This is a genomic window from Streptomyces sp. NPDC048370 (genome assembly GCF_043200825.1).
Taxonomy (GTDB): Bacteria; Actinomycetota; Actinomycetes; order Streptomycetales; family Streptomycetaceae; genus Streptomyces.
In genome coordinates this window covers 1-56,042 of sequence record NZ_JBICYI010000015.1, presented here as the reverse complement: position 1 = coordinate 56,042, position 56,042 = coordinate 1, and the positions used below count along the sequence as shown (strand labels likewise).

At 71.6% G+C, this 56,042-nt stretch carries 48 protein-coding genes and 3 pseudogenes (1 of these 51 running past the window's edge); 20 read left to right on the top strand and 31 right to left on the bottom strand.

Annotated features, from left to right (window positions below; genetic code table 11):
* Positions 1-329, bottom strand: partial view of a lysophospholipid acyltransferase family protein gene (locus ACGFYP_RS27885; RefSeq protein ID WP_393499009.1) — the 5' portion only. It extends 403 nt beyond the left edge of the window; the window shows 329 of its 732 coding nt (coding positions 1-329); it begins with the start codon at positions 327-329; its stop codon lies off the left edge, out of view.
* An 86-nt stretch (positions 330-415) separates the two neighbouring features.
* Between ACGFYP_RS27885 and ACGFYP_RS27880 the strand changes: the two genes are divergently transcribed.
* Entirely contained in the window at positions 416-1,432 is a 1,017-nt protein-coding gene (locus ACGFYP_RS27880) for a DUF3048 domain-containing protein (RefSeq protein WP_393499006.1), read from the top strand.
* Positions 1,433-1,448: 16 nt separating this feature from the next.
* Here the strand turns inward: ACGFYP_RS27880 and ACGFYP_RS27875 are convergent, their stop codons facing one another.
* The 5 genes from ACGFYP_RS27875 to ACGFYP_RS27855 all read right to left on the bottom strand — a co-directional run bounded on the left by ACGFYP_RS27875 (position 1,449) and on the right by ACGFYP_RS27855 (position 5,993).
* Positions 1,449-1,658 (bottom strand): hypothetical protein, encoded by a 210-nt coding sequence (locus ACGFYP_RS27875; protein WP_393499363.1) that lies wholly within the window; start codon positions 1,656-1,658, stop codon positions 1,449-1,451.
* A gap of 81 nt (positions 1,659-1,739) precedes the next feature.
* A complete protein-coding gene (locus ACGFYP_RS27870; protein ID WP_393499003.1) occupies positions 1,740-2,690 on the bottom strand; it encodes a cytochrome c oxidase assembly protein in 951 nt (316 codons plus the stop codon).
* A 105-nt stretch (positions 2,691-2,795) separates the two neighbouring features.
* The gene (locus tag ACGFYP_RS27865; RefSeq protein WP_393499000.1) at positions 2,796-3,821 is read right to left on the bottom strand and encodes a 6-phosphofructokinase; all 1,026 of its coding nucleotides are present in this window, start codon (positions 3,819-3,821) and stop codon (positions 2,796-2,798) included.
* A 176-nt stretch (positions 3,822-3,997) separates the two neighbouring features.
* The gene (locus ACGFYP_RS27860) at positions 3,998-4,726 is read right to left on the bottom strand and encodes a type 1 glutamine amidotransferase (protein ID WP_393498997.1); all 729 of its coding nucleotides are present in this window, start codon (positions 4,724-4,726) and stop codon (positions 3,998-4,000) included.
* Positions 4,727-4,745: 19 nt separating this feature from the next.
* Entirely contained in the window at positions 4,746-5,993 is a 1,248-nt protein-coding gene (locus ACGFYP_RS27855) for a MurT ligase domain-containing protein (RefSeq protein WP_361957461.1), read from the bottom strand.
* Positions 5,994-6,119: 126 nt separating this feature from the next.
* Here ACGFYP_RS27855 and def point away from each other — a divergent pair, with 126 nt between their 5' ends.
* Positions 6,120-6,665: a peptide deformylase gene (def, locus tag ACGFYP_RS27850; RefSeq protein WP_393498993.1), complete on the top strand. Its 546-nt coding sequence runs from the start codon at positions 6,120-6,122 to the stop codon at positions 6,663-6,665.
* A 121-nt stretch (positions 6,666-6,786) separates the two neighbouring features.
* Here the strand turns inward: def and ACGFYP_RS27845 are convergent, their stop codons facing one another.
* Entirely contained in the window at positions 6,787-7,434 is a 648-nt protein-coding gene (locus ACGFYP_RS27845) for a TetR family transcriptional regulator (RefSeq protein ID WP_393498990.1), read from the bottom strand.
* A 163-nt stretch (positions 7,435-7,597) separates the two neighbouring features.
* Between ACGFYP_RS27845 and ACGFYP_RS27840 the strand changes: the two genes are divergently transcribed.
* Entirely contained in the window at positions 7,598-8,827 is a 1,230-nt protein-coding gene (locus ACGFYP_RS27840; protein ID WP_361957470.1) for an acyl-CoA dehydrogenase family protein, read from the top strand.
* 120 nt (positions 8,828-8,947) lie between these two features.
* Here the strand turns inward: ACGFYP_RS27840 and ACGFYP_RS27835 are convergent, their stop codons facing one another.
* The 3 genes from ACGFYP_RS27835 to ACGFYP_RS27825 form a co-directional block, all read right to left on the bottom strand.
* On the bottom strand, positions 8,948-9,241 hold the full coding sequence (locus ACGFYP_RS27835) for an SHOCT domain-containing protein (RefSeq protein ID WP_393498986.1): 294 nt from the start codon (positions 9,239-9,241) through the stop codon (positions 8,948-8,950).
* 53 nt (positions 9,242-9,294) lie between these two features.
* Positions 9,295-9,747, bottom strand: coding sequence for a DUF6325 family protein (locus tag ACGFYP_RS27830; RefSeq protein WP_393498983.1), 453 nt, complete (start codon positions 9,745-9,747; stop codon positions 9,295-9,297).
* A 151-nt stretch (positions 9,748-9,898) separates the two neighbouring features.
* Entirely contained in the window at positions 9,899-10,366 is a 468-nt protein-coding gene (locus ACGFYP_RS27825) for a VOC family protein (RefSeq protein ID WP_393498980.1), read from the bottom strand.
* A gap of 135 nt (positions 10,367-10,501) precedes the next feature.
* On the opposite strand from ACGFYP_RS27825, the gene ACGFYP_RS27820 reads away from it, so the two are divergent.
* On the top strand, positions 10,502-11,878 hold the full coding sequence (locus ACGFYP_RS27820) for a cytochrome P450 (protein WP_393498977.1): 1,377 nt from the start codon (positions 10,502-10,504) through the stop codon (positions 11,876-11,878).
* Positions 11,879-11,896: 18 nt separating this feature from the next.
* On the opposite strand, the gene ACGFYP_RS27815 is transcribed toward ACGFYP_RS27820, so the two are convergent.
* The 4 genes from ACGFYP_RS27815 to ACGFYP_RS27800 form a co-directional block, all read right to left on the bottom strand.
* Positions 11,897-12,685 (bottom strand): putative protein N(5)-glutamine methyltransferase, encoded by a 789-nt coding sequence (locus tag ACGFYP_RS27815; protein WP_393498974.1) that lies wholly within the window; start codon positions 12,683-12,685, stop codon positions 11,897-11,899.
* 183 nt (positions 12,686-12,868) lie between these two features.
* Positions 12,869-13,354 (bottom strand): glutathione peroxidase, encoded by a 486-nt coding sequence (locus ACGFYP_RS27810; protein WP_361957488.1) that lies wholly within the window; start codon positions 13,352-13,354, stop codon positions 12,869-12,871.
* Between the two features lie 49 nt (positions 13,355-13,403).
* Positions 13,404-14,267 (bottom strand): acyl-CoA thioesterase II, encoded by an 864-nt coding sequence (locus tag ACGFYP_RS27805; RefSeq protein WP_361957491.1) that lies wholly within the window; start codon positions 14,265-14,267, stop codon positions 13,404-13,406.
* A gap of 13 nt (positions 14,268-14,280) precedes the next feature.
* On the bottom strand, positions 14,281-16,854 hold the full coding sequence (locus ACGFYP_RS27800; RefSeq protein ID WP_361957494.1) for a DUF3516 domain-containing protein: 2,574 nt from the start codon (positions 16,852-16,854) through the stop codon (positions 14,281-14,283).
* Positions 16,855-16,925: 71 nt separating this feature from the next.
* Between ACGFYP_RS27800 and ACGFYP_RS27795 the strand changes: the two genes are divergently transcribed.
* Complete coding sequence (locus tag ACGFYP_RS27795; protein WP_361957497.1) at positions 16,926-17,717, top strand: metal-dependent hydrolase; 792 nt, start codon at positions 16,926-16,928, stop codon at positions 17,715-17,717.
* Between the two features lie 82 nt (positions 17,718-17,799).
* Here ACGFYP_RS27795 and ACGFYP_RS27790 read toward each other — a convergent pair whose 3' ends face one another.
* Both ACGFYP_RS27790 and ACGFYP_RS27785 read right to left on the bottom strand, forming a co-directional pair.
* Positions 17,800-19,581 (bottom strand): ABC transporter ATP-binding protein, encoded by a 1,782-nt coding sequence (locus tag ACGFYP_RS27790; protein ID WP_393498967.1) that lies wholly within the window; start codon positions 19,579-19,581, stop codon positions 17,800-17,802.
* Entirely contained in the window at positions 19,578-21,416 is a 1,839-nt protein-coding gene (locus ACGFYP_RS27785) for an ABC transporter transmembrane domain-containing protein (RefSeq protein WP_393498964.1), read from the bottom strand. The genes ACGFYP_RS27790 and ACGFYP_RS27785 overlap by 4 nt, the downstream gene beginning before the upstream one ends.
* Before the next feature lie 339 nt (positions 21,417-21,755).
* Here ACGFYP_RS27785 and ACGFYP_RS27780 point away from each other — a divergent pair, with 339 nt between their 5' ends.
* Positions 21,756-22,913, top strand: coding sequence for a S1 family peptidase (locus ACGFYP_RS27780; protein ID WP_393499334.1), 1,158 nt, complete (start codon positions 21,756-21,758; stop codon positions 22,911-22,913).
* A 153-nt stretch (positions 22,914-23,066) separates the two neighbouring features.
* Here ACGFYP_RS27780 and ACGFYP_RS27775 read toward each other — a convergent pair whose 3' ends face one another.
* The 3 genes from ACGFYP_RS27775 to ACGFYP_RS27765 all read right to left on the bottom strand — a co-directional run bounded on the left by ACGFYP_RS27775 (position 23,067) and on the right by ACGFYP_RS27765 (position 28,143).
* On the bottom strand, positions 23,067-24,509 hold the full coding sequence (locus tag ACGFYP_RS27775; protein ID WP_393498961.1) for a Gfo/Idh/MocA family protein: 1,443 nt from the start codon (positions 24,507-24,509) through the stop codon (positions 23,067-23,069).
* A gap of 228 nt (positions 24,510-24,737) precedes the next feature.
* The gene (locus ACGFYP_RS27770; protein WP_393498958.1) at positions 24,738-27,662 is read right to left on the bottom strand and encodes an FAD-binding and (Fe-S)-binding domain-containing protein; all 2,925 of its coding nucleotides are present in this window, start codon (positions 27,660-27,662) and stop codon (positions 24,738-24,740) included.
* 37 nt (positions 27,663-27,699) lie between these two features.
* Positions 27,700-28,143, bottom strand: a complete 444-nt coding sequence (locus ACGFYP_RS27765) for a MarR family winged helix-turn-helix transcriptional regulator (protein ID WP_393498955.1) — start codon at positions 28,141-28,143, stop codon at positions 27,700-27,702.
* Positions 28,144-28,238: 95 nt separating this feature from the next.
* Between ACGFYP_RS27765 and ACGFYP_RS27760 the strand changes: the two genes are divergently transcribed.
* On the top strand, positions 28,239-30,074 hold the full coding sequence (locus tag ACGFYP_RS27760) for an ABC transporter ATP-binding protein (protein WP_361957518.1): 1,836 nt from the start codon (positions 28,239-28,241) through the stop codon (positions 30,072-30,074).
* Between the two features lie 300 nt (positions 30,075-30,374).
* Positions 30,375-31,241 (top strand): endolytic transglycosylase MltG, encoded by an 867-nt coding sequence (gene mltG, locus ACGFYP_RS27755; protein WP_393498951.1) that lies wholly within the window; start codon positions 30,375-30,377, stop codon positions 31,239-31,241.
* A 54-nt stretch (positions 31,242-31,295) separates the two neighbouring features.
* On the opposite strand, the gene ACGFYP_RS27750 is transcribed toward mltG, so the two are convergent.
* The 6 genes from ACGFYP_RS27750 to ACGFYP_RS27725 all read right to left on the bottom strand — a co-directional run bounded on the left by ACGFYP_RS27750 (position 31,296) and on the right by ACGFYP_RS27725 (position 36,639).
* The gene (locus ACGFYP_RS27750; protein WP_393499331.1) at positions 31,296-32,411 is read right to left on the bottom strand and encodes an NAD(P)-binding domain-containing protein; all 1,116 of its coding nucleotides are present in this window, start codon (positions 32,409-32,411) and stop codon (positions 31,296-31,298) included.
* Between the two features lie 134 nt (positions 32,412-32,545).
* Entirely contained in the window at positions 32,546-33,760 is a 1,215-nt protein-coding gene (locus tag ACGFYP_RS27745; RefSeq protein ID WP_393498949.1) for an LLM class flavin-dependent oxidoreductase, read from the bottom strand.
* Entirely contained in the window at positions 33,757-34,791 is a 1,035-nt protein-coding gene (locus ACGFYP_RS27740) for an ABC transporter substrate-binding protein (protein ID WP_393498946.1), read from the bottom strand. Before ACGFYP_RS27740 ends, ACGFYP_RS27745 begins: the two co-directional genes overlap by 4 nt.
* Before the next feature lie 66 nt (positions 34,792-34,857).
* A complete protein-coding gene (locus ACGFYP_RS27735) occupies positions 34,858-35,592 on the bottom strand; it encodes an ABC transporter ATP-binding protein (RefSeq protein ID WP_393498943.1) in 735 nt (244 codons plus the stop codon).
* Positions 35,565-36,431 (bottom strand): ABC transporter permease, encoded by an 867-nt coding sequence (locus ACGFYP_RS27730; protein ID WP_393498940.1) that lies wholly within the window; start codon positions 36,429-36,431, stop codon positions 35,565-35,567. The genes ACGFYP_RS27735 and ACGFYP_RS27730 overlap by 28 nt, the downstream gene beginning before the upstream one ends.
* Positions 36,432-36,555: 124 nt before the next feature.
* Positions 36,556-36,639 (bottom strand): putative leader peptide, encoded by an 84-nt coding sequence (locus ACGFYP_RS27725; RefSeq protein WP_351816447.1) that lies wholly within the window; start codon positions 36,637-36,639, stop codon positions 36,556-36,558.
* A 91-nt stretch (positions 36,640-36,730) separates the two neighbouring features.
* Between ACGFYP_RS27725 and ACGFYP_RS27720 the strand changes: the two genes are divergently transcribed.
* Positions 36,731-37,150, top strand: coding sequence for a secondary thiamine-phosphate synthase enzyme YjbQ (locus ACGFYP_RS27720; protein WP_361957536.1), 420 nt, complete (start codon positions 36,731-36,733; stop codon positions 37,148-37,150).
* A 43-nt stretch (positions 37,151-37,193) separates the two neighbouring features.
* A pseudogene (locus tag ACGFYP_RS27715) lies at positions 37,194-37,376 on the top strand (histidine phosphatase family protein); the annotation flags it as partial.
* Positions 37,377-37,417: 41 nt separating this feature from the next.
* Here ACGFYP_RS27715 and ACGFYP_RS27710 read toward each other — a convergent pair.
* A complete protein-coding gene (locus ACGFYP_RS27710; RefSeq protein ID WP_393498936.1) occupies positions 37,418-38,707 on the bottom strand; it encodes a PucR family transcriptional regulator in 1,290 nt (429 codons plus the stop codon).
* Positions 38,708-38,937: 230 nt separating this feature from the next.
* On the opposite strand from ACGFYP_RS27710, the gene ACGFYP_RS27705 reads away from it, so the two are divergent.
* Entirely contained in the window at positions 38,938-40,239 is a 1,302-nt protein-coding gene (locus tag ACGFYP_RS27705) for a lipase family protein (RefSeq protein WP_393498933.1), read from the top strand.
* Between the two features lie 200 nt (positions 40,240-40,439).
* Here ACGFYP_RS27705 and ACGFYP_RS27700 read toward each other — a convergent pair whose 3' ends face one another.
* Together ACGFYP_RS27700 and ACGFYP_RS27695 are read right to left on the bottom strand one after the other, a co-directional pair.
* Positions 40,440-41,627 (bottom strand): PucR family transcriptional regulator, encoded by a 1,188-nt coding sequence (locus ACGFYP_RS27700; RefSeq protein WP_393498930.1) that lies wholly within the window; start codon positions 41,625-41,627, stop codon positions 40,440-40,442.
* Positions 41,628-41,716: 89 nt separating this feature from the next.
* A complete protein-coding gene (locus ACGFYP_RS27695; protein ID WP_393498927.1) occupies positions 41,717-41,899 on the bottom strand; it encodes a hypothetical protein in 183 nt (60 codons plus the stop codon).
* A 237-nt stretch (positions 41,900-42,136) separates the two neighbouring features.
* Here ACGFYP_RS27695 and ACGFYP_RS27690 point away from each other — a divergent pair, with 237 nt between their 5' ends.
* From ACGFYP_RS27690 to ACGFYP_RS27650, 9 genes and pseudogenes are all read left to right on the top strand, one after another.
* Entirely contained in the window at positions 42,137-43,093 is a 957-nt protein-coding gene (locus tag ACGFYP_RS27690; protein WP_393498925.1) for a DUF3068 domain-containing protein, read from the top strand.
* A 333-nt stretch (positions 43,094-43,426) separates the two neighbouring features.
* Positions 43,427-44,653 carry a glycosyltransferase family 4 protein gene (locus ACGFYP_RS27685; RefSeq protein WP_393498922.1) on the top strand — a complete coding sequence of 409 codons (1,227 nt, stop codon included), beginning with the start codon at positions 43,427-43,429 and terminating at the stop codon, positions 44,651-44,653.
* Complete coding sequence (locus tag ACGFYP_RS27680; protein WP_393498919.1) at positions 44,646-45,395, top strand: class I SAM-dependent methyltransferase; 750 nt, start codon at positions 44,646-44,648, stop codon at positions 45,393-45,395. The genes ACGFYP_RS27685 and ACGFYP_RS27680 overlap by 8 nt, the downstream gene beginning before the upstream one ends.
* A 22-nt stretch (positions 45,396-45,417) precedes the next feature.
* Positions 45,418-49,704, top strand: a complete 4,287-nt coding sequence (locus ACGFYP_RS27675; protein WP_393498916.1) for an alpha-(1->3)-arabinofuranosyltransferase family protein — start codon at positions 45,418-45,420, stop codon at positions 49,702-49,704.
* Positions 49,701-51,293 (top strand): condensation protein, encoded by a 1,593-nt coding sequence (locus ACGFYP_RS27670; RefSeq protein ID WP_393498913.1) that lies wholly within the window; start codon positions 49,701-49,703, stop codon positions 51,291-51,293. The genes ACGFYP_RS27675 and ACGFYP_RS27670 overlap by 4 nt, the downstream gene beginning before the upstream one ends.
* Positions 51,290-52,084, top strand: coding sequence for a class I SAM-dependent methyltransferase (locus ACGFYP_RS27665; protein WP_393498910.1), 795 nt, complete (start codon positions 51,290-51,292; stop codon positions 52,082-52,084). Before ACGFYP_RS27670 ends, ACGFYP_RS27665 begins: the two co-directional genes overlap by 4 nt.
* A 15-nt stretch (positions 52,085-52,099) precedes the next feature.
* Positions 52,100-52,993 (top strand): DMT family transporter, encoded by an 894-nt coding sequence (locus ACGFYP_RS27660; protein ID WP_393499327.1) that lies wholly within the window; start codon positions 52,100-52,102, stop codon positions 52,991-52,993.
* Complete coding sequence (locus ACGFYP_RS27655) at positions 52,990-53,199, top strand: Trm112 family protein (RefSeq protein WP_393498907.1); 210 nt, start codon at positions 52,990-52,992, stop codon at positions 53,197-53,199. Before ACGFYP_RS27660 ends, ACGFYP_RS27655 begins: the two co-directional genes overlap by 4 nt.
* A 91-nt stretch (positions 53,200-53,290) precedes the next feature.
* Positions 53,291-53,560, top strand: a pseudogene (locus tag ACGFYP_RS27650) (SAM-dependent methyltransferase); the annotation flags it as partial.
* A 488-nt stretch (positions 53,561-54,048) separates the two neighbouring features.
* Here ACGFYP_RS27650 and ACGFYP_RS27645 read toward each other — a convergent pair.
* From ACGFYP_RS27645 to ACGFYP_RS27635, 3 genes and pseudogenes are all read right to left on the bottom strand, one after another.
* Positions 54,049-54,441: a hypothetical protein gene (locus tag ACGFYP_RS27645; protein WP_361957563.1), complete on the bottom strand. Its 393-nt coding sequence runs from the start codon at positions 54,439-54,441 to the stop codon at positions 54,049-54,051.
* A 291-nt stretch (positions 54,442-54,732) separates the two neighbouring features.
* Positions 54,733-55,659: a MurR/RpiR family transcriptional regulator gene (locus ACGFYP_RS27640; protein WP_393498903.1), complete on the bottom strand. Its 927-nt coding sequence runs from the start codon at positions 55,657-55,659 to the stop codon at positions 54,733-54,735.
* Between the two features lie 167 nt (positions 55,660-55,826).
* Positions 55,827-56,042, bottom strand: a pseudogene (locus tag ACGFYP_RS27635) (ectoine/hydroxyectoine ABC transporter ATP-binding protein EhuA); the annotation flags it as partial.

Sequence of the window (56,042 nt, the reverse complement as noted above, 5' to 3'; positions counted from 1 at the left end):
TTGGCCAGCACCCCGAGCCCCTCGCGGATCGCCGCCCGCCCGGCCTCCTTGCCGGAGCGGTCGACCGGGATCTGCCCGGCGCTGCGGAAGAACGCGGCGGTCAGCCGGCCCTTGACGCCCGGCCCGGTGAAGTACTCCTGCTTGGCGAGGAACGTGATCCGGCGCTTGAGGACGACCGGCATCAGAAAGTGGTCGGAGAACGACAGGTGGTTACCGGCGACGATCGCCGCGCCGTCCGCCGGAATGTGCTCCAGGCCCTCGATGCGCGGCCGGAACACCAGCCTCAGCCACGGTCCCAGCAGGACGTACTTCAGGACGTGATAGAACACCGACGGCCCCCGTCTCGGTAGTGCGATGGTTATTTGTAACCACTCACGCGACCCTGGTCCACACTGGATACGGAGAGTGGGTCCTGATGGCCGCCGAACGCCGACGTACACCGCGACACATACGGCCCGGCGCAGCCGTCACCGTGCTGCTGTGCGCGGTGATGACCGCCGGGTTGTACGGTTGCGCCGACTCCGGCACCCCGGAACCCACACCTACCCCGACTCCGACGGCGCCCACCCCCGTTCCCGAAGGCCGCTCGCCCTTCACGGGACTGCCGGCCCGGCCCGCCCCGGTCCTCGCCGTCAAGATCGACAACGTGCCGCCCGCCCGCCCGCACACCGGCCTCGGCGCGGCCGACCTCGTCTACGTCGAGCAGGTCGAGGGCGGCCAGACCCGGCTGCTCGCCGTGTACTCCGCCGAGCTACCGGAACGGATCGGACCGGTCAGGAGCGCCCGCGAGTCCGACATCGAGCTGCTCCGCCAGTTCGGCCGTCCCGCGCTCGCCTACTCCGGCTCCCAGACCGCCCTGAAACCGCTCCTCCAGGCCGCCCCGCTGGACGTCCTGCCGCCCGAGGACGCCCCTGGCGCCTACGTCCGCGACCGGGGCAGGGCCGCTCCCCACAACCTGTACGTCCTGCCCGCGCGCGTCCTGGCCGCGGCCCCGGACGCGGAGAACGCCAAGGACATCGGCTTCCGCTTCGGCCCGGCCCCCACGGGCGGCGAGCCGGTCAACGAACGGACCGTGCGCTTCCCGGCCTCCCGCTACGCCTTCACCTGGTCACCCGCGGAGAAGAACTGGCGGGTCGCGATGGACGGCCGGCCCGCCCGGACCACGGACGAGGGCCAGGTCACCGCGGCGACGGTCGTGGTGCAGTACGTGACCATACGGTCCTCGCGCTTCCACGACGTGCTCGGCAGCGTCTCCCCGTACACCGAGACGGTCGGCAGCGGCAGCGCCCTCGTCCTGCGCGACGGCCGCGCCCACGAGGCCCGCTGGAACCGCCCCTCCGCAACGAACGGCACGGCCTTCACCACCCCGGCGGGCGAGCCCCTGAACTTCGCCCCCGGCCCCGTCTGGGTCGTCCTCGCCCCGCGCGGATAGCGGCCGGGGCGACCGCTCAGGGCTGCGGGCCCGGCCTGCTCGGTCCCCGGCGGCGCGGACCCGCCGGTACGGAGCTGTCGGCGGCGGCCATACCGATGGTGACCACACCGAGCACGATCCAGCCGAACCAGAGCCAGCCGCTGCTGCCGAGTGCCACCGTGTACGCCGTCGTCAGCACCAGGGCCGCGACGGTGATCACGCTCATCGCCTTCGTGGGACCGGACATCTGTCCGCCCTCCTCCTGACGGGGCCGTCACGCTCATCGTGACCCCTGGGGCGGGCGAATGCTACTCCCGTGCGAGATCCGCTAGCGCCCGCGCGTCTGGAGGGAGGCCAGGTAGGCGTTGTACGCCTCCAGCTCCTTGTCCCCGTCCCGGTCGGCGGCCCGGTCCTTGCGGACGGCCTGCCGCTGCTCGGAGTGGTACCACTGGTAGACCAGCGCGATCAGCACGAGCACCGACGGGATCTCGCTGAACGCCCAGGCGATGCCGCCCGCCGCGTTCTGGTCGGCGAGCGCGTCGATCCCGAGCGAGGCCGGCGGGTTCTCGTACGCCTTGATCATCGGCTCGCTCGCCATCATCAGGGCGATGCCGAAGAAGGCGTGGAACGGCATGCCCGCGAAGAGCTCCAGCATCCGCATCACATAGCCCGGGCGGTGCGGACCCGGGTCGACACCCATGATCGGCCAGAAGAAGACCAGACCGACGGCGAGGAAGTGCACCATCATCGCGATGTGGCCGATCTTCGACCCCATCAGCGTGTCGAAGATCGGCGTGAAGTAGAAGCCGTACAGGCTCGCGATGAAGAGCGGGATCGTGAACGCGGGGTGCGTGACGATCTTCATGTAGCGGCTGTGCAGCAGCATCAGCAGGATCTCGCGCGGACCCTTGTCGCCCCGGGGCGCGACCGGCAGCGCCCGCAGCGCCAGCGTCACCGGAGCGCCGAGCAGGAGCAGGATCGGCGAGAGCATCGAGATGACCATGTGCTGCACCATGTGCACGCTGAACATGACCATGCCGTAGTCGTTCAGCTTGGTGCACATCATCAGCGCGATGCTCAGCACGCCCAGGGTGAAGAAGGTCGTCCGGCTCAGCGGCCAGGCGTCCCCGCGCCGGCGCAGCCGCGCCACGCCCCAGCCGTACACCGCGAGGCCCACCAGGCAGCCGACGAGGAAGAACGGGTCCGGCGAGAACTCGAGGCCGCGCCCCAGCGTGAACGGCGGCAGATCCATCGTCATGCCGTGCCCGCTGTGATCCATCTGTGTACTCCTGGAGCCCGATTCGCGCTTGTTGTCCGCACCAGACTAGAACCGCCCCCGTTCGCGGATGCGACCGGGGGCGGTTCGTGGTGTCGGTACGGGGTGTCAGAGCACCGTCTCGGCCTCGGCGTAGCGCTCGGCCGGGACCGTCTTCAGGGTCTCCACGGCCTGCGCCAGCGGGACCATCTCGATCTCCGTGCCGCGCAGCGCGGTCAGCATCCCGAACTCGCCCCGGTGCGCCGCCTCCACCGCGTGCCAGCCGAAGCGGGTGGCGAGGACCCGGTCGTACGCGGTCGGCGTGCCGCCGCGCTGGACGTGACCGAGTATCACCGGCCGGGCTTCCTTGCCGAGCCGCCGCTCCAGCTCGGCCGACAGCTGGTTGGCGATGCCGGTGAAACGCTCGTGGCCGTACTGGTCCTTGGCGCCGACCTCGAAGTTCATCGAGCCCTCGCGCGGCTTCGCGCCCTCGGCGACCACCACGATCGCGAAGCGCTTGCCGGCCTCGAAGCGCGCGCCGACCCGGGCGGTCAGCTCGTCGATGTCGAAGGGGCGCTCGGGCACGACGATCGCGTGCGCGCCGGCGGCCATGCCGGAGTGCAGGGCGATCCAGCCCGTGTGGCGGCCCATGACCTCGACGATCAGGACGCGCTGGTGGGACTCGGCGGTGGTCTTCAGCCGGTCGAGGGCCTCGGTCGCCACACCGACGGCGGTGTCGAAGCCGAAGGTGACATCGGTCGAGGCGATGTCGTTGTCGATGGTCTTCGGTACGCCGACGATCGGAAGGCCGGCCTGGGAGAGCAGGTTCGCGGCCTTCAGCGTCCCCTCGCCGCCGATCGGGATGATCGCGTCGAGACCCAGGTCGGCGACGTGGCCGCGGGCGCGCTCGACGCCGTCCACCAGGTGCGCGGGCTGGACCCGGGAGGAGCCGAGGATCGTGCCGCCGCGGGCGAGGATGCCGGCGACCGCGTCAAGGTCGAGCTTGCGGTAGTCGCATTCCAGGAGGCCCTTCCAGCCGTCGTGGAATCCGATGACCTCGTCCCCGTGGTCGACGACGGCGCGGTGCACGACGGAACGGATGACGGCGTTCAGACCGGGGCAGTCGCCCCCGGAGGTGAGCACACCAATGCGCATAGCCCAAATACCTTTGCAACGTGGGCCGACTCCCGGACCACGTCGTCCGGTTGGATCCCCGCCACCCTATCGGTGCCGGATGGCGGGGCCGAACCCGATGTCCGCAGATTGGACACCGTATTTACTTACGAATCCAATGGGCGTAAGCGCGCTCAGACGTGCAGTCCGCCGGACGGTCAGGCGGGCTGCGTCGCGGCCGCGATCCGCTCGGCGCGCAGCGCCTCGTACCACCGGTCGTCGGTCGGCGGCAGCGCGTTCACGTCCAGCGCCAGCTTCAGGAGCAGGTCCGCGATCTGCGGGTTGCGGGCCATGACCGGGCCGTGCATGTACGTACCGAAGACGGTGTCGTTGTACGCGCCCTCGGTGCCGTCGCCGGTGCCGTTGCCCCGGCCCAGGACCGTGCGGGCGAACGGGCGGGCCGTCGGGCCGAGATGGGTGATGCCCTGGTGGTTCTCGAACCCGGTGAGCTGGGGGAGGTTGAGGCGCGGGTCGATGTCCGCGAGGACGTCGCCGACGCACCGCTCGCCCTCGCCACGGGTGGAGATGACGTCGATCAGTCCGAGGCCGGGCTCGCGCTCGCCGAGGTCGTTGATGAACTCGTGGCCGAGGATCTGGTAGCCGGCGCAGACCGAGAAGATGATCGCGCCGTTGGACGCGGCACGCTCCAGGCCGCCGTCGCGGCGCAGCCGCTCGGCCGCGAGCCGCTGCGGCCGGTCCTCGCCGCCGCCGATCAGGTAGATGTCGCCGGAGGTCGGCACCGGCTGGTCGCTGCGGACGTCGACGCGCTGGACGTCCAGACCGCGCTGGCGGGCGCGGCGCTCGACGACGAGGGCGTTGCCCTGGTCGCCGTACGTGCTGAGCAGGTCCGGGTAGACCCAGACCAGGCGCAGGCTGCTGTCACTCATGCTGCAAGTCCTCTACGGGTCAGTTGCCGACGCGGCGGCGGACGTCCTGGAAGGCGGTGTAGTTGGCGATCAGCTCGATCTGTCCCGGCGGGGCGAGCCGGACCGCCTCGTCGAGCGTCTCGCAGACGCGGAAGTCCACGCCCGCGACCTCCAGGCGGACCGCCAGGTCCAGCTTGCGGTCGCCGAGGACCATGATCGGGTGGCCGGCCAGCCGCCCGTAGTCCACGTCCCACAGCCAGGAGGTGTCCGTGCCGTCGGCGCCGCGCGCGTTGACGGAGAGGATCACCGGGGTCGGGGGCTGGTCGATGAGGGAAAACGTTTCGAGCCAGCCGGCCGGGTTCTTCGCGAGCAGCAGCCGCAGCTCACGGCCCTGGAAGGAGACCACGTCGTAGCGGCCGGCCACGGCCTGCACCTGGTACATGCGCTCCAGGGCGACCTGCGGCGGGACGCCGAAGACGGCGGCGACGGCGGCCGAGGTCGCGGCGTTGGCCTTGTTCGCGCGGCCGGGCAGCTGGAGGTGGATCGGCCAGGCCGAACCGTGCGGGTCGAGGACGTGGTCGCCGTTGAGCGCCCAACTCGGCGCCGGGCGGCGGAATCCGCACTCGCCGCAGAACCAGTCGTCGCCCGGGCGCTGCATCACACCGCCGCAGGAGGGGCACGACCAGGCGTCGTCCTTCCATTCCTGGCCGGCGGCGACCCAGACCACGTTGGGGGAGGAGGAGGCGGCCCAGACGATCAGCGGGTCGTCGGCGTTGGCGATGACGACCGCCTTCGTGCCGCTCAGGCCCTCGCGCCACTTCTCGGCGAGCATCCGGGTCTCGGCGGCGCGGTCCAGCTGGTCGCGGGAGAGGTTGAGCAGCGCGATCGCCTTGGGCGTGGTGTCCCGGGCGACTCCGGCGAGGTACTTCTCGTCGACCTCGATGACGCCGTACTTGGCGTCCGAGCCGCCGGCCAGGGCGGAGGTGATGCCTGCGGGCATGTTGGCGCCCAGGGCGTTGGAGACGACGGGGCCGCTGGCCCGCAGCGCCTCGGCGATCAGCCGGGTCGTGGTCGTCTTGCCGTTGGTCGCGGACACGAGGACGACGTCCAGATGCTGCGCGAGCCGCCCCAGCAGGTCGGGGTCGAGCTTGAGCGCCACCCGGCCGCCGATCACCGATCCGCTGCCGCGTCCGGCTGCCCGCGACACCGCGGCGGCGGCCTTGCCCGCCGTCACGGCCAGCTTGGCGCGTGGCGACAGCGGCTCGTTGTTACCGGGGTGTCCTGACATCTTCCTTGTTCCTCCTTGCGTCGGTCCGGGCTCAGCCTATCGAGATCCGGCCAGCGACCCGAATTGCGGCACCCCCAGGACCTGTGCCGAAACGACGAGGTCACAGCGGACCGTACCCTTACGCCCATGCGAAACCGGCCGATCCCCGGCAGTTCCGGCCACGTCCGAGCGATGACCCTGCTCGGCGAACCGGTGCTGCACACCCCCTGTGAACCCGTCGTCGACTTCGGTCCGGAGCTCGCCCGGCTGATCGAGGACATGTTCGCGACGATGTACGCCGCGAACGGCGTCGGCCTCGCGGCCAACCAGGTGGGCGTGGGCCTGCGGGTCTTCGTGTACGACTGCCCGGACGACGAGGACGTGCGCCACCTGGGGCACCTGGTCAACCCGCGCCTGGTGGAGGCGGACGGGGACGTGATCCTCGGGCCCGAGGGCTGCCTGTCCCTGCCGGGGCTCGAAGCGCGGACGCCCCGCTTCGACCGCACGGTCGTCGAGGGCGTGCTCCTGGACGGCACCCCGGCCCGCGTCGAGGGCACGGGCTTCTTCGCCCGCTGCCTCCAGCACGAGACCGACCACCTGGAGGGCGGGGTGTACGCGGACCGCGTGACGGGGTGGCGCAGGTCACGCCTGAAGCGGGCGATCAGGAAGGAGCCCTGGGGACGGGAGCGCTGACCCGTCCTCCGTCCGCCGGGGTTCAGAACCCCGGGTTGCAGCACCCCGACCCCGGGGTTCAGAACCCCGGCCCCGGGTTTCAGAACCCCCGCTCCGGGTTTCAGAACCCCCGCTCCGGGGCTCAGAACCCCGGAGCCCCGTCCCGGTCGCCCGCCTGGGCCAGGCGGCCCCACAGCAGGTCGGCCAGAGCGGTCACCAACTCCTGGCGCGAGCACGGCCGTTCGCCGAGCCACCAGTCGCCCGCCGCGTGCATCATGCCGACGATGCCGTGGCCCCAGATCCGGGCCTGCGCCTCGCCGACCGGGCCGAGCTCGATGCGCTCCGCGATGACCTGGCCGAGCTCCTCGCCCATCCTCCGCAGCACCGGCGCCGAGTGGCGGCCCACGTCGAAGCCCTGCTCGGCCTGGTGCGTCTCCTCGGCCGGGTGCATCAGAAATCGGTAGACCTGCGGCAGCGCCTCGATCGAGGCGAGGTAGGTGTCGAGCGTGGACTCGACCCGGCGGCGCCGGTCGGCAGGCGCGTCGAGCGCCGCCCGCAGCGCGGCGAGCAGCGCGTCGGTGTGCCGGGTCGCGAGCGCCCGGTAGAGGCCGCCCTTGTCGCCGAAGTGCCGGTAGAGGATCGGCTTGGTGATGCCCGCCTCCGCCGCGATCGCGTTCATCGAGGCCTTGGGGCCGTCCCGGAGCACCACCCGGTCCGCCGCCTCCAGCAGTTCACGGCGCCGCTGATCGGCCGGCTTCTGCTGTTCGGTGGTCCGGTGTGTGGTCTCCATAGCGTGTCTCCCCGCCCGTGCGAATTCCCTGAGGCTGTCGCAACGTAACACCCGAGCGGCACCCGGTGCCGCGCCGCCCGGAGTGCTCCGTCGCAGGTTGACAGCGCCTACCCGCGAGTAACAGACTGCTGTTACCGCAAGTAACGCACTGCTGGGAGGGAATATGGCCGAGTTCACGCTCGAACTCAACGACGACCAGAAGCAGGTCCGTGACTGGCTGCACGGATTCGCCGAGGACGTGATGCGCCCCGCCGCCGCCGAGTGGGACGAGCGTGAGGAGACTCCCTGGCCGATCATCCAGGAAGCCGCCAAGATCGGCATCTACTCTCTCGATTTCTATGCCCAGCAGTTCTTCGACCCGACCGGCCTCGGCATCCCGATGGCGATGGAGGAGCTCTTCTGGGGCGACGCGGGCATCGCCCTCTCCATCGTCGGCACGGGACTCGCCGCCGTCGGCGTCCTCGCCAACGGCACCGAGGAGCAGATCGGCACCTGGATCCCGCAGATGTACGGCGACGTCGACGACGTCAAGGTCGCCGCCTTCTGCTCCTCCGAGCCCGACGCCGGCTCCGACGTCGCCGCCATGCGCACCCGGGCCGTCTACGACGAGGCCAAGGACGAGTGGGTCCTCAACGGCACCAAGACCTGGGCGACCAACGGCGGCATCGCCAACGTCCACGTCGTCGTCGCGGCCGTGGACCCCGAGCTCGGCTCCAAGGGGCACGCCTCGTTCATCGTGCCGCCGAACACCCCCGGCCTCTCCCAGGGCCAGAAGTTCCAGAAGCACGGCATCCGCGCCTCGCACACCGCCGAGGTCGTCCTCGAAGACGTCCGTGTCCCCGGGCACTGCCTCCTCGGCGGCAAGGAGAAGCTGGACGAGCGCCTCGCCCGGGCCCGTGAGAAGGCGAAGGCGGGCGGGGGCGAGCGCGTGAAGAACGCGGCCATGGCCACCTTCGAGGCCTCCCGCCCCGCCGTCGGCGCCATGGCCGTCGGCACCGCCCGCGCCGCGTACGAGGTCGCCCTCGACTACGCCAAGACCCGCGAGCAGTTCGGCCGCCCGATCATCGACAACCAGGGCGTCGCCTTCCAGCTCGCCGACATGCGCACCCAGATCGACGCCGCCCGGCTCCTGGTCTGGCGCGCCTCCTGGATGGCGACCACCGGCAAGCCGTTCACCTCCGCCGAGGGCTCGATGTCCAAGCTGTACGCGAGCGAGGTCGCCAAGAAGGTCACCGGACAGGCCATCCAGATCCTCGGGGGCAACGGCTACACCCGCGAGTACCCCGTGGAGCGGATGCACCGCGACGCGGCGATCTACACCATCTTCGAGGGCACGAGCGAGATCCAGCGCCTGGTGATCGCCCGCACCCTCTCCGGGATGCCGATCCGCTAGGCACCGGCCCGGACCGACCGGCCCGGACCGACCGGCCCGGACCGCACGCACACGGCCCGCACGCACCGGCCCGCGCCCCCTGGTGGGGGCGCGGGCCGTCGTGCACGGGGCAGGTGGGGGTCACGTTCCGAGGAGGGCGCGCTTCTGGGCCTCGAACTCCGACTCGGTCAGCACACCCTGTGCCTTCAGCTCCCCCAGCTGCTTGAGCTGCTCGATCTTGGTACCCATGTCGTCGCCGGAGGGTGCCGGAGCCGGCGCCGGTGGCTGCTGCTGGTAGGACTGCTGGTACTGCTGCGGTCCGTCGTCCTGCTGGGCCCATCGGCCCGCCTGCCGCCGTGACACTCGGTTGGACACCGCGGTGGCGGTGCCGGCGACGACGGCGGTGCGGGCGACGCCGCGGAGAAGTCCGGGCATGGTCAGTCATCTCCCAGGGGTGCTCGGGTGCCGGATGCGGTCAGGCCGTCCCCTCAGCCGGAGCCCGCCGCATCGGCGGCGTCCAGAGAGGCCAGCAGCGCCTGGACGGGAATCCGTCCGTTCGCCACGATCTGAGCGCCGCTGCGTCGCAGGGCTCGTGCGAGGGGGGCGGCCCACAGGTTCTCGTACACGATGACCCCGGCGGAGTTGCCCGGTTCCAGCGCGGAACCGGCATCGTCGACATCGCTCTGGTCCAAGAGTCCGGAGGACGCGCCCTCGAACACGGTGACGTCGACCTCGTCCCCGAGATCCGTCAGCTCCAAGGCGGTGACCGAACCGTCCTTGTCCTTGCGGATGAACTGCAGATCGAGGATGCGGATGATGCGCCGCTCCACCAGATCGAGGAGGAGGGGGAAGCCCTCACCCGTCATCCGGTTGCCGGGAAACTCCAGGATCAGGTAGTCGACGGGGCCCATGTCCTCGACTTCCGACAGGCCGTCGCTCATGGCCACTCCTCCAAGCGCTCGGGGTTCCCGCCTCGACCGGACCGGCTGCGGGCGGCCCCCGCCTCGGCGACAGGTGGCCGCTCAGCCATTCCAGCACCGCCCGGGGGCGTCCGCACGTCGTGAAGCGCCTCGCCCCGGCGCGCCGGGAGCGTCACACCACGCAGAACTCGTTGCCCTCCGGGTCCTGCAGCACCACCGCGTAGTAGTCCATGCCGTGCGGCTCGTCCATCGTGTTCAGGATCGTCGCGCCCAGGGCCGTGAGGCGGGCGACCTCCCCGTCCACGCGCTCGCGCCGCGCCGGGAGCGGTACGTCGCGGCCGCCGCCGACCTTCAGGTCCAGGTGGACCCGGTTCTTGACCGTCTTCGCCTCCGGGACCTGTTGGAACCAGACCCTCGGCCCGAGCCCCTTCGGGTCCACGATCGACTCGGGCTGGTCGCCTGCGCCCTCGGTCAGCTCCTCCTCGGGCACCCCGAGCGCCGCCCAGTACGCCCGCCAGCTCGCGTACCCCTCGGGCGGCGGCTGCGGGACGTAGCGCAGGGCCTCCGCCCAGAAGCGGACGAGCCGCTGGGGCTCCGCGCAGTCGATGGTGATCTGCAGGGACATCTCGATCGGTTCCATGGGGCGAGTCTCCCGGACACCACTGACAGTCGCCCCGACTGGCCGGATCCGGCCTGTGGTTCGGGCATGGCTTTCGGTGTGCGGCACCGGCTGCGGGACAATCGCCGCCGGTGACGATCAAGGGGGAACGTACCTATGGCTACGACCAGCACCGCCATCCCGGGACCGGCGGGGCTTCCGCTGCTCGGCTCGATGCTCGACCTCAAGAACGACTCGCTCGGCACCTTCCTGGACGCCCAGCGCGCCCACGGAGACGTCGTCCGGATCACCGCGGGACCGCCGGGAGTGCGTGCGGTCGTCTACGGAATCTTCTCCGCGGAGGGCGCCCAGCAGGTCCTCGCCACCCAGGCCGCCAACTTCCGCAAGGACAACGCCTTCTACCAGGAGCTCCGCGAGTCCTTCGGCAACGGCCTGCTGACCAGCCAGGACGAGGACTACCTGCGCCAGCGCCGGCTCGTCCAGCCGCTCTTCACCCGCCGCCGCGTCGACAGCTACGCCGAGGCGATCGCCACCGAGGCCGCGACCGTCACCGAGGAGTGGCGCACCGCGCCGGACTCCACCGTCGACGTCCTCGACGAGATGGCCCGGCTCGCGCTCCGCGCCGTCGCCCGCATCCTCTTCGGCACGGACGTCGAGGCCGCCGTCGAGATCGTCGAGCGCGCCTTCCCCGTCATGGGGGAGTACGTCCTGCGCCGCGGCTTCTCACCCCTCAACATCCCCCGCGACTGGCCCACCCCCGGCAACCGCCGCGCCGCCGCCGCGCACGAGGAGCTGTACGCCGTCTGCGACCGGATCGTCGCCGAGCGGCGCGAGGCCACCAAGTCGGGCGCCGGGGACGACGAGGCGCAGGACCTGCTGACCCTCCTCGCCGAGGCGGAGAGCGCCGAGGACGGCAGCTTCGACGCCGACGAACTGCGCGAGCAGGTCCTCGTGTTCCTGCTCGCGGGACACGAGACGACCGCCACCTCCCTCGGCTTCGCCCTCCACCTCCTGGCCGGCCACCCCGACCAGCGCAAGCGGGCCCACGAGGAGGTCGACCGGGTCCTGGCCGGCCGTACCCCCGGCGCCGCCGACCTCGACGCCCTGCCCTTCCTCACCCAGGTCCTCAAGGAGGCCATGCGGCTCTTCCCCGCCGGACCGGTCATCGGCCGGCGCGCGGTGGCCGCCACCGAGATCGACGGGCACACCATCCCGGCAGGCGCCGATGTGATCGTCGCCCCGTGGGTCACCCACCGGCACCCCGCGTACTGGGAGGACCCGGAGCGCTTCGACCCCGACCGCTTCACGCCCGAGGCCGAGGCGGCCCGCCCCCGCTACGCCTGGTTCCCGTTCGGAGGCGGCCCGCGCGCCTGCATCGGCCAGCACTTCTCGATGCTGGAGTCCGTCGTCGCGCTGGCGATGATCCTCCAGGCCTACGACCTGGAGGCGGTCGACACCGAGGTACCGGTCGTCTCTGCGGTCACGCTCCGCGCGGCGGGCCCGGCACGCTGCCGACTCCGCCCCCGTACGTAGACCACGGCAACGGGCACGTCATCGCCTGGTCGCGACGACCACCGTCGCGTACAGCTCCTCCGAGGTGATCACCCGGGGCGCCAGGCCGTGCCCGGCGACCGTCCCGACGGCGCGGGCGGCCTGCTGCTCGGACGTCTCGACCAGCAGGTGCCCGCCCGGCGCCAGCCAGTCGGCGGCCTCGGCCGCCACCCTGCGCAGGACGTCGAGCCCGTCCGAGCCGCCGTCGAGCGCGACCAGCGGCTCGTGTTCACGTGCCTCGGGCGGCAGCAGCCCGATGTCCTCGGTCGGTACGTACGGCACATTGGCGACAAGCACCCGCACCCGGCCGCGCAGCCCGTCCGGGAGCGGGGCGAAGAGGTCGCCCTCGAAGACCCGGCCGCCGCGCGGCTCGATGTTGCGCCGCGCGCAGCGCACGGCGGCGGGCTCGATGTCCGAGGCGTACACCTCGGCGCCCGCCACGGCCGAGAGCAGCACCGCCCCCGCCGCACCGGAGCCGCAGCACAGGTCGACGCAGAGCGCCCCGGGCCCGGCCAGGCCCACGGCCTGCTCGACGAGGAACTCCGTACGCCGCCGGGGCACGAAGACCCCCGCGTCGACGGCGACCCGCAGCCCGGCGAAGGCGGCCCAGCCCACGACGTGCTCTATGGGCAGGCCGACGGCCCGGCGCTCGATCATCGCGTCGAGCTCGTCGACGTCGTCGGCGGTGGAGAAGAGAAGCTCCGCCTCGTCCTCGGCGAACACGCAGCCCGCGGCGCGCAGTCGGGAGACGGTGGTGGAACGAAGGGAGAAAGAGGGGTCGATCGACATGGAACCTTCCGGGAAGCCGAGGGGCACTCCCGTGGTCACCTCTGTCGGGCGGACCACACGATCGTCGAGGGGGAGCACCCTGCCTGCGTGGCGTTGATGGGTCCCACCTCCTCGGTCGTCCTTGCTGGAGCCGCACACATTACATGATCGACACCGTGTGGACCGCCCGGCCGAAGCGCCTGCTCAGGCGGACAGCAGCGCCTCGATGGCCGCCACGACCTCCGGCGCCTCCGGCTCGGTGCGCGGACGGAAACGGGTGACCTGCCCGTCGCGGCCGATCAGGAACTTCTCGAAGTTCCACTGCACGTCACCGGACTCGCCCTCCGCGTCCGCGACCCGGGTCAGCTCCGCGTAGAGCGGGTGCCGGGCATCGCCGTTCACATCCGTCTTCTCGAGCAGGGGGAACGTCACGCCGTACGACGTGGAGCAGAAGGTCTGGATCTCCTCCGCGCTGCCCGGCTCCTGGCCCAGGAACTGGTTGCACGGCACTCCGAGGACCGTGAAGCCGCGGTCCCCGAACTGCTTCTGCAGCCGCTCGAGGCCCGCGTACTGCGGCGTCAGACCGCACTTGGAGGCCACGTTGACGACCAGGACGGCCTGGTCGCGGTAGTCGGCGAGCGAGGTCGGGTCACCGGACAGGGTGCGCAGCGGAATGTCGTACAGGCTCATGGTCGGCTCCTCTTCGAGACGGGGATGCCCTTCACCCTACGACCCCTGGTCAGAGCTTCCGGAACAGTCCCTCCTGGACCACCGAGACGAGCAGCCGGCCCTCGCGGTCGTAGATGCGGCCGCGGGCCAGGCCACGGCCGCCCGTCGCGATCGGGGACTCCTGGTCGTAGAGGAACCACTCGTCCGCGCGGAACGGGCGATGGAACCACATCGCGTGGTCCAGGGACGCCATGTCGAAGCCGCGCGGGCCCCACAGCGGCTCGACCGGGATGCGGACCGCGTCCAGGAGCGTCATGTCGGAGGCGTACGTCAGCGCGCAGGTGTGGACCAGCGGGTCGTCGCCGAGCGGTCCCACCGCCCGCATCCACACCGCGCTGCGCGGGTCCGCGCCCGTGACCTCGTCCTTCGTCCAGCGCAGCCGGTCCACGTAGCGGATGTCGAACGGCTGGCGCCTGGCCATCCGCTCCAGCGCCTCCGGCAGCGCGCCCAGGTGGTCGCGGATCTCGTCGGCGAGCTTCGGCAGGGTCTCCGGGTCCGTCATGTGCCGGGGCGGCAGCTGGTGCTCGAACCCGGCCTCCTCCGGCAGGTGGAAGGAGGCCGTCAGATTGAAGATCGTCCGGCCCTGCTGGATCGCCGTGACCCGGCGGGTGGTGAAGGAACGCCCGTCCCGCACCCGCTCCACCTGGTAAACGATCGGCACGCCCGGACGGCCAGGCCGCAGGAAGTACGAGTGCAGCGAGTGCACCGGCCGGTCGCCCTCGGTGGTGCGCCCGGCAGCCACCAGGGCCTGGCCGGCGACCTGGCCGCCGAAGACCCGCTGCAGCGACTCCTGCGGGCTCTGGCCGCGGAAGATGTTGTCCTCGATCCGCTCCAGATCGAGCAGGTCGACGAGTCTCTCGGCGGGATTGGTCACCTCGGTGCTCCTTCTACAGCTGGCCGACGGACGTCACGCGGACGACCGCCCGGCCCTCCTCGTCGGAGGCCGCGAGATCCACCTCCGCGCTGATGCCCCAGTCATGGTCGCCGTTCGGGTCGGCGAAGGTCTGCCGGACGCGCCACAGCCCGTGGGCCGCGTCCTCCTCGATGTTCAGCAGCTTCGGACCGCGCGCGTCCGGGCCCGTCCCCAGGTCCTCGTACTCGTCCCAGTACGCGTCCATCGCCTCGCCCCACGCGTCGGCGTCCCAGCCCGACTCGGCGTCGAGCTCGCCCAGCGCGTCCACGTTGTCCAGGGCCGCCAGCTCCACCCGGCGGAACATCGCGTTGCGCACCAGGACCCGGAAGGCGCGCGCGTTCGCGGTGACCGGCTTGACCTGGTCGGCCTTCTCCTGCGCCTCCTCGGCCGTCTGGATCTCCGGGTTCGCCAACTGCTCCCACTCGTCGAGCAGCGAGGAGTCCACCTGGCGCACCATCTCGCCCAGCCACTCGATCAGGTCCTGGAGGTCATCGGTCTTCAGGTCGTCCGGGATCGTGTGGTCCAGCGCCTTGTACGCGCTCGCCAGATAGCGCAGCACGATGCCCTCGGTCCGCGCCAGCTCGTACCAGGACGTGAACTCCGTGAAGGTCAGGGCCCGTTCGTACATGTCACGGATGACGGACTTCGGCGAGACCGGGTGGTCGCCCACCCACGGGTGGGACTTCCGGTACACGTTGTACGCGTGCCAGAGCAGCTCCTCCAGCGGCTTCGGGTACGAGATCTCCTGGAGCCGCTCCATCCGCTCCTCGTACTCGACGCCGTCCGCCTTCATCCGGCCGACGGCCTCACCGCGCGCCTTGTTCTGCATCGCGGCCAGGATCTGGCGCGGATCGTCCAGCGTCGACTCGACGACGGAGACCATGTCCAGGGCGTACGAGGGGGATTCGGGGTCGAGCAGGTCGAACGCGGCGAGCGCGAACGTCGACAGCGGCTGGTTCAGAGCGAAGTCCTGCTGGAGGTCGACCGTCAGGCGGATCGTGCGGCCCTCGGCGTCCGGGGTGTCCAGCTGCTCCACCACACCGCCGTCGAGCAGCGAGCGGTAGATCGCGATGGCCCGGCGGATGTGCCGCAGCTGCGCCTTGCGCGGCTCGTGGTTGTCCTCCAGGAGCTTGCGCATCGCCTCGAAGGCGTTGCCGGGCCGGGCGATCACCGAGAGCAGCATGATGTTGGTGACCTTGAAACGCGAGGTCAGCGGCTCCGGGTCGGCGGCGATCAGCTTCTCGAAGGTGGTGTCGCTCCATGCGACGAAGCCCTCCGGAGCCTTCTTGCGCACCACCTTGCGGCGCTTCTTCGGGTCGTCGCCCGCCTTGGCGAGCGCCTTCTCGTTCTCGATGACGTGCTCGGGCGCCTGCGCGACCACGAAACCGGCCGTGTCGAAGCCCGCCCGGCCGGCCCGGCCCGCGATCTGGTGGAACTCCCGCGCGCGCAGCGTCCGCACCCGGTTGCCGTCGTACTTCGTCAGCGCGGTGAACAGCACCGTACGGATGGGCACGTTGACGCCGACGCCGAGCGTGTCCGTCCCGCAGATCACCTTCAACAGGCCCGCCTGCGCCAGCTTCTCCACCAGACGCCGGTACTTCGGCAGCATGCCCGCGTGGTGGACCCCGATACCGTGGCGGACGTAACGCGAGAGGTTCTGGCCGAACTTGGTGGTGAAGCGGAAGTTGCCGATCAGCTCGGCGATCTGGTCCTTCTCCTCCCGCGTGCACATGTTGATGCTCATCAGCGACTGCGCCCGCTCGACGGCCTGCGCCTGCGTGAAGTGCACGATGTAGACCGGAGCCTGCTTGGTCTCCAGGAGCTCGGTCAGCGTGTCCGTGATGGGCGTGAGCCGGTACTCGTACGAGAGCGGCACCGGCCGCGTCGCGGAGCGGACCACCGAGGTCGGCTTGCCCGTGCGCCGGGTCAGGTCCTTCTCGAACATCGACACATCGCCGAGCGTCGCCGACATCAGCACGAACTGTGCCTGCGGGAGTTCCAGGATCGGGATCTGCCACGCCCAGCCGCGGTCCTGCTCCGCGTAGAAGTGGAACTCGTCCATCACGACCTGGCCGACGTCGGCGTACTTGCCGTCGCGCAGCGCGATCGAGGCCAGCACCTCCGCCGTGCAGCAGATGATCGGCGCGTCGGCGTTCACGGACGCGTCGCCGGTCAGCATGCCCACGTTCTCGGTGCCGAAGAGCTTGCAGAGGTCGAAGAACTTCTCCGACACCAGCGCCTTGATCGGCGCGGTGTAGAAGGTCACCTGGTCATTGGCGAGGGCCGTGAAGTGCGCACCCGCCGCGACCAGCGACTTTCCCGAGCCGGTGGGGGTCGACAAGATCACGTTCGCCCCGGAGACCACCTCGATCAGCGCCTCCTCCTGGGCCGGGTAGAGCGTGATGCCCCGGCCCTCCGCCCATGAGGAGAAAGCCTCGAAGAGGGCGTCGGGGTCGGCGTTCGGCGGCAGCTGATCGATAAGGGTCACGCCCCCATCTTGCCTGGATTCCGCCCGGATGAGGGAACCGGCCACCGGCGCGAAGATCACGGACGATACGCTGGCGCGTCGACCGGTCGTCAACTGAGCGCCGGCACCGGAGGAATGGGGCGGGGACAAGCATGATGGGACCGGCGCACTCGCTGTCCGGAGCGGCGGCCTGGCTCGGCGTCGGAGCGGCGGCTGCCGCCGCCGGCCACCCGATGCCGTGGCCGGTTGTCGTCGTCGGAGCGCTCATCTGCGCGGGCGCGGCGCTCGCCCCCGACCTCGACCACAAGTCCGCGACCATCTCGCGCGCCTTCGGACCGGTGTCCAAGGGGCTGTGCGAGATCGTCGACAAGCTCTCGTACGCCGTCTACAAGGCGACCCGCTCCACCGCCGACCCACGCCGCTCGGGCGGGCACAGGACCCTCACCCACACCTGGCTCTGGGCGGTCCTCATCGGCGCCGGAGCCTCCGTCCTCGCCATCACCGGCGGCCGCTGGGCGGTCCTCGGGATCCTCTTCGTCCACCTCGTCCTCGCCGTGGAAGGCCTGCTGTGGCGGGCCGCCCGGATGTCGAGCGACGTCCTCGTCTGGCTGCTCGGCGCCACCAGCGCCTGGATCCTCGCGGGCGTCCTGGACCAGCCGGGCAACGGCGCGGACTGGCTCTTCACCGCCCCCGGGCAGGAGTACCTCTGGCTGGGGCTTCCGATCGTCCTCGGCGCCCTCGTGCACGACATCGGCGACGCCCTGACCGTCTCCGGCTGCCCGATCCTGTGGCCGATCCCCGTGGGGCGGAAGCGCTGGTACCCGGTCGGCCCGCCGAAGGGGATGCGGTTCCGCGCGGGCAGCTGGGTCGAGCTGAAGGTCCTGATGCCGGCGTTCATGCTGCTCGGCGGCGTGGGCGGCGCTTCGGCGCTGGGGTACCTGTAGAGCCTCTCGCACTGGTGACACGAGGGCCCGCCCCTTCCCGGGGCGGGCCCACGTGCGTGTCAGGGACGGGCCCACGTGCGGGTCACCCGTGCCACGACCTCCACAGCGCCGCGTACGCGCCGTCCGCCGCCACCAGCTCGTCGTGGCTGCCCAGCTCGCTGATCCGGCCCTCCTCGACCACCGCGATCACGTCCGCGTCGTGCGCGGTGTGCAGCCGGTGGGCGATCGCGACGACCGTACGGCCGTCCAGGACCCGGGCCAGCGAGCGCTCCAGATGGCGGGCCGCCCGCGGGTCGAGGAGCGAGGTCGCCTCGTCCAGGACCAGCGTGTGCGGGTCGGCGAGGACCAGCCGCGCGAGGGCGATCTGCTGGGCCTGCGCCGGGGTGAGCGCGAGCCCGCCCGAGCCGACCTCGGTGCCCAGGCCCTCGTCGAGGGCGCGCGCCCAGCCGTCCGCGTCGACCGCGCCGAGCGCCGCCCACAGCTCGGCGTCCGCCGCGCCCGTCCGCGCGAGCAGCAGGTTGTCGCGGAGCGAACCGACGAAGACGTGGTGCTCCTGGTTGACCAGGGCCACGTGCTCGCGGATCCGCTCGGCCGGCATCCGCGCCAGCTCGGCCGACCCGAGCGTCACCGAGCCGGTGCGTGGGGCGTAGATGCCCGCGAGCAGCCGGCCGAGCGTCGACTTGCCCGCGCCGGACGGGCCGACCAGCGCGAGCCGGGTCCCCGGGGCGACGTCCATCGACACCTGGTGCAGCACGTCGACGCCCTCGCGGTAGCCGAAACGCACCTCGTCGGCCCGGACGTCCCGGCCCTCGGGGCGTACCGCCCCGTCGCCCGCGTCCGGCTCGATGTCGCGCACGCCCACGAGCCGCGCCAGCGACACCTGGGCCACCTGCAGCTCGTCGTACCAGCGCAGGATGATCCCGACCGGGTCGACCAGCATCTGGGCGAGCAGCGCGCCCGTGGTCAGCTGCCCGACGTCGATCCACCCCTGGAGCACGAACACCCCGCCGAGCAGCAGGACGCCCGACAGGACGAGGGTGTGGGTGAGGTTGACGACCGGGAAGAGCACCGCACGCAGGAAGAGGGTGTACCGCTCCCATGCCGTCCACTCCCGGATCCGCCGGTTCGACAGGTCGACGCGCCGTGCGCCCAGGCGGTGCGCCTCGACCGTGCGGCCCGCGTCGACCGTCTCGGCGAGCACCGAGGCGACCGCCGCGTATCCGGCGGCCTCCGAGCGGTACGCCGCCGGCGCCCGCCTGAAGTACCAGCGGCAGCCGACGACGAGCAGCGGGGCCGCGATCACGATCGCGAGGGCGAGCGGGGGCGCGGTGACCAGGAGACCGCCGATCAGCAGACCGACCCAGACCACCCCGATCGCCAGCTGCGGGACGGCCTCCCGCATGGCGTTGGCGAGACGGTCGATGTCCGTGGTGATCCGGGACAGCAGGTCGCCCGTCCCGGCCCGCTCCAGGACGCCGGGCGGCAGCCCGACCGACCGGACGAGGAAGTCCTCGCGCAGGTCGGCGAGCATCTCCTCGCCCAGCATCGCGCCGCGCAGCCGCACGAGCCGCACGAAGAAGGTCTGGACGAGGAGGGGGGCCACGAACAGGGCGACCGTGCGCGTCAGATGCAGCTCGCGGGCGCCCGCGGAGAGCCGCTCGACGAGCGTGCCCAGGAGGTACGGACCCACCATCGAGGCGATCACGGCGACCATGTTGACGCCGACGAGCAGGACGAACGCCGTGCGGTGGCGGCGCAGCAGCTCGCGCACGTAGCCGCGCACGGTCGCCGTCGTGCCCACGGGCAGCGTCGTCGCCGACGTGGGGGCCGCCGGGTCGTACTCCGGTGGCGCAAGGCCGATCATGCCGACTCTCCTTCCAGCTCGGCTTCGAGCTTCGCGGTTTCGAGCTTCTCGGCTTCGAGCTTCTCGTCCAACACCGGTTTCTCCAGGGCCTGTTCGTCCTCGGTCTCGCGGGTGACGACGGCCCGGTAGCGCGGTTCGGTACGCAGCAGGTCGCGGTGCGTGCCGACGGCGACCACCTCGTCGCCGTGGACCAGGGCCACCCGGTCCGCCCGGTCGAGCAGCAGCGGCGAGGAGGCCAGGACCACCGTCGTACGGCCCTCGCGCAGCTCCCGCACCCCGGCGGCGACACGCGCCTCGGTGTGCGAGTCGACCGCAGAGGTCGGCTCGTCGAGCACCAGCACCTCCGGGTCCGTCACCAGGGAGCGGGCGAGCGCGAGGCGCTGGCGCTGGCCGCCGGAGAGGGACCGGCCGCGCTCGGTGATCCGCGTCCTCATCGGGTCGCCGTCGGTGTCCACCGACGCCTGCGCCAGCGCGTCGAGCACGTCCCCGCACTGCGCCGCCGTCAGTGCCTCCTCGGCGCTGACCGCGCCCGAGGAGGGCACGTCGAGCAGCTCGTGGAGCGTGCCCGAGAGCAGGACCGGGTCCTTGTCCTGGACCAGTACGGCGGTACGGGCGGTGTCCAGGTCCAGTTCGTCCAGCGGCACCCCGCCGAGCAGGACCGAGGTGTGTCCCTCGCCCGGTTCCGTGGGGTGGCCGCCGAGTCGGTCGGCGAGCCGGCCCGCCGTGTCCGGGTCGCCGCAGACGACGGCCGTGAAGAGGCCGGCGGGCGCGAGCAGTCCGGTGACCGGGTCGTACAGGTCGCCGGTCGCCTTGCCGTGCCCGTCCGTCGTGGTCGTGGTCGTCCGCGCGAGCGCGAGCACCCGGGCCGCGCGCTTGGCGGAGGGCCGGGAGAAGGAGTACGCCATGGCGATCTCCTCGAAGTGGCGCAGCGGATGGAGCATCAGCGCCACCGCGCCGTAGACGGTGACCAGTTCGCCGACCGCGATCCGCCCGTCGAGCGCGAGCCGCGCCCCGTAGGCGAGCACGCCCACCAGGAGCAGACCCGGGAGCAGGACCTGCACGGCCGCGATGAGGGCCCACATCCTGGCGCTGCGGACGGCCGCGCGCCGGACCTCCTGGGAGGCGGCGCGGTAGCGGCCGAGGAACAGCTCCTCGCCGCCGATGCCCCGCAGTACCCGCAGTCCTGCCACGGTGTCCGAGGCCAGTTCGGTGGCCCGGCCCGCCTTCTCGCGCTGGATGTCGGCCCGGCGCGTGGCGCGGGGGAGGAGCGGCAGGACGGCCAGCATGAGCACCGGCACGCCCACCGCGACCACCACCCCGAGGGCGGGCTGGTAGACGACGAGGCCCACGCAGACCAGGACCACGGTCAGCGCGGCGGCGGCGAACCGGGACAGTGCCTCGACGAACCAGCCGATCTTCTCGACGTCGCCCGTGGAGACGGCGACGACCTCACCGGCGGCGACCCGACGGGTGAGGACCGAGCCGAGTTCGGCGGTCTTGCGCGAGAGGAGCTGCTGGACGCGTGCGGCGGCGGTGATCCAGTTCGTGACGGCGGTGCGGTGCAGCATCATGTCGCCGACCGCGATGCCCGCGCCGAGCAGGGCGAGCAGCCCGCCCACGAGCGCGAGCCGTCCGCCGTCGCGGTCCACGACGGCCTGCACGGCCAGGCCGACAGCGAGGGAGAGCCCGACGATGGAGAGCTGCAGGAGCAGACCCCACAGAAGTGCCTTCACCTGGCCGCCCAGTTGATTGCGGCCGAGCCAGAGGAGGAACCGGGGGCCCGAGCGGACATCGGGGACCCCTGGGTCGGCGTACGGTAGTTCGCGAATCTGCATGGCGTCCCGGGGTCTTCCGCTGGTGGGGGGATGGCTGAAACCGTGCAAGGTTCGCGCCGGAGGACCACCCACGGCAATCGATTTTCCGCATCGGGGCACAGAACAGGCCAAGGTCCACCAGACCTCCACCCGCCGCCCGACGCCCGCGCCGTCATTTCGCACGCACCCCTGTGCAGCAGTCGACCGAGCCCCTACCCTCCCTTCCTGAGAGCGCTCTCATCGCGCGCTCGGAGCGTTCTCGGCACCACACGCACCCCCGATGTTCCCTCCCCACACACAGGAACAGCAGAAGGGTTCACGACCGTGAGACGCACCAGTGGAACCAGACGCACCAGCGGAATCAGCCGCACCAGCCGTACCGGAGGAACCGGTGTACGCACCGTCCTCTCCGCCCTCCTCCTCGTCGCCACCTGGGGCGGCGCCGCGCTCGCCCCCTCGACCGCCGCCGCCGCGACCCCCGACCCCGAGGCGTCACCCGGCCTCGTCGCCGCCATGCAGCGTGACCTGGGTCTGACGGAGCAGCAGGCCCGCACGCGCCTCGCCCAGGAGAAGGCGGCCTTCGCCCTCCAGCCCTCGGCCGAACGGGTGGCGGGAGCCGACTTCGCCGGAACCTGGTTCGACGCGGACACCGGCAGGCTCACCGTCGCCGTGACGAGCCGCCAGAAGGCCGAGAGCGTACGGAAGACCGGGGCCGACGCCCGGGTCGTCCGCCACTCCGCCGCCCGGCTCGACGCGGTCAAGCAGCGCATCGACCGCCTCAAGGCCCCCGCTGCCGTAGGTAGTTGGCACGTCGACGTGCGGGCCAACGAGGTCGTCGTCCAGGTCGCCGCCGACCGGATCGGCGGCGCCGACGTCAGGGCCTTCCTCGACCGCGCCCGCGCCGCAGGACCCGTACGGGTCGAGACCGTGGACGCGACGCCGACCACCTTCGCCGCGGGGACCGTCGGCGGAGACCCGTACTACACCCACCAGTACCGCTGCTCCATCGGCTTCTCGGTGCACGGCGGCTTCGTCACGGCCGGGCACTGCGGCACGCCCGGCACCTTCGTGCGCGGCTGGGACGGCTCCGACATGGGCTGGTTCCAGGGCTCCTCGTTCCCCGGGGACGACATGGCGTGGGTGAGCACCGGCTACGGCTGGTGGACCGTGCCCGTGGTGATCGGCTGGGGACAGACCTCCGACCGGCTGGTGCGCGGCTCGTGGGAGGCCCCGGTCGGTTCGTCCGTCTGCCGCTCCGGGTCCACGACCAAATGGCACTGCGGAACGGTGCTCGGCAGGAACGAGACCATCAACTACAGCCAGGGCGCGGTGCACCAGATGACCCGCACGAACGTCTGCGCCGAGGGCGGTGACTCGGGCGGCTCCTTCATCACCGGCGACCAGGCCCAGGGCGTGACCTCCGGCGGCTGGGGCGACTGCTCCACCGGTGGCAACACCTGGTTCCAGCCGGTCAACGAGATCCTCGGCCGCTACGGGCTGACCCTGCACACGGCTTGACCCCGCACACGGCTGATCACGGCGCGTCCTGACAACCGCGCCTCCTGACCTGTCGCCTCCCCGCGGCAGAGGCCGCACCCGCGCTCGTCGCGGGTGCGGCCTGACCGACGCGCGGGGCCCGGCCGGTGCGAGCCGGGCCCCGTGCGCCGCGCCCTACGCGGGCTTGACCGAGTCCACCCCCGACCGGGCCTTCTTCCACTCGCCGCGCGTGAAGTCCGGGATCGCCTGCGGCGCGCCCTTGGCCTTGATCGAGTCGTTGCTGAGGGGGACAGGGGCCGTCCAGGTCGCCGCGTCGTAGACGTCGAAGTCGGGGACCAGACCGAGCTGCATGCACTGCATCAGCCGGTAGATCATGATGTAGTCCATCCCGCCGTGCCCGCCCGGCGGATTGGCGTGTTCCTTCCAGAGCCAGTGGTCGAACTCCGTGGCGTACGCCCCGAAGTCGCCCCACTGGTGTCCCTTGTGGTCCGGCTCCAGATAGATCCGGGCCGGGAAGTCCTCGAACACGCCCCGTGTGCCGCCCAGGCTGTTGATCCGGCTGTACGGGTGCGGCGTCGAGACGTCGTGCTCCAGGCGGATCACCCGGCCCTTCGCCGTCTGGACCAGACTGATCGCGCGGTCGCTCCCGATGTACGACTCCTTCCAGCTCGGGTCGCCCGGCGGCATGTGCTCCGCGCGGTACTCGGCGAGCCCGAGAGCCGGAGTGCCGAAGCTGCTGATGCTGACCACCCGGTCGCCCCGGTTGACATCCATGTAGTTCGCGACCGGGCCGAAGCCGTGGTTCGGGTAGAGGTCTCCTCGGAGCTTGGTGTGCCAGATCCGGCGCCACGGGCCCTCGTAGTACGTGGGCGAGAACATCAGGTCGCGCAGGTCGTGGTTGTACGCCCCCGCGCCGTGCAGCAGATCGCCGAACCTGCCCGCGTGCGCCATCCGCAGGACGCGCATCTCGTTGCGGCCGTAGCAGCAGTTCTCCAGCTGCATGCAGTGGCGACGGGTCTGCTCGGAGAGGTCGACCAGCTCCCACAGGTCCGCGAGCGTCATCGCGACCGGACACTCCACGCCGACGTGCTTGCCGTTCAGCATGGCCGTCTTCGCCATCTCGAAGTGGAGCTCCCAGGGCGTCACCACGTAGACGAAGTCCAGGTCGGTGCGCTTGCAGAGGTTCTCGTAGTCGTCCTCGCCGTTGGTGTACACGGCGGGCGCGGGCTGTCCCGCGGCGACGACCTTGGCGGCGGCGCGCTCCGTCTTGTCGCGGACCGGGTCGCAGACGGCGACCACCCGCACCCAGGGCAGGGCGAGGAAGAGGTCGAGCATGCTGCCGCCCCGGTTGCCGAGGCCGATGATCCCGACCCGGACCGTGGAGCGCTTCGTGAAGGGGACGTTCGCCATGGTCGCGCCTCTGCGCCGGGGCGTCCCCGAGGCCTCCCCGGTGGTCTGCGCGGCGACCTGCTCGGCGGCGGCCGCGGCGGCCCCGGGCGAGGCGGCCTCGGCGCTTCCGGTGCCCAGGGCACCGAGGCCGATGCCCGCTCCCGCGACCCCGGCCGTGGTCCGCAGAACGGAGCGACGGCTCGGCGGCTGCGGTGCGTTGTCGTTCATGGAACCTCCAGTAGCTGTGTGCACGGCTGGCTCATGAATCCCGCTCAGGACCCTGGCCGTCGAGACTGGTGGTGCGCAAGGGCGCGGATTGGACTCTTGCGACGGGTGGTTGGACTCTTTCATTCCGCATCGCCGGACCAGGCGGACGACAAGGGTCCCTCACCCACATGGGGCAAGGGACCCTTGTCGTGTTCCGCCAGGCGGGAGGGTGAGCCACCCCTTCGCCCGTCAAGGACGCGTCGCGCGCTCCAGCGCCAGGAGGGCGGACCGATAGCTCCGGCCCGTCGCGCGGTCCATGCCGATCTCGCACATCCGGTTCGCCGAGAGGTGGACGTCGAACTGACGTGATGTCACCTCGGCGGCCTCGCGCGCGGTGGCCGAGGCCGTCAGCTCCGGATGCAGCATGCCCCGGTCGCCCGCGAAGGCGCAGCAGCCCGCGTCGGCCGGTACGACGACCTCGTCGGCGCACGCCCGGGCCAGCGCCGTCAGCTGCTCCTCGTCCCCCAGATGCCGCATCGAGCACGTCGGATGCACCACCGCCGAGCCCACCGTACGGCGCACCTCGAGGCGGGGCAGCAGCTCCTCGGCCGCCCACACCACCGAGTCCACGACCGTCAGCTCCGCGTGCAACTCCCGGTTGTCGTCACTGAGATACGGCACCACCTCGTGCGCGATCCCGAGCGTGCAGGACGAGGCGTCCACCACCAGCGGCAGCTTCCCGCCTGCCGTCCACCCCCAGGCGGCCTCCACGATCCGGTTGGCCATCACCTCGTTGCCCCGCTCGTACCCCTTGGAGTGCCAGATCGTCGCGCAGCACGTACCGGCCACGTCGTCCGGGATCCACACCGGCCGGCCCGCCCTGCCGGAGAGCGCCACCACCGCCTCCGGCAGCGAAGGACCCCGCAGCCCTTCGGGGCCGCCGAAGATCCGGTTCACGCAGGCCGGGTAGTACACGGCGACCGCCGCCGGGCGGTGCGTGCGGGGCAGCCGGCGGGCGGCCGCGCCCGGGATCTCCGGCAACCACTCCGGTACGAGATCGGGCCGCACCGCCTTGCGCGCGAGGCCCGTCACCGTCCCCAGGAACCGGTCGCCCATCCGGTCGGCCGCCGCGACCGCGAGCCGGGCCGAGGCCTCCACGGCCCGGAAGTTCCTGGCCGCGAGCGCCGCGATCCGCTCCTCGCGCGCCGTGTGCCGCTGGTGACGGAACTCCTTCATCAGTGCCCCGGTGTCGATCCCCACCGGACAGGCAAGCTTGCAGGTGGAGTCGCCCGCGCAGGTGTCCACGGCGTCGTAGCCGTACGCCTCCAGCAGGTTCGCCTCCACCGCCGAACCGTCGGCCTGGCGCATCACCTCGCGGCGCAGCACGATGCGCTGGCGCGGAGTGGTCGTCAGATCGTGGCTGGGACACGTCGGTTCGCAGAAGCCGCACTCGATGCACGGATCGGCGATCGCCTCGACCTTCGGGATCGTCTTCAGACCCCGGAGATGGGCCTGCGGATCGCGGTCCAGGACGATCCGCGGAGCGAGCACCCCGCCGGGGTCGATGACCTCCTTGGTCCGCCACATCAGCTCCGTCGCCTTCGGCCCCCACTCCAGCTCCAGGAACGGGGCGATGTTGCGGCCCGTGGCGTGCTCCGCCTTGAGCGAGCCGTCGAACCGCTCCACCGTCAGCTTGCAGAACTCGTCCATGAACGCGGCGTACCGCTCCACGTCCCCCGGGTCGCCGGCGTCGAAGGCCAGCAGGAAGTGCAGGTTGCCGTGGGCCGCGTGACCGGCCACGGCCGCGTCGAAGCCGTGCCGGGACTGCAGGTCCAGGAGGTCCCCGCAGGCCTCGGCGAGCCGGGCGGGCGGCACGGCGAAGTCCTCGGTGATCAGCGTCGTACCCGAGGGGCGCGAGCCGCCGACCGCCGTCACGAACGCCTTGCGGGCCTTCCAGTACCCCGCGATCCTCCCGCGGTCACGGGTGAACGCGTTCTCCACCGAGGCCACCGGCGCGACGAGCTCGAGCTCCGCCAGGACCTCGGCCGCCGCCCGTTCGTACGCCTCCTGCGCGGCGGTGTCCGGGGCGCGGAACTCCACCAGCAGCGCCGCCGTCTCCTTCGGCAGCTCCGCCCAGTCGGCGGGGACCCCGGCGACGCTGACCGAGGCGCGCAGCGTGTTGCCGTCCATCAGCTCGACCGCGATCGCCCCGGCGTCGTTGAAGCGCGGCACGGCGGCGGCCGCGGCGGTCAGCGAGGGGAAGAACAGCAGCGCGGTGGAGACCTCGCGGTCCAGGGGGAGCGTGTCGAAGACGACCTCGGAGATGAAGCCGAACGTGCCCTCCGAGCCGACCATGAGCCCGCGCAGGATCTCCACGGGCGTCGCGCCGTCCAGGAAGGCGTCCAGGCGGTAGCCGTTGGTGTTCTTGATGGCGTACTTGGCGCGGATGCGGGCCACCAGCTCCGCGTCCGCCTCGATCTCGGCCTTGAGCTCCCTCAGCCCCGCGCAGAGGCGGGGCTCGGCGCGGGCGAGCTCCTCGTCGGCGGCCGGATCGCCCGTGTCGACGACGGTGCCGCTCGGCAGCACGACGGTGAGGGAGGAGACCGTGCGGTACGAGTTCCTCGTCGTCCCCGCGGTCATGCCCGAGGCGTTGTTGGCGACGACCCCGCCGATCGTGCAGGCGATGGCGCTCGCGGGATCGGGGCCGAGGATCCGGCCGTGGCGGGTGAGGGCCGCGTTGGCCCGGACGACGGTGGTGCCGGGGCGGATCCGGGCGCGGGCGCCGTCGTCGAGGACCTCGACCCCCACCCAGTGCCTGCGCACGTCGACGAGGATGTCCTCCCCCTGCGCCTGCCCGTTCAGACTGGTCCCGGCCGCCCGGAAGACCACCTCGCGGCCCTTGCCGTGGGCGTAGGAGAGGATGGCGGAGATGTCGTCGACGTCCTCCGCGACCACCACGACCTGCGGCACGAAGCGGTAGGGGCTGGCGTCCGAGGCATAGCGCACGAGGTCGGAGATCTTCGAGAGGACCTTCTCGGGGCCGAGGAGCGCCTCCAGCTCCTCCCGCATACGGCGCGGGGTGCCCCGGGACTGGAGGTCGGGGACCCGGTCGGGGGCGGGCCGACGATCCGTGCCGGGGCGCAGGGACTGCGGGTTCGGCTCCAGCAGTGGCATGGCACGGCTCCCCTCGGCGCTCCCGGTGCCCGCGCGGTCAGCAGCGGCGCTCCGGCACGTGGTCGACCAGAGCGGACAGCAGACCTCCGAGCACCTCGCGCTGATCGACGGTCAATGGAGCAAGGATGTCCTCTGCGGCCGCCCGCCGCGCGCTGCGCAACGCGCGCAGCGTCTCCCGTCCGGTGTCCGTCAGCTCGATCCTGATCACCCGTCGGTTCGTCGGATCGGCGACGCGGCGCACCCGCCCGGCCGCTTCCAGGCCGTCCACGAGGGTGGTGACGGCCCGGGGGACGACCTCGAGGCGCTCGGCGAGATCGGCCATCCGGGGCGGCCGGTCGTAGTGCGCGACCGTGCGCAGCAGCCGGGACTGGGCGGGCGTGATGCCGACCGGCTCGAGGAGACGCTTCTGGCTGCGCTGCAGTCGGCGGGTGAGGCGGAGGAGCTGCTCGGCGAGAAGTCCGTCGGCGTCGGGGCTGTTCATGGGAGGAACAATATCAGGACCTTGTTCATTGTGAGTATAGGTAACAATGAGCTATGCTCTGATCGTCTTGACCTCTCACACCCTCGTAGGAGCCCATGCGTCACCACGAAGAGTCCGAATGGACACCTCCACCACGCGATCCCGCGCAGCCGAAGGAGCCCGCCCAGACGCGGCGCATCCTGCGGCTCTTCCGTCCCTACCGAGGCAGGCTCGCGCTCGTCGGCCTGCTCGTCGGCGCCTCGTCCCTGGTGTCGGTGGCCTCGCCGTTCCTCCTCAAGGAGATCCTCGACACCGCGATCCCGCAGGGCAGGACAGGGCTGCTCAGCCTGCTCGCCCTCGGCATGATCGCCACGGCCGTGATCACCAGCGTCTTCGGCGTGCTCCAGACCCTGATCTCCACCACCGTCGGCCAGCGCGTCATGCACGACCTGCGCACGGCGGTCTACGGCCGGCTGCAGCGGATGCCGCTCGCCTTCTTCACGCGCACGCGCACCGGCGAGGTCCAGTCCCGGATCGCCAACGACATCGGCGGCATGCAGGCGACGGTCACCTCGACCGCCACCTCCCTCGTCTCGAACCTCACCGCCGTCGTCGCCACCGTCGTCGCGATGCTCGCGCTCGACTGGCGGCTCACGGTCGTCTCGCTGCTCCTGCTGCCGCTCTTCGTCTGGATCAGCCGCCGCGTCGGCCGCGAGCGGAAGCGCATCACCACCCACCGGCAGAAGCAGATGGCCGTCATGGCCGCGACCGTCACCGAGTCGCTCTCCGTCAGCGGCATCCTGCTCGGCCGCACCATGGGCCGCTCCGACTCGCTGACCAGGTCCTTCGCCGAGGAGTCCGAGCGCCTCGTCGACCTCGAAGTGCGCTCCTCCATGGCCGGCCGGTGGCGGATGTCCACCATCGGCATCGTCATGGCCGCCATGCCCGCGCTGATCTACTGGGCCGCGGGCCTCGCCCTCCAGAGCGGCGGCCCGGCCATCTCGCTGGGCACCCTGGTCGCCTTCGTCTCGCTCCAGCAGGGCCTCTTCCGTCCGACGGTGAGCCTGCTCTCCACCGGCGTCCAGATGCAGACCTCCCTCGCCCTCTTCCAGCGGATCTTCGAGTACCTCGACCTGCCCGTCGACATCACCGAGCCCGCCGAGCCGGTCAGGCTCCGGAAGATCAGCGGCGAGGTGACGTTCGAGAACGTGGACTTCCGCTACGACCCCGAGGCCCCCGGCCGGCCCACGCTCGACACCATCGACCTGACCGTCCCGGCAGGTGGCAGCCTCGCCGTGGTCGGACCCACCGGATCCGGCAAGTCCACCCTCAGCTACCTCGTGCCCCGGCTGTACGACGTCACCGGCGGCCGGGTCCTCCTCGACGGCGTCGACGTCCGCGAGCTCGACTTCGACACCCTCGCCCGAGCGGTCGGCGTGGTCTCCCAGGAGACGTACCTCTTCCACGCCTCCGTGGCGGACAATCTGCGCTTCGCCAAGCCCGACGCCACCGACGAGGAGATCCGTGCCGCCGCCGGCGCCGCGCAGATCCACGACCACATCGCCGCCCTGCCCGACGGCTACGACACCCTCGTCGGCGAGCGCGGCTACCGCTTCTCGGGCGGCGAGAAGCAGCGCCTCGCGATAGCCCGCACCATCCTGCGCGACCCGCCCGTCCTCATCCTCGACGAGGCGACCAGCGCGCTGGACACCCGTACCGAACACGCCGTCCAGCAGGCCATCGACGCCCTCTCCGCCGGACGCACCACGATCACCATCGCCCACCGGCTCTCCACCGTCCGGGACGCCGACCAGATCGTGGTCCTCGACGCGGGCCGGATCGCCGAGCGCGGCAGCCACGAGGAGCTCCTCGCCCGGGACGGCAGGTACGCAGCCCTGGTGCGCCGCGACGAACACACGAACGCGGGAGCGGTTGTTCCCCAGAACGTGTGATCGTCACCGGATTCGTTGCTCAACTCCCTTGTGACAGCTGATGATTACGGTGCGCAAGCGACGGGCTGCAGACCGCGACCGCGCACCGTCCCACAGATGCACTTTGCACAAGGAGAAGCACCACCATGAACGTCATCACCAACCTGCTCGCCGGCGTCTTCCACTTCCTGGGCTGGCTCGTCTGACCCACTCGCCCGGCAGGAAAGCGGCGCCGTCGGTCCCCCGTCCCAGGGGGTCGGCGGCGCCGCCGCGTCTGCGGGGATCCGCGGTTTCGCGGGCGGGCCGGGTTAGCGTGCGCCCATGACGTACCGGTCCTGGCAGCCCGAACACCGTCGCCGCCGATCCCGGCTCACCCGGCGCGGTCGGATCGCCCTGCTCATCGGCGCCGCCCTCGCCGTGGCCGCGGCGATCACCGTCCCCCTGCTGCTTCTCGGGGGCGAGGACAAGCCCGCCCCCGAGAAGCCGCGGACCCTGCTCATCCCCGAGGGCTGGCGGGCCGGACAGGTCTACGCGGCCGTCGACCGCTCCCTCGGCCTCGCCGAGGGCACCACCCGCAAGGCCGCGGACGCCCCGGTCGCCGCCCTCGGTCTGCCGACCGCCGCCCAGGGAAACCCCGAGGGGTACCTCTTCCCGGCGACCTACCCGGTCGTGTCGGCGACGACCCCCGAGGGGCTGCTCCGCTACATGGTCCAGACGGCCGGCAAGCGCTTCGGCGCCGACCACATCACCGCGGGCGCCCAGCGCAACGGGGTGAGCGTGCACCAGACGGTGATCATCGCGAGCATCGTCCAGGCGGAGGCCGACACCACCGAGGACATGGGCAAGGTCGCCCGCGTCGTCTACAACCGCCTCGCCCGGGGCATGGCGCTCCAGATGGACTCGACCCTGAACTACGCGCTGGGGCGTTCCACCGTGGACACCACCCACGCGGACACCAAGATCGACAACCCCTTCAACACCTACGAGCGCAACGGGCTGCCTCCCACCCCGATCGGGAACCCGGGGGAGCAGGCGATGACGGCCTCGATCGAACCGGCCGAGGGCGACTGGCTGTACTTCGTGACCGTGAAGCCGGGGGACACACGGTTCACCGCCGACTACGCCGAACACCAGGCGAACGTCCAGGAGTTCAACGCGAACCGCCGCGCGGCCCGCGGAGAAGGCTGACCCAGGGGAGGGGCCTTGCGAGAGGCCTCTACGGGAGGCCCCTACGGGAAGCCCTTACGCGGGGCCCGACGGGACGGCCACCGGCTCCCGCTCCTGGTGCCGATCCTGCTGCCGCTCCGGCTCCGGCTCCGGCTCCCGCTCCAGGAGGCGGCGGATCTCGGAGACGGCCGCCCGCCCGGCCCGATTGGCGCCGATCGTCGAGGCCGAAGGCCCGTACCCGACGAGATGGACGCGCTCGTCCCGTACCGCCCGCGTCCCCTCCACCCGGATGCCGCCGCCCGGCTCGCGCAGCCGGAGCGGGGCCAGGTGGTCGATCGCGGCGCGGAAGCCGGTCGCCCAGAGGATCACGTCGGCGTCGACGGTCCGGCCGTCGGCCCAGGCCACGCCGGTCGGCGTGATGTGGTCGAACATGGGGTTCCGGTCCAGGACGCCGCTCTCGCGGGCGTCACGGATCGCGTCGGTGAGCGGAAGGCCGGTGACGGAGACGACGCTCTGCGGCGGCAGCCCCTTCCGTACCCGCTCCTCGACCAGTGCGACCGCCGCCCGGCCCACCGTCTCGTCGAACGGGCCCTCGCGGTAGACGGGCTCGCGCCGCGTCACCCAGGTCGTCTCCGCCGCGACCTCGGCGATCTCCATCAGATGCTGGGTCCCGGAGGCGCCACCGCCCACCACGACCACCCGCAGACCGGCGAACTCCTCGGGGCCGGGATAGTTCGCGGTGTGCAGCTGACGGCCCCGGAAGGTCTCCTGGCCGGGGTAGCGGGGCCAGAAGGGGCGGTCCCAGGTGCCGGTCGCGTTGATCAGGGCACGGGCGGCGTACGTCCCCTCCGAGGTCTCCACGAGCAGCCGGCCGTCCTCCCCCTCGCGGACGGCGCGCACCTCTACGGGACGGTGGACGCGCAGGTCGAAGCGGTCCTCGTACGTCGTGAAGTACGCACCGATCACCTCCGACGAGGGCCGGCTGCCGTCGGCCCCGGTCAGCTCCATGCCGGGCAGCGCATGCATCCCGTGGACCTTGCCGTACGTGAGCGAGGGCCAGCGGAACTGCCAGGCGCCACCGGGGCGCGGGGCGTGGTCGAGGACGACGAAGTCACGGTCCGGAGTCAGACCGGTGCGGCGCAGGTGGTAGGCGGCCGAGAGTCCGGCCTGGCCCGCGCCGATGACGACCACGTCGACGTTCCGTACGCCCTGCCGCGGGCCCCGCTGTACGCCCTGTCCGTTTTCGACCGCGAAATCGTTCACGATTCCACCAACCGTGGCGGGCGCGCGGATCTTCCCACCGCGCCCGCCACGGTCTCCCTCCGCTACCGTCCGCCGCCCGCCAGGAGCAGCGGGGCGCCGCCGGGCGCCGACGCCGGGCGCCCGTTCGCGGCGGGCACGCCGAGCAGCGGCGAGGCGGGGATCCTCGACAGCAGACCGCGCGCCGCCAGCTCGGGCGTCACGCCCTCCCCGAACCAGTACGCCTCCTCCAGATGCGGGTAGCCGGAGAGCACGAAGTGCTCCACCCCGAGGGCGTGGTACTCCTCGATCCGGTCGGCGACATCGGCGTGGCTGCCCACAAGGGCGGTGCCGGCCCCACCTCGTACGAGACCGACGCCCGCCCACAGGTTCGGCGCGATCTCCAGCTTGTCCCGGTCGAGCGAGCCGCCGCCGTGCAGCGCCAGCATCCGCTGCTGACCGACCGACTCGCTGCGGCCCAGCGCCTGCTGCGCCGCCGCGATCGTCTCCGCGTCGAGGTCGGACAGCAGCCGGTCCGCCACCGTCCACGCCTCGCGCGCCGAGTCCCGCGAGATGGTGTGCAGCCGGACGCCGAACCGCACCTCGCGCCCACGCTCCTCGGCGAGCCGACGGATCCAGTCGATCTTCTCCTTGACCTGCCACGGCGGCTCACCCCAGGTCAGATACACATCCGCGTGCTCCGCCGCGACCGGCCCGGCCGCCGCCGACGAACCGCCGAAGAAGATCTCCGGCAGCGGGTCGGGCGGCAGGGCGGTCAGCGCACCCTCCACCTGGTAGTGCTCGCCCTGGAAGTCGTACGGCTGCCCGGTCCACGCCCCGCGTACGACCTTCAGGAACTCGGCCGTGCGGGCATAGCGCCGGTCGTGGTCCAGATGGTCGCCGAAGCGGCGCTGCTCCACCGAGTCCCCGCCCGTGACGACGTTGAGGAGCAGCCGGCCCCGGGTGATCCGCTGGTACGTGGCGGCCATCTGCGCCGCGAGCACCGGCGAGATCACGCCCGGCCGGAACGCCACGAGGAACTTGAGCCGCTCGGTGTGCTGGGAGAGCGCCGCCGTCGTCAGCCAGGCGTCCTCGCACCACGTGCCGGTCGGCGTCAGCACGGCCTCGAAGCCCAACTGCTCGGCCGCTTTGGCGATCTGCGCCAGATACTCGATGTCGGGTGCGCGTACGCCGGTCACCGTCCCCGACCGGGTGATGCCGCCGTCGGTGTAGGCGTGCCGGTCGACGAGCGTACGGCCGTCGCCGCCGGTCGGCAGGAACCAGTGCAGATGGACGGTCATGAGGTGGAGCCCTTTCCGTAGCTGCGCGCCGGGGTGGTGGACGGCGGCAGGTTCTTGTTGAAGCGGGTGTCGACGTAGTCGGCGAAGCGGAACGTCCGTGGGATCAGCTTCAGTTCGGCGAAGGTGTCGGCGATCTGCTGCTCGGAGGCGATGGCCTCCTTGTCGAGGGCGACCGCGATCCGGGTACCGCTGCTGCGCTTCACGGCGGCGAGCGCGACCTCGTAGGGCAGCCCGGTCTCCTTCGCCCAGACCTTCGCCCAGACGTCCGGGTGGTCGTGGACCCAGTCCTGGGCGCGGCGCAGCCGCTCGATGAAGTCGCCGATCGCCGCGGCCTTCTCCTTGTCGGCGAGCGCCGCGGGCGCGGCGACCTGGAAGCCGAGACCGTTGACCACGCCCCGGCCGTCGGCCAGCACCCGCGCCTTGCCGTTGGCGAGGACCTGCGAGGTGTACGGGTCCCAGACGGCCCAGGCGTCGACCTTGCCGCTGGTGAACGCGGCGAGCGCGTCGGCGGGCTGGAGCAGGCTCACCTTGATGTCGTCGAGCGAGAGCCCCGCCTGCTTGAGCGAGGCGATCAACTGGAAGTGGGCGGAACTGCCTTGGGCGACGGCGACCGTACGGCCCTTCAGATCCTGGGGCGTGCGGAGCGGCGAGTCCGCGGGTACGAGGATCGCCTCACCGGCCGAGTCGCCGTGGGTGGCGGCGACCACGGTGATCTTCGAGTCGGCGCCGGCGGCGAAGACGGGCGGGGTGTTGCCGACGGAACCGATGTCGACGGCCTTGGCGTTGACCGCTTCCAGGAGCGGCGGTCCCGAGGTGAAGGTCGACCACTGGATCCGGTAGGGCAGATCGTCGAGTTCTCCGGCAGCGCGCAGGACGGCTTCCGAACCACCCTTCTGGTCACCGACGTTGAGGACGACGGAACCCTTGCCGTCGGAGCTGGAGCCGGAGTCGGCGGACGAGGGGGAGGAGCAGGCGGAGGCGAGCAACGCGAGGGGAAGGAGGAGGACGGCGGGCAGGAGCGAACGCTTCATGGCGGGGTCTTTCGGGTCGCGGGACGCGGGTCGCGGGTTGCGGGGCCGCAGAGGTCGGCGGAGGGGTCAGGCGGCCTGGTGGACGGCGGGGAGCTGCTCCTCGACGCCGAGTTCGGCGAGGAGGCGGGAGCGCAGGTCGGCGAAGGCCGGGTCACCGGCGGAGCGGGGACGGTCGAGGGCGACGGGGGTGTCGTACGCGATGACGCCGTCGCGCATCACAAGGGCCCGGTCGGCGAGCAGCAGCGCCTCGTCAACGTCGTGTGTCACCAGGAGCACCGCGCACCCGCGCCGCTGCCACAACTCGGCCACAAGGCGCTGGGCCTTGATGCGGGTGAGCGCGTCGAGCGCCCCGAACGGCTCGTCGAGCAGCAGGAGATCGGGCTCCCGTACGAGAGCGCGGGCGAGCGAGGCACGCTGGGCCTCGCCTCCGGACAGCGTCTTGGGCCAGGCGCCCGAGCGATGGCTGAGCCCGACCTCCTCCAACGCCCGTTCGGCGACGGCCCGTTCGGGCCTCCCGGGCAGACCCAGCAGGACGTTGCGCCACACCCGCTTCCACGGCATCAGACGGGGAGCCTGGAAGGCGACGGCCCGGCGGCGGGGGACGAGGACGGTGCCGGAGATGTCCCGGTCGAGCCCCGCGAGGACCCGAAGCAGCGTGGACTTGCCGCAGCCGCTGTGCCCGAGAAGCACGGTGAACTCGCCTGCCCGCAGGGTCAGATCGAGATTGTCGATGACGGGACGGCCGTCGAAGGAGCGGGTCAGCCCCTCGATGGTCACTGCCCGGTGAAGGTCGGTCGCCATTGCAGCAGCAGCCTTTCGAGAGTACGGACGACGGCGTCGGCCAGCAGGCCGAGGAAGGCGTAGACGACGAGGCAGACGACGATGACGTCGGTGCGGAAGAACTCGCGCGCCTGGTTCATCAGGAAGCCGATGCCGGCGTCGGCGTTGATCGACTCCCCGAAGACGAGCGCGAGCCACGCGGTCGCGAGGGAGTACCGCAGCCCGGTCATGGCGCCCGGCAGCGCCCCGGGCAGTACCACGTGCCGGATCAGTCCCCACCGCTTGAGCCCCAACGACTCCCCCGCCTCTACCAGTTGGGCGTCGACCCCGCGGATCCCCGCGTACACGTTGAGGTAGAGATGGAAGGCGACACCGAGGGCGATCAGCGCCACCTTGGGCGCCTCGCCGATGCCCAGCCAGATGATGAACAGCGGAATGAGTCCCACCCAGGGGACGGTCCGCAGCATCTGCACGGTCGCGTCGACGAGATCCTCGCCGAGCCGTGAGAGACCGGAGACCAGCGCGAGCGACACACCGATCGTGCCGCCCAACAGCAGCCCGACGGCGACGCGTTGGAGCGAGACGCCTATGGCGTGCGGCAGGGTGCCGTCGGCGATCAGCTCCCAGCCGGCCCGGGCGATGGTCCCGGGGGAGGCGAGCACGTCGGCGGGGAGGACACCGGTCGAACTGAGCACCTGCCAGGTGACGAGCAGAAGCAGCGGACCGATGGTCCGGCGCAGCCAGCGGGGCACACCGGCTCGGCGTCCGGATCCGCTCCGGGCGGCAGGAATCACCTCCTCAAGTATGGAAACAGGGGATATATCCGGCAGCGATGGGGGCGGGGCATGGCCGACCGTCATGAAGGGGCTCCGCAGAGAGGAGAAAAGGGGAGAGAACTGAATGCGCGTCAGCGTCCGCGCGCACGCCGGGGACGGCGCACGACCACGGGTGTCAGCGCGAGGAGCTCAGGGGTGTGAGAGGGCGTCAGCAGCCGCGACGACACGCGGCGGAGGCCACCCGCAGCAGGTCGATGTGACCGCGCGTGGTGAGCAGGGCTGTACGCAACATGGCGCGAAGCTATCGACTCGTTCGGGGGGAGGTCAACGGTGTCTCGGAGCGTGGACGGGCCGTCCCGCGCTGTGAGAGGCAGGATGGTCCCATGTCCACCTTCACCACCCGCGTCCTGACGCTCACCACCGGCACCTCGGAGACGGTCACCGACCTGACCCGGGCCTGCGCGGACTTCCTCACCGAGACCGCCCCGGGCGCCGACGGCCTCCTCAACCTCTTCGTCCCGCACGCCACGGCCGGACTGGCCATCCTCGAAACAGGAGCGGGCAGCGACACCGACCTCCTGACGGCGCTGCACCACCTCCTGCCGGCCGACGACCGCTGGCAGCACCGCCATGGCTCCCCGGGCCACGGCCGCGACCACGTCCTCCCGGCCATGGTCCCGCCCCACGCGACGGTCCCGGTCCTGGGCGGCCGACTGGAGCTGGGCACCTGGCAGTCGATCTGCCTCGTCGACACGAACAAGGACAACCCGGAGCGCCAGGTGCGGCTGTCGTTCCTGGGGTAGGGGCGGGCCGCGGCTCGGCTGTGTGCCGCGTACCGTCGAGAGAGTGGAAACCGCCCGCGAAACCGCCCTCCCGCTGCGACGGCTGGTCGTTCTGCGGCATGCCAAGAGCGCCTGGCCCGAGGGTGTGCCCGACCATGACCGCCCCCTCGGTCCGCGAGGTCTGACACGGCGCGGCGCATGGGCCGCCTTCGCGTCCGGCACCGCACTCCTGACCGACCTCGCAGTCCCGCGTGGACAGCGGTGAGCCGGACCGGGGACAGGGTCGTTTCAGCCCTGGCGCGCGGGGTCGACGCCGGGCTCGCCGCGCCGTACCGCGTCATGGGCGGCGAGCGCGACGTGCAGCGTGACCAGGTCGGCGCCCCGGGACGCGTCAAGGCCCGTGAGGTCCGTCGCCTTGCGCAGGCGGTAGTCCACCGTGTTCGGGTGGACCTGGAGCCGGGCCGCGGCCCGGCGCCGGTCGAGACTGCAGGCGAGGAAGGTGCGCAGGGTGGCGAGCAGTTCCGGCCGTGCGTCCAGCGGGTCGAGCAGCGCGGCGAGCCCTTCCCGGGCGGGGCTCGGACGGCTCAGCTGGTATTCGAGCAGCACGTCGTCGAGCAGGTAAAGCCCCGGGCCATGGCCGGATGCCTCGGCCACCTCACGTACCTCGCCCGCCAGCCGGGCGGCGTCCGCCACGCCCTCCGGTGGCGCGGCGGCCGCCGCGGCGAGCACCTCCGCGCCGCACATCCGGCCCAGCTCCACGACCAGTTGGGACAGCCGGTCCCGGTCGTCAGGGCCGAAGTCGGCGGCCGGCGCCTTGTGCGGGATGAGGACCAGCCCTCCGCCACCTGACAGCACGGACAGCGGAACTCCCACCGTCCGGCGATGCAGTTCGTTGCGCAGCCGCCGGAGTTTGCGGCGTGCGGCGACCGCGTGGTCCACGCCGGGCACCAGCTCGTCCGGATGCCGTCCCACGGAGATGCTCAGCACCAGGTAGCAGGGCGGCAGTCGGACGCCCGCGCGGTCGGCCGCGGCCTGGGGGCTGCCGCCCTCGAGGAGTCTGGACAGCAGCGACTGCAGGGCGACCTGCTCGTCGCTCAGAGCCGTCTGCCGCTCCTGCACGTACCCGGCGGCGACCTCACAGCTCACCAGTCTGAGATACGTGAGCATGTGTCGCTGGACCAGCAACAGGTCGCTCAGGTCGCCAGGTTCGGCGGCCGGAAAGACGTGGGCGGCGCACTCCTCCGCACCGATGTGATAGGCGCCCACCACGGCCTCCAGCGGCACTCCCTCGTCGGCACGCCGGGCCGACGATTCGCGGATCGCTGTCTGCTCCGCCTGATCCGGCAACTCCCCAGTGCGCACCATCTCGGCGAAGCACCGGATGCCGCGGGTCACCTGCTTGGCGATGTCGCTGCCGAGCTGTTCCGGCGGCAGCCTTCCGTAGACGGGCAGCCGTTCGACGAGCCGGACCATGACCGCGCGCTCCAGCGCACCGGCGGCGGCCTGGAGCCGCTCGTATACCGGCACGCCGCCGAAGTGCGGCGCCGTCTCGCGAGCCACGGTGTTGGACGCGGTCACAATCCACCTCGCAAATCTCTGTCGCCCGCCCTGGAGGCGCGGGGGCGTACCGCCGTCATCATGTTTCCGGGACATCTCCTACTGGTTGGTAACACGCCAGGTCGGTGGATTGCCAGATTCCGTTCCGCGGGCCTTCGGGCCGGTGCGTCGCCCCCCACTCACGAATCGAGGAAGCCTTGTCCAGGAGAGCCGTTCGCCTGATCCCCATCGCTGTCGTCACCGCGGCGGCCATGACTGCCGCGCCGGTGGCCACCGCCACCGTGTCCACGCCCGCTGCGACCACGGTTACCGCTACACCCACCGCGAGCGACCCGTTCTACACCTACGACGGCAGTGAGCCCCTGTCGTCCTTCGCCCCGGGCGCCGTGTTGAAGACGCGGACGGTGCCGTACCACCTCGTCGGCGTTCCCACGCCCCTGAAGGCGATCCAGCTGCTCTACCGCAGCACCGACGCCCAGGGACGCCCTGCCGCCAACGTGACCACGGTGGTGCGCAGCCTCACGGGTGACGGCAGCAAGGCCGTGTCCTACCAGTCGTTCTACGACTCGCTGAACCCGGAGGACGGGCCGTCCCGCGCCATCGCCGGCAACCTCACCCTCGGCGGCGTGATCCCCAACGTCGAGGCCGTCTTCATGGCGCCACTGCTGGCGAAGGGCTACACCCTCGTCATCCCGGACACCCAGGGACAACGCGCCGCCTTCGCCGCGGGGCCCGAGTACGGAACCAACACCCTGGACTCGATCCGTGCCGCGACCAGGTCCGGTGAGACGGGGCTGAGCGACTCCACCAGGTTCGGTCTCATGGGCTACTCGGGTGGCTCCATCGCCACGAACTGGGCGGCCGCGATGGCACCGTCGTACGCGCCCGATGTGAACCGGAAGCTGGTCGGCTTCGCCGAGGGCGGCCTGCTCGTGACCCCGGCGCACAACCTGAAGTACGTGGACGGGTCCCTCGTGTGGTCGGGCGTCATCCCCATGGCGATCATCGGCGTCTCCCGTTCCTTCGACATCGACGTCAAGCCCTACCTGAACAGCTACGGCCTCAAGGTGTACGCGGAGCTGGAGAAGGGCTCCATCGTCGATGCCCTCGGCCACTATCCGGGTCTGACCTGGAAGAAGATGGCGAAACCCGAGTACGAGAACGTCAATTCGGTTCCCGAGCTCGTCACGGCGGTGAACCGGATCAACCTCGGCTCCGCCGCCACGCCGACCGTCCCGGGGTTCATCGCCCAGGGCGACGCGGGCGGCCTGGAGGGCACCTTCAGCAATCGGCGGGGGATCGGCACGGGCGACGGCGTCATGGTTGCCGGGGACGTGCGCGCGCTCGCGCGGCAGTACTGCGCCACCGGCAACACCGCCATCAAGTACCGGCAGTACGAGCTGCTCAGCCACGTGGGCGTGCCCGTCGTCTGGGCCCCGCTCGCGATGGACTGGCTCGACGACCGCTTCGCGGGGCGGCCGGCCCCGTCCGACTGCGGCCGCATCCCCGAAGGCAACTCGCTGGCACCGGAGGAGACGACGCCGCAGTCCTGATCCGCGTGCCGTCCTGCCGCGCGGATCCCGCGCGGCAGGACCGGGTGAGGCCGCCGGACACGACGGCGTGGGCCGAGGGGTTTCGGGCGGTACGTCGGCCTCGCCCGGGGCCACTCGGGTCGTACGTCGGTCTCGCCCGGGGGCCACTCGGGCCGTACGTCTGCCTCGCCCCGGGGCCGTACGCCGGCCTCGCCCCGGGGTCACTCGGGCGGCGGGACGAGATCTCCGCGCAGCCGCCGGGTACGGAGCACCAGCTCCAGCTCGAAGCGGCGGTCCGGGTCGTCCAGGTCGTCGCCCCACAACTCACGGAGCTGCCTCAGCCGGTAGCGCACGGTCTGCGGGTGGACTCCGAGCCGGGCGGCCACCTCCGGGGCACCCCCGCGCGTTTCCAGCCAGGCCAGCAGTGTCTCGGCGAGGCGGTGTGCGTGCGCCGGGCCGCCGGACTCGTCCAGCTGCGCCAGCCTGCGCCGGGCCAGATCGTCGATCAACTCACGCGCGGGCAGCAGTACCAGGGCTTCGACGTGTTCGCCGCAGTGCAGCAGCCGACCTCGCGGCAGCAGGCCCTGCTCGATCATCCCGACGGCGGCCTCGGCCCACCGCAGCGACGTGGCGGCCTCCGCCACGGGGACCGACGGGCCGATCGCGCCGGACCATCCGGTGACCGCCCGGTGCAGCAACTCCGCGCGTCCGGGGGCGTCCGGGTCCGGTACGACGAGGCGCGGCCGCTCGCCCTCCATGTCGACCAGCACCTCGTCGCCCACGGCAGGGGCGACAGCCTCCGCGGCGGGGCGCAGCAGCACGGCCACCGCCACTTTCTCGGGCAGTTGCCAGCCCACGTCGGCCGCGCGGTCGGCGAGGAAGGCCGACGGATCCGAGCGGTGCTCGGCGAGCAGGAGATCGACGAGAAGACGTTGCAGACGCAGCCGCTCCCCGGCCTGGCGGGCGATGGCTTCGGCGTAGCCGCGTACCGACTGGGCCACCATCACGTCGAGGTACTCGAAAGCGGACTCGGCGAGTTCGTACATGGCCGAGGACGGAATCTCGGCCTGCTGGCCGATCTCCGCCATGCGTCGCCAGGAAAGGCGCACGCCCAGCCGGTAGATCCCCTGCAGGGAGTCCAGGCTGCGCCCGTGGGCGACCTCGCCGCGCCCGAAGTCCCGGAACATCTCGGGAAGTTCGCTCGGCCGGTCCGAGCCCGTGGTCATCTGCTCCACGAAGAGCTCCAGCGCGTGCCGGATCGCCACCAGGGCCTTCGGCTCGCCGGACTCGTCGACGGTGAACACGAGGCCCGGGTACTCCCGCTGGATCGCGGCGAGGATGTCCTGTGCCAGCTCGGGGACGTCCGCCAGGGCGCGGTCGGCGAACTGCTTGATCCGTTCTTGTGGCACGTCGCGCCATGCTGACGAGGCTTCCAAACCACCGCTCCTGGATGTCCGGTCTTCATGAGCTCGGTCAGCCGGGCCTTCACAGTCACAAACTAGCCCGCGCCGGGGGCAGGTGTGCTGGAGGACCCTTGGGCGGGCGGGTCGGGGAATGTGACGAGCGGCACGTTCTGCTGCTCGGGTGCGGCGTCGAGCGCGGCGACGATTCCGAAGGCGGCGCCTGTGGCCAGAGCGGCAGCGGCGACGCAGGTCAGGAGGGCAGCGAGCAGTCTGGACATGGGGATGATCGGCCTCTCAGTCGATGAGGTCAGTCACCCAGCGCGCCGGCCCGGTCCGGCGCGGTCAGTATGCGAGGCGCATTGACAGGTGGTCAAGCTCCACCTAGCTTCGCCGTTCACAGCAGTGTTACTACCGGGTAAGTCGCTCATCGCCCCGGACAGGCTGTGATCCGTGCGCGCGGCCCGTCCCGCACCGCCCTGAACTCCCGCATCTCGCGTCCGTATCGGAGTACCAGAATGCGTCGTTCAATATCACCTTTGTCCTTGATTCTGCTGGGTGCCGGTGTCTTTCTGCTGGTGCTCACCCAGCTGCTCGCCTGGTACGTGGAGCCGCGCGCCAAACGCACGCCGACCGATACGGTCTCCGCGACGGTCTTCGAAGGCCGGGGCAGCTACTTCGACACCGGGTCCGTTGCCACGGTGGACGACCAGACGATCACGATCACCCGCCGGGTGCTGGGCGATGTCGCTGCCAGCGAGCGCAGCGGAAACGCGATCTGGGACGTGTCGACCCAGATCGACACGCCGAAGACGCTGCCGCTGGCCGACCCGCGGAAATCCTTTCAGTGGACCACCGAACGCTGGGTGACCGACCGCCGGACGAACCTCCCGGTGCACTGCTGCGACGAGAAGCCCGGCTTCGAGGGCGAGGCGTACCTGAAGTTCCCGTTCGATGTCGAGAGGCGTACGTACGCCTGGTGGGACAGCAGTCTGGGTGCCACCGTGCCGCTGGAGTTCGACGAGGTCACCAGGGTCGACGGGCACGAGGGCTACCGCTTCGTCGGCGCCGTCGAGGCCACCGCGACGGGCACCCGTCTGGTGCCCGGCGTGCTGGTGGGCAGTACGGAGCCGGGGCAGGTGCTGGCCGAGGAGTGGTACTCCAACGCGAGGATCGAGCTGACCGTGGACCCCCGAACGGGGCGGATCATGAACGCGCTGATCGCGCCGACGAAGACGCTGCGGGCCCCGGGTTCGAAGAAGGACGCGGTCACCCTGCTGTCCAGCGAGCGGCTGGAGTTCACCGAGGCGACCCGGCGCGAGCAGGTGAGGCTGGCCTCCGAGGACAGCGGCCGGCTGGAGCTGCTCGGCGAGACCGCGCCCCTGGCGGGCGGGATCGCGGGCGGCCTGCTGGTCGCGGCCGGCGCCGTGCTGCTGACGCGGGGTCCGCGACGGCCGCAACACTCAGAAGAGTGATGAAACGCGGCCTGTCGAACAGCTCGAACTTGTCACCCTTGTGAGTAGCGGGACGAATCGCTGGAACGAACACTGACGTTACCACTCGGTAAGACCAGTGTTTCCCGGTGGAACCGGCTCTCACCTCAGGGTCTCCCGCCGTTCTGGTGTCGGACAGGACACCCTCACGTCCAGGTCCGGCACCGCAGCACCCGCAACCCGCTGTACCCGCAACCCGCAGCACCCACAACCCGCTGTACGCGCACACCGAGCTCGGCCCAGCGCTTCATCCCCGGAAGCCCGGCAGTCCCCCCACCCGCCTGCGTTCCACAGCACCCGAGTTGGAGCACCTCTATGCCCCAGCGCGCGTCCGCCCTGGCCCCCGGCCAGAAGGACTCCCCTTCCCTTCCCGCTCAAGCCGTCACCGGCGGTCCGGTCGCCGGCTCGCCCGTCGCCGACCCGCACGGCGCGTCCCCCCAGATTCCCCTGCCGCACCGGATCACCTTCCTCGCCCGCCGCGACCTGGCCAACCGTGCCGCCGGCGGCTCGGAACTGCTCATCGACCGGATAGCCGACGGTCTGACCGCCGGTGGCCACGAGGTCACGCTCGTCTGCGGCGGCCCGGCCACCGCGCGCGAGTACCGGGTGGTCTCCGCGGGAGGTGACGCAGGCCACTTCCTGCGGGCCAGGACGACCTTCGCCCGCGAGGTCGGCGACTGCGACCTGCTGGTCGAGGTCTGCAACGGCATGCCGTACCTGGCGCCGCTCTGGCACCACGGACCGACGTTGTGCCTGGTCAACCACGTGCACACCGATCTCTGGCAGATGCGATACCCCGGCCCGGCGGCACGGCTCGGACGCAGGCTGGAGCACTGGGCACTGGCAGGCACGCACCGCGACAACCTGATGGTGGCAGTCTCCGAGTCGACCGCCTCCGAGCTGCGCGGCATCGGCGTGGCCGCGGACCGCATCCGGATCGTCAACAACGGTGTCGAAGACCCCGGCCCCCCGCTGCCCGAGGCGAAGGAGCCGCTGTTCCTGGCAGTCGGTCGCCTGGTCGAGTACAAGCGGATCGACCTGCTCCTGAGGCTGTGGGAGCGGGTCCGCCCCGTCACCGGCGGCCGCCTCGTCATCGTGGGCGACGGCCCCGAACGGTCACGCCTCGAAGCCATGGCCGGCCCCGCCGTGACGTTCGCCGGACGGGTGTCGGAGGCCGAGAAGCACCGGCTGATGTGCGAGGCGTGGCTCCTTCTGCACCCCTCCCTCGTCGAGGGCTGGGGCCTGGTCGTCACCGAGGCGGCCGCCCGGGGAACCCCCGCGATCGGTTTCGACATACCCGGACTGTGCGACTCCATCGAGGACGGGGAGACCGGCGTGCTCGCCCGGGGCGAGAGCTCGTTCGCCGCCGCGTGGTGCGCCCTGTCCCTCAGTACCGAACGGCGCGCGTCCATGGGACGGGCCGCCGCGGAGCGCGCCAAGCGCTTCCGCTGGAGCGCGACGGTCCGTCAGTTCCAGGAGGTCGCCGCCGAGGCCGCGGCCCGCGCCGCCCTCCAGGGACGCGGCAGGAGCGGTCATGGCTGAGATCGCCGAACGTGGATTCAAGGATCCGTCGCTGAGACGGTCGGCCGCCCTCTTCCGGGCGTTCATGCGCGAACCCAGCGATCCCGAACGGTGCTACACCCTGCTGGCCCGCGACTCGGTCGCGCAGGTGGCACGTCATGTCGACCTGCCCGGCAAGATCGTCGTCGACATCGGCGGCGGCAGCGGCCACTTCACCGAGGAGTTCCGCCGCCGAGGCGCGCAGAGCTACCTCTTCGAGCCCGACCCGCGGGAGCTGAGCGCCCGCGGCCCGGTCACCGAGGACGCGGTGCTCGCCGACGGATATCTCCTGCCGCTCGCCGACGGGGCGGCGGACGTCTGTTTCTCGTCCAACGTGCTGGAGCACGTGTCGGACCCGCAGACGTTCATCAGCGAGATGGCACGGGTCACCCGCCCCGGCGGACTGATCTACCTGTCGTTCACCAACTGGCTCTCCCCCTGGGGAGGTCACGAGACCGCGCCCTGGCACTACCTCGGGGCCGACCGGGCCCGCGAACGCTACGAACGGCGCACCGGCCGCCAGGCCAAGCACACGCTCGGCGAGAACCTCTTCCCCGTCCACATCGGCCCCACCCTTCGGCACGTCCGTGGCCGCGACGACGTGCAGGTCGTCACGGCGCGGTCCCGTTACTGGCCGTTCCTCGCGAGCACGATCACCCGGGTCCCGGGACTCCGCGAGATCGCCACCTGGAATCTGCTGCTGATTCTCAGGCGAAGCCCATGAGCATGCGAAGCGAGGAACGGTCATGACCACCACGGTCCAGGCGCCCCCCTGGGTGCCGCAGTCCGGCCCGACGCCGTCGCAGGCGTCCGGCGAGCCGCGCGGACGACGCCTGCTGTTCGGCTTCTGGGCCGTCGTGCTGGTGTCGTTCATCGCGGTGTCACCGGGAAAGATGACGTTCGAGACCAAACTCGGCGTCGCCCTCGACCCCTGGCGCTTCATCGGCGACCTCGGTTCGCTGTGGAACGGCAACGTGGGCCTCGGCGGCATAGCGAACCAGTACGTCGGCTACGCCTTCCCGGCACTGCCCTACTACGCGCTCATGGACCTGCTGCAGGTGCCGGTGTGGCTGGCCGAACGGCTGTGGCTGTCGATCATCGTGACCGCCGCCTTCTGGGGCGCGCTCAGGCTCGCCGAACGGCTGAGCGTGGGGTCGCCGGCCTCCCGTGTCCTCGGTGCGGTCGTCTACGCGCTGTGGCCCACCTTCACGATCGTCGTCGGCTCGACCTCCGCCGCCGCGCTGCCCGGTGCCCTGCTGCCCTGGGTGCTGCTGCCGCTGACATCCGCGAAGGCGAGCCCCCGGACGGCCGCCGCACGCTCGGCCCTGCTCATCCCTTTCATGGGCGGCGTGAACGCCGCGTCGACACTGGCGGCGCTGCTGCCCGTGGGTCTGTACCTGCTCAGCCGCCCGCCCGGCCGGCGCCGGCGGGCGCTGCTCGGCTGGTGGATACCGGGCGTCGTGCTTGCCACCGTGTGGTGGGTGGTGCCGCTCCTCCTGCTCGGAATGTACGGCGAGAACTTCATGCCGTACGTGGAGCAGGCCGACACCACCACCGCCACCATGTCCGCGACCGAGCTGCTGCGCGGCGCCGGCAACTGGGTGGCCTATCTGAACTTCGGTGAGGCATGGTTGCCGGCCGGCTGGACCGTCGCGACCTCCGTCGTCACCGTTCTCGGTTCGGCGTTCGCCGCGGCGCTGGGGCTTGCGGGCCTGGCCCGGCGGGACCTGCCGGAGCGCCGTTGGCTGATGCTGACCGTCCTGGCCGTCGTACTGGTCGCGCTCGCCGGATACGGCGGAGCATTCGGCGGTCCGGTTCACGGTGTCGTCCAGGAGTGGCTGGACGGGCCGCTGAAGCCGTTCCGCAACATCTACAAGTTCCAGCCGGGCCTTGCCCTCGCGCTCGCCCTCGGACTGGCCCATCTGACAGCCGTGTTGTCCGAGAACCGGGGGTCTCGCGCCCTGCGCGGTCGCCGCTGGGTGCCCGCGACCGTGGCGGTGCTCGTCCTGCCGGGTCTGGCGCTCCCGTACGTCAACGGCTCGATCCTGCAGCCCGGGGCGTTCACCAGACTTCCCACCCACTGGGACAAGGCCGCCGACTGGCTCAAGGACAACGCCCCGAACAGCCGGGCACTGGTCGTACCGGCGACCGCGCACGGCATCTACACCTGGGGATCCCCCATCGACCAGCCGTTCGACGTACTGGCCGAGACCCCTTGGGCCCAGCGTGACTTCGTCCCCTTCGGTACTCCCGGAGCACGCCGTATGACGGACGCCGTCGAGCAGGCGCTGCTGTCGGGCTCCGAGGTTCCGGGCCTCCAGGCGTACCTGGCGCGGGCCGGCATGCACGAGGTGGTCGTCCGCAACGACCTCGACCCCGACCAGATCGGCTATGTCCCGCCGCAGACGGTGAAGCGGACCCTGGAGTCGTCCGGCTACCGCAAGGTCACCGGGTTCGGCCCGCTGGTGACCGGCGGACGCATCGCCGCCGACACCCCGCTCCAGGTGCAGGGGCTCTACCCGCGGCTCCAGGCCGTGGAGATATACCAGCCGCAGGACCGCGACGCGCGGCCCGACAGGGTCGGCCTCTCGGCCGTGGCCGACACGGCCGTGGTCAGCGGCGGACCCGAGGCGCTGCTCCAGCTGTCCGCCGATCCCTCGATGACCGAGCGGCCGGCCGTACTGGCCGGGGACAAGCTTCCCGAGGGCCTCGTCGCACCCGTGAAGGCGGTCGCGGACGGGCTGCGCCGAGCCGACACCCGGTTCGGCCTGGTCAACCACAACACCTCGTACACGTACACCGCGAACGAGCGCAACCACTCCGGCAGCCTGCAGAACCCGGGCGAGAAGCCCAAGCAGATCCTGCCGTCGGAGGGCGCCGACCATCAGACGACGGCGGTACTGCGGGGCGCCGAGGCAGTGACGGCGTCCAGCAGCGGGAACTGGCTGTTCCATCTGCCGCAGTACGACCCGGTGAACGCCTTCGACGGCAACCCGGACACCGCGTGGGCCGAGGGCAGCCCGGGCGAGCCGGACGGACAATGGCTCAGGGTGGAGTTTTCCCGGCCGACCACCATCCCGGCCTCGATCCAACTGACGCCCCTGGCGGGCGACTCGATGCGCGCGGCGCCCACCCAGGTGCGGATCGAGACCGACCGCGGTTCGGCCGACAGCCCCCTGCAGACGAACGGCCTGCCGCAGACCGTCAAGGCTCCTGCCGGCGAGTCCTCCTGGATGAAGATCACGATCGTCGCCGCGCAGCAGGCGCGCCCGGGCCTCTCCGGGGCCGGATTCTCCGAGGTGTCGATCCCGGACGTGCAGGTGACGCGCATGCTGGCGCTGCCCGCCGACGCGGAGCGCACCGACGCGGCGGCGAGCGTGTACTCCCTGCACCGCGGCACCGACGCCGGCGGTCTGTCGCCCGTATCGGCCGAGGTGGGGCTGCACCGGCGGTTCAGCACCGGGGAATCGGGCGAGTACGAGGTGTCGGCGCGAGCCGTCGCCGTGCCCGGCGGTGCGCTGGACGAACTGCTCGACCGTTCCGCCCCCGGATCGAAGAACCGGGTGACGGCCACGGTGGACTCCATCAGCCGCGGCGGCACACAACTCAGCGCCCGCAACCTGGTCGACGGTGATCTGACGACCGCCTGGATCGCGGGCGACCGGCCCGTGGTCCACCTGAGCTGGCCCAAGAAGAGGAAGATCGACGAGGTCATCCTCGCGCCGGCGGGCGGGGTGTCCGCCCGGCCCGAGCAGGTGACGATCAGCTCCCCGCACGGCGCCGCGGTGGCCGACGTCGACGAGAACGGACGGGTCCGCTTCCCGGCGATCGAGACGAACCGGCTGGACATCACCATCAGCAGGGTCGCCCCGCTCACCGTCCACAATCCGGTGGCGAACGCGCGGTTGCAGCTGCCCGTGGGGCTGAGCGAGGTGCACGTTCCCGCCCTCGCCGATCTGCGGGTGCCGCGGCCGAAGCCGTCCGCGCGCTTCTCACTGCCCTGCGGCCAGGGCCCGGACCTCGCCGTGGGCGGAGTCCTGCACAAGACGAAGGCATCCGGACTCGTCCAGGACCTCACCGAGCGGCGCCCGATCACCGTGGCCCTCTGCGCGGGGGAGGAGAAGGACGGCACCCTGGCACTTCCGTCCGGCGACCACGAGGTGGAGGCGGGTGACGCGGGCCCGCTGGTGATCACCGACGTCACGCTGACCCGGGGTACTCCGCGGGAACTCGCCGGTGCGTCGGGCCGCGAGGCCACCGTCACCCGATGGACCGACGACAGCCGGACCGTCTCGGTGTCGGCCGGCTCCGGCGAGGCCACGTACCTGCGGACCTACGAGAACGCGAACGACGGCTGGAAGGCCACCCTCGGCGGCACGGAGCTGAAGCCCGTACGCCTCGACGGCTGGCAGCAGGCCTGGGTGATCCCGGCCGGGGCGTCCGGCACGGTGACCATGGAGTTCGAGCCCTCCGGGCCGTACCGGACAGCGCTGATCGGCGGTGCGTTCGCGCTCGTCGTCCTGGTCGCCCTGGCCCTCGTGGGCCGCCGACGCCACGACAACGGGACCGACGAGGCGCTGCCCGAACCGTCGCCGCCGGGGATGCTGCTCGGAACGCTGGTGCTGACCGCGGTCGTCGCGGTGGTGGCGGGGCCGGTGGCCCTGGTCGTGCCCGTACTCGCCGTGGCGGCACGGTTCCGGCCGGCCGTGCTGGTGCCGACCGCGGCGGCGGCGATGGCCGGAGCCGGCCTTGTCGCGGCCTTCGGCGCCGGGGAGCCGGTCGCCGGCGGGGAGGGCGCGTTCAGCGGCTTCGCGCAGGTGCTCGCGCTGGTGGCGCTGTCCGCGGCGCTGGTGACGGCGGTACGGCCGGCGTCCATGGCCGCCCGGCGTGGGCATGACGACGGGCATGAGGGCGACGACGATTCCGACGCGCCGGAAGCCGGACCGGTGGTCACGGTCAGGCCGCGAAGCACCGACGACGGGCACCGTCCCGGGCCGCCCCTTTGGCGACCGGAAGGCGGAGGTCCTTCGTGATCGCGCCGTGGACCGCCGCAGGGAGGGGGACCGGGTCCGCTCCCGGCGGGGTCCGGATTCCCTTTCCGGTCGTCGACGAGGTGTCGCGGCACTGCCTCAGTGACGACGAACCGGAGAGCGTACACATCGAGGTCCATCTGCCGGGACGGGTGGACCCGGCACGGCTGCGGGCTGCCTTCCAGCGGGCGTTGCTGACGCACCCCAGGGTGCTGATGCGGGAAGTGCCCGGCCGTCGGCACCGGCGGTCCTTCGCGTGGGAGCTGACCGGCGAACCGGACAGCGACCCGGTGAGCTTCGCGGGGCGCGGCCCCGACGCATTGGCCCGGGCCCGGGCCCGCGCGCTGAGCGCATGCCCGCCGCTCACCCTGTCGCCGCCGATGCGCCTGGAAGTCGTCGAGGTGGACGCTCCGGAGCCGTCGTTGGCAGGCGTGGCTGCCAGGACCGGGACCGTACTGCTGCTGACGATGCATCACACGGCCCTCGACGCGCCGTCGGGGCTGCGGGTGCTCGCGACGACCGCCGAACAGTACGGCGGCGTGGACGCCCTCCCGGTCACCGGGCGGGTCCGGCCGAGACGCTCGGGTCCGGCTCCGGGCGGGACCGGCCGCGACGTCCGTACGCGCCCCGTGCGCGTCGCGCCGGACTCCCGCCCCGAGCCGGTACGGGCCCGCGCCGTGGGCAACGGCATGCTGCAGGCGGACCTGCCCGTTCCGCGGCGTGCGGCGCGGACCGGAGGCCACCCGCCCTGGACCGTCAACGACCAACTCCTGGTCGCCGCATCACTGATGGTGGGCCGCTGGAACGTCTCGCAGGGTCGGCCGGCCGGTCCGGTACGGATCACGATGCCCGTCGACGACCGGCCGCGCGGCACGGAGATGCCGATGGGCAACGGAACCCGGCTCGTCGAGGTGGCGATGACCTCCGAGGACCCGCGCGACACGGACCTGCTGCTCGGCGCGCGGCCGGACCCGGGAGCCGTGGCCCGGTTGCTGCGCACCACCGCTCGCCGCACCCACGCGCTGAAGTCGGCCCAGGGCGCCCCCATGGGGGCTGGGGCGAGTCTGCTGACCGTACCGCTGCTCCCCGTCGGCATCCGGGGCGTACTCACCCGTGGCGCACGGCGCGCGGCGGCGCCCTGGACGTCGACGGCACTGGTCACCAACATCGGACGCGTGCCGTACGCGCTGGACTTCGGCGACGCCGGCCGGGCGACGGCGGTGTGGTTCTCCGCGCCGGCGCGGATGCCGCGCGGGCTGAGCCTGGCGGCGGCTTCCACCGGCGGGCGACTGCATGTGACGCTGCGCTGGTCGCGGGCGCTGCTCGGTGACGCGGCCGGTGCGGACCTGGTGGGCTTGTTCGAGGAGTCCCTGGCGACGACGTCCCTCACCCCGGCCGGGGCGCATGCTCCAGGGGCGGGGCCGGGAGCCGTAACCGGGGAGGTGGCCGCCACTACGACGGACGCCGAGGCGTCTTCAGCCCGGGACCACGCACGGGGCCCCGGCGGGCCGTACCACCGCGACACACCGCGTCCGGACCCGACACCGGGTGGAGCCCGTTCCACCCAGGACCACCACAAGAGGCCGTCATGACCCTCTCCGCCGGCGGATCCACAGAGACCGGGAACTCGCCCGAGCCGGCGGTGACTTCGCCGAGCCGGCCGGTCCCCGGGCTGCGGGACTTCTACGAGAACCCCACCGTTCCCGTCGCCTCCGGGGAAGCCCGTACACTCCGCCAGGCCCGGATGCTGGCCGCAGCGCTCGGCCCCGTCGGGCCCGGCCGCCCGGCCGCGACCGTGCTCGACGTCGGCTGCGGGGACGGCTCGGCGGGCGCGACCGCCGCCCGCGTCCTGGACGGGCACCGCATCGTGGGGATCGACTGGTCGCAGGACGCCCTGCGCCGGGCGGCGCCGCGCCTGAGCCAGGTCGTCCGGGGCGAACTGACCGGCAGCGGGCTGCCGTTCGCCTCAGGCAGTGCCGACGCCGTGCTGTTCAGCGAGGTCGTCGAGCACCTCGTCGACCCCGACAGCGCCCTCGACGAACTGCGCAGGGTGCTGCGACCCGGTGGGCATCTGATGCTCTCGACGCCGAACCTCGGCGCCTGGTACAACCGCGCCCTGCTGCTCGCCGGGATCCAGCCGGTGTTCTCCGAGGTGAGTCTGCGCCGCATCCACGGCAGACCCGGCAAGGAGGTGGTGGGCCATCTGAGGCTGTACACGGCACGCGCGCTGCGCGAGTTCGTGGCGGCGTCCGGGTTCGAGGTCGTGGCGGTCGCCGGTGCGCCGTTCCACGGAGTACCGCGCCCGCTCCGCCCCCTGGACCGCCTGGCCTGCGGGGTGCCGTCCCTCGCTTCCATCCTCCTCGTACATGCGAGAAAGGTGTAGCCCGTGGTGTGGGGTGTGGCCGCCGCGCTGGTGGCGAACGTCCTGTACAGCACCGGCTTCGTCCTGGAGAAGCGTGCGCTGGCCGGCATGCCGCCGCTCAGCGCCGCCCAGCCGGGCCGGGCCCTGATCCTGTTGGCCCGCAGGCCCTTGTGGATCTGCGGGGCCCTGGCCCTGGCCCTGGGGTTCGCGGCGCAGCTGGCCGTCTACCGCACGCTGCCGATCGCCGCCGCCCAAGGCCTGTTCCTGTCCGGCCTCGTTCTCCTGCTGGTGCTCTCGTCGGTGGTGCTCGGTGAACGCCCCTCCGGCCGTGAGCGACGTGCGGTGGCCGTCATCGGTCTGGCGCTGGTGATGGTGGTGGCCTCGCTGTACGGGACCAGAGAGGAGATCAGCCGCAGCGCGCCCACGGGCATCCTGTTGGCCCTGTGCGTGCCGACCCTTGCGGCCGGGCTCCTGCTCTACTCGGCGGCCGAGCGGCGCGCCCGCCGGCGCCATCGGCTGCCGACCACAGGAGTGGCCTACGCGGTCGCGGTCGGTCTGATCTACGGCGTCAGCTCGCTCGCCATCAAGGGCGTCTCCGGCCATCTGGACACCTCGGACCTTCTGGGCTCCGTGCCCGCTCTGCTCGCCTCCCCGTATCCGTACCTCCTGCTGCTGACAGGAGTCAGCGGACTGGTGCTGTCGCAGACCGCGCTCCAGCGTTGCCGGGCCTCGCTGATCGTCCCGGTCTGCTCGACGGTGACCTGTGTGTTCACCATCGTGACCGGCACGATCGCGTTCGACGAGCCGCTGCCCGAGGACTGGTTGCGGCTGTTACTGCGTCTCGGCGGCACCGTACTCGCACTGACGGTCCTGCTCACCCTGCCGCGCCACGACGCGGACACCCCCACTTCCGAAGGAACCCGGCCATGAAGCCTGACAGCCCGCTGCTGAAGATCCTCGCCTGCCCGCTCGACAAGGGGCCGCTGATCCTCGACGAGATCGGAGGCGCTCTGTACAACCCGCGCCTGCGCCGCCGCTATCCGATCGTCGACGGCATTCCGCAGCTGCTTCCTTCCTCCGGAGTGCCCGCCGTCGAGGATGAGCTCGACGCGTCCGCCGGACCGCCCGACGCCTAGGAGCGAGGTGGGTGGGGCACGTTCTGCGATCGGGCAATACGCCATCGGGGTAACGGAGTTACACATGCCCTGCGCTACGTTGAGGGCGTTCGGGCTGCCGAGCGCGGACAACACCCACGAGGTCGCCCAGCGCGTCGCCCCCGACGCGCGTGTCGTCTACGTCGACAACGGCCCCCTCGTCCTCGTGCATGCCCGTGCCCTGCTGGTCGGGACGCCCGAGGGCCGCACCGACTACCTGGACGCCGATCTGCGGGACGTCGACACGATCCTGGCCACCGCGGCGAAGACGCTCGGCCTCTCGCAGCCGGTCGCGCTGGCCCGGCGTGGTCTCGTGCTCCGCGTGGCGCCCGGAGACGCCGCCGCCGACTTCGCGATGTACGCGGGCGTCGGCCGCAAGTGAGGGCCTCGGTGAGCCAGTAGTCACACGCGCTTGAGGGGCTGCCCAGTTCCCTGCAGCCCCTTGGCGCGCGAGGCGCTCCATCGGGTCACTTGGGGGCAGGGGAGGGAGAAGCCGCGAGGGGCTTGTCCCAGTCGATTCGCACCCGACCTGGGTCGCCACTACTGACTTGGCACGGGTAGTTCTTGGACACCGCGACGATCTGGGCGACTTGGATGGCGTTCAGCACAGGTTCTTGTGAGCCCTTGTAGTCCGGCTTGCCGGGAACGTGCACGCGATAGTTCACGAAGTAGCTGTGGTTGCCGCCTCGAATGTCATCGCCTTGCCTGATGTCGGTCGCCGTCGCCTGGGGTTGTCTTAGCGGAGGTTGGTGGACACGAACAAGGACAACCCGGAGCGTCAGGTGCGGCTGTCGTTCCTCGGGTAGGGGCGGGTGGGAGCGGGCGGGTGGTTCAGACCCGGGCCTGGCGGCGGGTGGGCTGGTCGCTTGCGAGGAGCGCCGTCGTGACCAGGCGGACGCCGCGGGCCAGGCGGCTCAGCTGCTCCAGTTCGGTGGCGTACAGCCTGATCGTGCTCTCGATCGTCGGGCCGGAGACGCCCAGGGTGGGCAGCTCCGCGCGGCACGTCTGCATCGCCACCCTTACCGCACGGATCTCGTGCTCGACCTGCAGCTGGGCGTGGCGGGCCAGCAGGAGCGGATGGTGCGTGAGGGTGGTGTATCCGCCGTAACGGGCCGGCAGGAGGTCGCGAAGCCAGCGGACGGCCGTGTTCTCCCAGTTGCGGTTGCCGGGGGTCGCGACCGTGTAAGGCCAGTCGGCGCTGGCCGGAGGGCGGTGGTGGGACATCGTCGTCGCCTTTGGGAGGTCCTGTTGTGAGGGGCGCGGCGGCTCCGGCCCAGGGGTTGACCGGAGCCGCCGCGGGGGCACCCGTGAGGCGCGGAGTGCTCCCTGTGGAACAACTCAAGGGTCGACTGAGGAGGAGGGGGCCGACCCGACGCTGTTCTGCCCGTGCCCGCGGGGCCTCTGTAGTAAATATATATACCGTCGAGTACGCAAGGGCATGAAAAATTTCATTCGAACGCAGGGTGCGACCGCGGAGTGTGACCGAGGGGTGTGAAGGGCCCCGGCCCCTGGTCCTCAGTCCTCCAGGAAGAAGTCGTACTGCTCCGATGCCTGCTCGTACTTCTCCAGCCGGACCTGCGTCCGCTCGGGATCGGCGTCCGCCATGGCCTGGAGGATGGCCGCGGAGAGCACTCCCGGCGCCGAGTACGAGTCGAACACCAGCCGCGAGCCCGTACCGGCGGTGAAGGTCACGTCGGCCTCGTGGACCAGCGGACCGAGCGCCAGGTCCGTGATCAGCGCGACGCGCAGCCCGGCGCCGCGGGCTGCCTTCATGGCGGCGAGCGTCTCCTTGGAGTGCCGGGGCATCGCGAAGGCCAGCACCCAGGTGCCGCCCGCCTCGCGCGCCTGGAGCAGCGCGTCGTAGGCGACGCTGCCGCCGCGGGTCACCACCCGCACATCGGGGTGGATGCGCCGCGCCGCGTAGGCGAAGTATTCGGCGAGGGAGGCCGAGATGCGCAGCCCGAGCACCGTGAGCGGAGCGGAGCGGGCGAGCTCCCGCCCGATGTCGAGGATCTGGTCGGTGCTCGCGAGGGAGCGGCGCAGGGAGGCCAGGTTCTCGATCTCGGCGTCGACCGCCGCCTGGAGTTCGTTGCGCCGTCGCGCCTCACGCCCCTCGGGTGATCCGGCGATCGCGCTGAGCGCGATGGGCTGGAGAGCGTCCCTGAGCGCGGGGTATCCGCTGAAACCGAGCGACGACGCGAAGCGGGTCACGGACGGCTGGCTCACGCCCACGCGTTCCGCCAGTTCGGTGATCGACAGGAACGCGGCCTCGGTGAGGTGGTCGATCAGGAACTGGGCGATGCGCCGCTGGCCGGGGGAGAGCCGGTGACCGCCGAAGAGCGCGCGCACCTGGTCGACGGGCGACGCCTCCTCCGCCTCCGAGGACTGCGTGCCGGGTGTGATCGCCGCCGCCTGCGCGCGCGCCTGCTGCCCTGATGGCACGGGGTGCCTCCCTTTCGTCCCGATGCCGCCCAAGATAGTTCACGAACGGTTGCCGCAGGAGGCAGCGGCGTTACGTGTGCGCCGCCGGGCCGGTACCGGGTGCGGAGCGACGACGGCTGGGGCGGTACGGGTCGTCCCGTACCGCCCCAGCCGCGCTGCACCCGCTCCTACAGCACCTTGGAGAGGAAGGCCTTGGTGCGGTCGTGCTGGGGGTTGGTGAGGACGTCGCGGGGGTGGCCCGACTCGACGACGACGCCGCCGTCCATGAAGACGAGGTTGTCGCCGACTTCGCGGGCGAAGCCCATCTCGTGGGTGACGACGATCATCGTCATGCCGGACTCGGCGAGGTCGCGCATGACGTCGAGGACGTCACCGACGAGTTC

What these genes read in the sequence shown, in the direction of transcription:
- ACGFYP_RS27880 (WP_393499006.1), top strand. Translation starts at nt 416, where the DNA reads ATGGCCGCCGAACGCCGACGTACACCGCGACACATACGGCCCGGCGCA.
- ACGFYP_RS27875 (WP_393499363.1), bottom strand. Translation starts at nt 1,658, where the DNA reads ATGTCCGGTCCCACGAAGGCGATGAGCGTGATCACCGTCGCGGCCCTG.
- ACGFYP_RS27870 (WP_393499003.1), bottom strand. Translation starts at nt 2,690, where the DNA reads ATGGATCACAGCGGGCACGGCATGACGATGGATCTGCCGCCGTTCACG.
- ACGFYP_RS27865 (WP_393499000.1), bottom strand. Translation starts at nt 3,821, where the DNA reads ATGCGCATTGGTGTGCTCACCTCCGGGGGCGACTGCCCCGGTCTGAAC.
- ACGFYP_RS27860 (WP_393498997.1), bottom strand. Translation starts at nt 4,726, where the DNA reads ATGAGTGACAGCAGCCTGCGCCTGGTCTGGGTCTACCCGGACCTGCTC.
- ACGFYP_RS27855 (WP_361957461.1), bottom strand. Translation starts at nt 5,993, where the DNA reads ATGTCAGGACACCCCGGTAACAACGAGCCGCTGTCGCCACGCGCCAAG.
- def (WP_393498993.1), top strand. Translation starts at nt 6,120, where the DNA reads ATGCGAAACCGGCCGATCCCCGGCAGTTCCGGCCACGTCCGAGCGATG.
- ACGFYP_RS27845 (WP_393498990.1), bottom strand. Translation starts at nt 7,434, where the DNA reads ATGGAGACCACACACCGGACCACCGAACAGCAGAAGCCGGCCGATCAG.
- ACGFYP_RS27840 (WP_361957470.1), top strand. Translation starts at nt 7,598, where the DNA reads ATGGCCGAGTTCACGCTCGAACTCAACGACGACCAGAAGCAGGTCCGT.
- ACGFYP_RS27835 (WP_393498986.1), bottom strand. Translation starts at nt 9,241, where the DNA reads ATGCCCGGACTTCTCCGCGGCGTCGCCCGCACCGCCGTCGTCGCCGGC.
- ACGFYP_RS27830 (WP_393498983.1), bottom strand. Translation starts at nt 9,747, where the DNA reads ATGAGCGACGGCCTGTCGGAAGTCGAGGACATGGGCCCCGTCGACTAC.
- ACGFYP_RS27825 (WP_393498980.1), bottom strand. Translation starts at nt 10,366, where the DNA reads ATGGAACCGATCGAGATGTCCCTGCAGATCACCATCGACTGCGCGGAG.
- ACGFYP_RS27820 (WP_393498977.1), top strand. Translation starts at nt 10,502, where the DNA reads ATGGCTACGACCAGCACCGCCATCCCGGGACCGGCGGGGCTTCCGCTG.
- ACGFYP_RS27815 (WP_393498974.1), bottom strand. Translation starts at nt 12,685, where the DNA reads ATGTCGATCGACCCCTCTTTCTCCCTTCGTTCCACCACCGTCTCCCGA.
- ACGFYP_RS27810 (WP_361957488.1), bottom strand. Translation starts at nt 13,354, where the DNA reads ATGAGCCTGTACGACATTCCGCTGCGCACCCTGTCCGGTGACCCGACC.
- ACGFYP_RS27795 (WP_361957497.1), top strand. Translation starts at nt 16,926, where the DNA reads ATGATGGGACCGGCGCACTCGCTGTCCGGAGCGGCGGCCTGGCTCGGC.
- ACGFYP_RS27790 (WP_393498967.1), bottom strand. Translation starts at nt 19,581, where the DNA reads ATGATCGGCCTTGCGCCACCGGAGTACGACCCGGCGGCCCCCACGTCG.
- ACGFYP_RS27785 (WP_393498964.1), bottom strand. Translation starts at nt 21,416, where the DNA reads ATGCAGATTCGCGAACTACCGTACGCCGACCCAGGGGTCCCCGATGTC.
- ACGFYP_RS27775 (WP_393498961.1), bottom strand. Translation starts at nt 24,509, where the DNA reads ATGAACGACAACGCACCGCAGCCGCCGAGCCGTCGCTCCGTTCTGCGG.
- ACGFYP_RS27770 (WP_393498958.1), bottom strand. Translation starts at nt 27,662, where the DNA reads ATGCCACTGCTGGAGCCGAACCCGCAGTCCCTGCGCCCCGGCACGGAT.
- ACGFYP_RS27765 (WP_393498955.1), bottom strand. Translation starts at nt 28,143, where the DNA reads ATGAACAGCCCCGACGCCGACGGACTTCTCGCCGAGCAGCTCCTCCGC.
- ACGFYP_RS27760 (WP_361957518.1), top strand. Translation starts at nt 28,239, where the DNA reads ATGCGTCACCACGAAGAGTCCGAATGGACACCTCCACCACGCGATCCC.
- mltG (WP_393498951.1), top strand. Translation starts at nt 30,375, where the DNA reads ATGACGTACCGGTCCTGGCAGCCCGAACACCGTCGCCGCCGATCCCGG.
- ACGFYP_RS27745 (WP_393498949.1), bottom strand. Translation starts at nt 33,760, where the DNA reads ATGACCGTCCATCTGCACTGGTTCCTGCCGACCGGCGGCGACGGCCGT.
- ACGFYP_RS27740 (WP_393498946.1), bottom strand. Translation starts at nt 34,791, where the DNA reads ATGAAGCGTTCGCTCCTGCCCGCCGTCCTCCTCCTTCCCCTCGCGTTG.
- ACGFYP_RS27735 (WP_393498943.1), bottom strand. Translation starts at nt 35,592, where the DNA reads ATGGCGACCGACCTTCACCGGGCAGTGACCATCGAGGGGCTGACCCGC.
- ACGFYP_RS27730 (WP_393498940.1), bottom strand. Translation starts at nt 36,431, where the DNA reads ATGACGGTCGGCCATGCCCCGCCCCCATCGCTGCCGGATATATCCCCT.
- ACGFYP_RS27725 (WP_351816447.1), bottom strand. Translation starts at nt 36,639, where the DNA reads ATGTTGCGTACAGCCCTGCTCACCACGCGCGGTCACATCGACCTGCTG.
- ACGFYP_RS27720 (WP_361957536.1), top strand. Translation starts at nt 36,731, where the DNA reads ATGTCCACCTTCACCACCCGCGTCCTGACGCTCACCACCGGCACCTCG.
- ACGFYP_RS27705 (WP_393498933.1), top strand. Translation starts at nt 38,938, where the DNA reads ATGACTGCCGCGCCGGTGGCCACCGCCACCGTGTCCACGCCCGCTGCG.
- ACGFYP_RS27695 (WP_393498927.1), bottom strand. Translation starts at nt 41,899, where the DNA reads ATGTCCAGACTGCTCGCTGCCCTCCTGACCTGCGTCGCCGCTGCCGCT.
- ACGFYP_RS27690 (WP_393498925.1), top strand. Translation starts at nt 42,137, where the DNA reads ATGCGTCGTTCAATATCACCTTTGTCCTTGATTCTGCTGGGTGCCGGT.
- ACGFYP_RS27685 (WP_393498922.1), top strand. Translation starts at nt 43,427, where the DNA reads ATGCCCCAGCGCGCGTCCGCCCTGGCCCCCGGCCAGAAGGACTCCCCT.
- ACGFYP_RS27680 (WP_393498919.1), top strand. Translation starts at nt 44,646, where the DNA reads ATGGCTGAGATCGCCGAACGTGGATTCAAGGATCCGTCGCTGAGACGG.
- ACGFYP_RS27675 (WP_393498916.1), top strand. Translation starts at nt 45,418, where the DNA reads ATGACCACCACGGTCCAGGCGCCCCCCTGGGTGCCGCAGTCCGGCCCG.
- ACGFYP_RS27665 (WP_393498910.1), top strand. Translation starts at nt 51,290, where the DNA reads ATGACCCTCTCCGCCGGCGGATCCACAGAGACCGGGAACTCGCCCGAG.
- ACGFYP_RS27655 (WP_393498907.1), top strand. Translation starts at nt 52,990, where the DNA reads ATGAAGCCTGACAGCCCGCTGCTGAAGATCCTCGCCTGCCCGCTCGAC.
- ACGFYP_RS27645 (WP_361957563.1), bottom strand. Translation starts at nt 54,441, where the DNA reads ATGTCCCACCACCGCCCTCCGGCCAGCGCCGACTGGCCTTACACGGTC.